The following is a 47,473-nucleotide window of genomic DNA, read 5'->3' on the forward strand; positions in this document are numbered from 1 at the left end:
ACAGCCGCGTCAGGTCGCCGACATCGTCAACATCGGCTCACTCGCCGGCCGCAACGCCTACGCCATGTCCGCCGTCTACAGCGCCACCAAGTTCGCGTCGGCGCCTTCAGCGAGGCCCTGCGCCAGGAACTCACGCGCCAGCACGTCCGCGTGTCCGTCATCGAGCCGGGCAGCGTCGACACCGAACTGCGCACGCACAACCCCGACGTCATCCAGCAGCACATCGTCGCCGCCCTCGGCGACATCGAGCGGCTGCAGAGCCAGGACATCGCCGACACCGTCGGCTACATCGTCACCCGCCCCCGGCACGTGGCCGTCGCCGAGCTGCTCGTACGCCCCACCGAGCAGGCCTGAACACCAACACCGGGGCCAACTCCGAGACAAGCAAGGAGTCATGATGGCGGCCGGCACCCCTGTCACAGCAGCCCACACCATCGTCCGTGTCTGCCTGTTGCTGGCCGCTGCCATCGCGCTCGGAGACGGCCTGCAGCAACTGGCGCAGGGAGGCCCAGCGGGCGCGGCGGACGCGGACAACGCGCACCGCTTCCTGGCAGGCGTCTACGTAGGCTGGGCTCCCCTGTTCGCCTGGGTGGCGGCAACGATCCGCTGGCAGGGAGTACTCGTCTACTTCCTGGCCGTCCCGATCTTCCTCGGTGGCGTCGGGCGGCTGGTCTCCTTCGCCCGGGACGGCATGCCCAGCCCGGCGGGAGTCTTCCTCGCCTCCGCCCTCCTGGAGTTCATCCTCCCGATCGTCATCGTCTGGGCGCAGTCCACCGCACTCAGATCCAGACGAGTGCCGGCCGCCGCCTGAGGTAGCGATCCCGGGCGGCAGACCGGCAGGAGGCACGGTGCGTCGAGTTGGGCCCGGCGTTGCTGGGTCGGGTCACCAGATTTTCGCCGCGGCCAGGAGATGCTCGCGGACGAGTGTCACGTGCGGGTTGGTGGAGCTGCCCGGGCGTTGGACGAGGTAGGCGGTGTTGATCGGCGGGTCCTCCGGCTGGTGCAGCAACCGGAGGGCGCCGGAGGTGAGTTCGCTTTGGCACAGATAGCTGGGCAGGACGCTCCAGCCGGCGCCGGCGGTGACGGCGGTGAGGACGCTGCGCAGGTCGGGAACGGTGATTGCGGCCTGGGCGTGCAGGCGGCGGCCGAAGACGTGGCGCCAGTAGCGGCGGGCGATGGGCAGGTCCTCGGCATAGGTGATCAGGGGGAGGCTCTCCAGCGCGGTGGGCAGCTCCTGCCCCTCGAGCCGTTCGCCCCATGCGGGGGCGGCGACCAGAACGAATTCCTCGTCGGCGAGGAGTTCGACGTGCAGCGTCCGGCCGCGGGGCCGCCGGGTGGCGACGACGAGGTCGTGACGTCCGGCCCGCAGTTCTTCGAGCAGCGGCTCGGCCAGCCCGATGGCCACCCGCAGCCGGACGCCTTGCGCGATCAGCGGGGCCAGAACCTTCAGGCCGGCCACGCTCATGAACTCCGCGGGTCCCGCCAGATGCACCGGTGCCACGGTGCTGCTCGGCTCCTCGCCGGTGATGACGGCCAACTGGTCGAGGGGGGCCGAGAGCCGGGTGGCGAGTTCGTCCGCGTGGGGCAGCGGGGTGACGCCTTGCGCCCGGCGTTCGAACAGCTCGCGGCCCAGGCGGTTCTCCAGTGCCCGGATCTGCGTGGTGACGGTGGACTGCGACAGGCTCAGCTGACGTGCAGCGGCGGTGAAGGAGCCCAGGCGGTGCACCGCGAGGAAGGTGCGCAGCAAGTTCAGGTCCAGCGCGCCGGACCCATGAGTGTCGTGATCGCTCACGTCCCCGAGCCTACGAGATACGCATGACAGCCACATGCCGCCCGTCCCCGGGACGAGTCATCGGGTCACCGATACCTGACATCGGTCTCTTCATTGGCGCGGATACTTCAGCAGCTTTAGTTTCAAGACCGAAGAGCACTGGGTTCTATAGACCACCAGCGTCGGTGTCGTTCTGCCATACCCGGCCCCGAGTGCGCAGTCGGCCGACAAAGGAGACGTGGGAAAAGTGAGACAGAAAAAGATTCTGGCGGTGGTGACCAATCAGGCCACCTACGGGGCGAGCAAGCATCGGACCGGCCTATGGCTGGGTGAACTCGTCCATTTTTACGACAAGGCGGTGAAGGACGGCCACACTGTGGATGTGGTGAGCCCGACGGGCGGCGAGGTGCCCCTCGACCCCCGAAGCCTCGGCCGGTTGTTCGCCGACCAGACGGTTCGCAGCTATCTCGCCGACCCCGCCTTCATGACCGCCTTGAAAGCCACCGCTTCTATTGCCGACGCAGATCCGGACGACTACTCCACGATCTTCTTCACGGGTGGTCATGGCACCATGTGGGACTTTCCCGACAACGCTGACTTGCAGCGAACAGCCCAGGCCATCTACGTCGGTGGCGGCATCGTCTCCTCGGTCTGCCACGGCGCCTGCGCCCTCATCAACCTCCATGACGCCGACGGGAACCCGCTCGTACAGAACCGCACTGTCACAGGCTTCGCGACAGTCGAGGAAAGACTGGCCGGTGTGAAGAGCAGGGTGCCGTTCCTCCTGGAGGACGAATTGCGCGCGAAGGGAGCCAAGTATGTGCGCTCCACTGTCCCGATGACGCCGCATGCCGTGCGTGACGGCCGCCTGATCACGGGCCAGAACCCGGTGTCCACCAAGGCCGTCAGCGACGTGATTCTCCGTGCCTTGGCCGAGACCGAGTAACCAGTACAGAAACCTGGGGCGCCCGCCTCTGCGGGGCGTCACTGGATAGACCCGGCTCTAGGAGACCGCACCATGTCGAAGATCCTTTTTGTGATGACCGGCGCCGACCACTGGACGCTGGCGGACGGCACCAAGCACCCGACCGGCTTCTGGGCCGAGGAGGCCGTCACCCCGTACCAGGCGTTCACGGCCGCCGGCCACGAGATCGTCGTCGCCACGCCGGGCGGTATCGTCCCGCCCCTGGACCAGGGCAGCCTGGCGCCGCAGTTCAACGGCGGCGAGGAGGGCGCGAAGAAGATAGCGGACGCTCTCGCCTCGATCAGCGAGATCCAGCACCCCGTCAGGCTGGAGGACGTCGACCTCGACGACTATGCCGCCGTCTTCTACCCCGGTGGCCACGGCCCGATGGAGGACCTGGCCGTCGACGCCACCTCAGGCAAGCTCCTCATCGACGCTCTTGCCTCGGGCACGCCGCTCGGCGTGGTCTGCCATGCCCCGGCCGCGCTGCTGGCCGCCACCAAGGCCGACGGCGGCAACGCCTTCGCCGGCTACCGGCTCACCGGCTTCAGCAACGCCGAGGAGACTCAGGCGGGTCTGGCGGCCAGCGCCAAGTGGCTGCTCCAGGACCGCCTGGTCGAGATCGGCGCGGACTACCAGGAGGGCGAGCCGTGGGCCCCGAACGTGGTCGTGGACCGCAACCTGGTCACCGGTCAGAACCCGGCCTCCGCCGGACCCGTTGCAGCCGAAATGCTCAACAAGGTGTCCTGACCAACGAATCCAGACTGGCGCCACGCAGGCCGCGGCTGCGCTGACCGCCGCCCGCCTGCCTGCGCATGCGCTCCCGTCCCCGTACGGAGGGCATCTGCGTAGAGGGCGTCACTCTGAACGGCGGCGTCGAGATGCCCATCCTCGGCTTTGGCGTCTGCCAGTTCCGCCGGAGCAGACAAAACAGGCCGTCGCCGCCGCGCTCGCCGCCGACCAGCGCTCGCTGGACACTGCGGCCGCCGGATGGGCAGCCAGCTCCCGAAGCCGCGCCGATCCGAAGCCCCCCACCGCTTGGACCGCCCTTGCGGCACACCACGTAGGCCGCGTCGACCTCGCGCCCCGCGCCCTCGCATCAGCATTTCGACGACGCCTGGCAGGCGCACCCACCGCCACCCATCAGGTGCGCGAGAAGGAGAGACATGAAAGCAATTTCGATCAAGGAACCCGGGGGCCCGGAGGTCCTGGAGTGGACCGAAGTCGAGGACCCGTCCCCGGCTGCGGGCGAGGTCATCGTCGAGGTGGTGGCCGGCGCGGTCAACCGAGCGGATGTCGCGCAGCGGATGGGGTGGTACCCGGTCCCGCCGGGAGCATCGCCCTACCCGGGACTGGAGGTCTCCGGCCGGATCAGCGCCATCGGCGAGGGCGTGACCCAGTGGCAACCGGGTGACGAAGTATGCGCGTTGCTTGCCGGGGGCGGGTACGCGCAGAAGGTCGCCGTCCCTGCCGGGCAGCTGCTCAGGGTGCCCAAGGGCATCAGCCTTGTCGAAGCGGCGGCCCTGCCCGAAGCCGCCGCCACGGTGTGGTCGAACGTCTTCATGACCGGTGTTCTGAAGGCGGGCGAAACCTTCCTCATGCACGGTGGAGCCGGCGGCATCGGCACGATGGCCATCCAGATAGCCAAGGCCCGCGGAGCCCGAGTCGTCACCACTGTCGGTGGCCCCGAGCAGGCCGCCAGGGTACGAGACCTCGGCGCCGACCTCGCGATCAACTACCGCACCGAGGACTTCGCCGAGCACGGCCCGTACGACGTGATCCTCGACGTCATCGGCGGCCACTACCTCCAGCGCAACGTCCACTCCCTGGCCCCGGAGGGGCGACTGGTCATCATCGGTCTGCAGAACGGCCTGGAGGGCGAACTCAACCTCGCCGAACTCCTCTTCAAGCGCGCGTCCGTACACGGGACCACTCTGCGTTCCCGCCCGACCGGGCAGAAGGCAGCCATCGTGGCCGAGGTCCAGGACCACGTGTGGCCACTGATCGAGAACGGATCCGTGCAGGTGGTCATCGACCGGACCCTGCCCATGACCGAGGCTGCCGAGGCGCACCGGATCCTCGACGCCCACCACATCGGCAAGATCGTCCTGGTCAACCCCGACACCGCGTAACGCCGACGCGCCGTCGCTCACGAAGCTGACGGCAGGGTTGTGGTGCGCGTCGGAAGCGGCCCGAGAAGCACAGGCGCGCCCGGCCCGAAGACGCCGGCGAGCAGGTTGGCCGGCAGCAGTACGCCGACGTCGTGCGTGGCGACTTGGATTCCGGGGCCGACGACCACGGCGATCAGCAACCCGGTCATGTCTTTGGGCGCTGAACGCCGCGATGGCGAACTTGCCCCGGTTCCGGCCGCATTGGCACATCACCATCGTGACCCCAAGTGGCGTCGCGCTCGCCCTTGATCGCCTCAGCCTCAGCCTCGGCCTCGCCGGGGGTTATGGGCGGGGTCTGCGGGCGTGGAGGACGAAGGCCGGGGGTGTGTTGCGCCATATGGTGCGGCTGGGGACGACTTCCTCGAAGCGGTCGGCCAGCAGCTCGCGGAACCGACGGGCGGGGGTGAGGGGAACGGCGTGGAGGTAGGTGAACGCGGTGAAGGCACCCGCCGGGGCGAGCACCGCGGCTGCCGCCTCCATGAGCCGGTGTTGGATGGCGGAGGGAAAGAGTGCCCAGGGCAGGCCGCTGACCACCACGTCGGCCCTCTCGATGCCGCGCTCATCCAGCAGTTGGCGCAGGTGTACGGCGTCGCGCTGGATCACCTCCGCCCCCGGGTGGCGGTGGCGCAGGCGCTGGGCGAGGAGTGGATCGATCTCGACGGCCAGGTGACGGCCGCGCCCGCCGAGCCGGCGCTGGATCTCGGCGGTGAACGGTCCAGTGCCGGCACCCAGTTCCACCACAACGGGCTCGCCACGTTCGGGCACCGGGGCGCAGACCGCCTCGGCCAGGTGCCGCGAGCTGGGCGCGATGGCCCCCATGCGGGCCGGTGAGCGCACCCACTGCCGCAGGAACAGGGTGTAGTCGTTCGGCTCCTGCGAAGGCTTGCAGAGACGGCAGTGCCGGGCTGTGCGGTGCGCGGTGCTGGTGGTCATGTGGATGCCTTTGTCGGGGAGTGCGGAGGGTCGATCATGTCGGCGTGAACGGGCAAGGTGCGGTGAGGTCCCGTTGGTGGGTGCAGTGGGCGGAAGGATTGGAAGGGCGACGTCGGCCGTGGAAAGCGCGGCACCTTCTACCGGCACTTCGCCTCCAAGGACGACCTGGTCGTGGCCTATCTGCTGACCAAGGACGCCTACTACAGGGAGGTGGCCGAACCGCTGGCCGCCGCGTACCCGCCCGCGGAGGCGATCGACCTGATCTTCGAGGCGATCGCCGAGCACGCCCGCGAGCGCGGCTTTCGCGGATCGCCGTTCCTGAACGCGGCCGCCGAGTACCCGGACGCCGACCACCCGGTCCGCTGCCTGGTGACGTCCCACCGGGACTGGATCCGCACCCTCTTCCAGGATCTGCTCACCAGGATCGGCCACACCGATACTGATCCGATCGGGAGGCTGACCCCATCGAAGGCGCCCAAGGAGGGTCACCAGGGCGTCGCGCACCGGTTCGGGATGGGCCGGCTGGGCCATGACGCGCGGTGTCAGGGCCGGCGCGGGGCTGGGCGGCGGGGGCCGCCCAGCCCCTGGAACGGATTGGTTTCATGGAGCTTTTTCATCCCTGCTCGACGTGCAACGGGAACCGTGGCGGTCCTCCCGCCTGGAGAAGGACCCAGCCGGACAGCCCCAGAGGCCGTCCGACAGAAAGACCGGTCGTTCTACCATCCCGACGGTAGCTCCCCCGGCGCCCTCGCGCCACTCGTCAACCCGATTGAGAGGTCCCTCACCGTCCACCGCTGACACAGAAGACCCACTGGCGCCGCAAGAGCCCGAAGAACAGCGAGGTGCTGCCGCTGCTCTACGTGCATGACGCGCCCTCCGGCAGCTTCGTGCCCGCGTTGGAGCAGGTTCTTGACGGTTCGGCCGGGCTGTCACCGGCCACGATCACCCGCCTGTCAGCCAGCAGCGGCAGGCCGACCATGCTGCGCTCTTGACCGCGACCTCGCTTGACCGCGACCTCGCGGAGGTCGACTACGTGCGTGGGTCGACGGCATCCACCTCAACGTCCGCCTGGAAGGGGCCAAAGCCTGCGTACTCGTCCTTGTCGGCGTACGCGCGCGGACGGCACCAAGGAGCTGGTCGCGCTCAGGGACCGCTACCGCGAATCGGGCGAGCCCTGGGCAGACCTGCGGCGCGACTGTGCCCGCCCGGACATGCGGGCTCCGGTCCTGGCAGTCGGCGATGAGGCTCTCGGCTTCAAGGCATCCACAACGCCGAGGACCGCGACATTGCGCTCCAAGCGATCAAGACGTTCGCCTGGCTCTACAGCGCGAAGTTCCGCAATGCGGAGAAGAAGATCACCGGCCTCGAGGCCGAGCTGCCGGAACTCTACGACTTCACCGCCGAACAACGATCCGCCTGCGGACGGCCAACCCCATCGAGTCCGCCTTCACCACCGCCCGCCTGCGAATGAAGGGCACCCGCGGGGCCCTGGTCGGCGCGCCAGTCACCGCTCAATTGTTCGACAGGCAGCACCTGCGCACATCAGCGCGGGAAGACGACCGTCAGCAGGCGGAAGAGTTCGGTGCGCTCCTCGTCGGACAGGTTGTCCAGACCGGTCTGCGTCCGTTCCATCCGCTCGCGGATGGTGTCGATCGCCTTCTCGCCCGTCTCGGTGAGGGCGACGTTCTTCACGCGGCGGTCGGTGGTGCTGACTTCGCGGCGGACCAGGTCGCGCTTTTCGAGTCGGTCGATGATCCCGGTCATGTTCGAGGCGTCGCAGGCGAGGGTGGTCGCGAGCGAGCGCATCGAGGCGGGCGCGCGTCGCAGCACCGTGAGGGTCTTTGCCTGGCTGGAAGTGAGGCCCATGTCGGCGGCGGATGCGGCGAAGTCGGCGTAGTGCGTGCTGACCGAGTGGGCGAGCAGCTCCATGAGCTGCGCCTTGGAGGGGATGGGTGGCATGCGTCGAGGGTACCGCGGAAAGCTTGAGTATCCCAACCTTTGACATCCACCAGCTCTATATTGTTTGATGTCCTCAAGCATCGAGCACCTCAATGGTCGGACTCCTCGACCATCGATGCGTCCATCCTTCGGGCACCCTTCCACCGGAAAGAAGACCGTGAAGTCCTCCCTTGCCACCGCGCCGGACCGCCGCACCGGCAGCCTCAGCCTCGTCCTGGTACTGGGCCTCGCCGCCATGGTCGTGTCGATGATGCAGACCCTGGTCATCCCGATCCTCGGCATCATCCAGAACGACCTCGGCGCCACCACGGCCCAGGTCAGCTGGGTCACCACCGCCACGCTGCTGTCGGCCGCGGTCTTCACACCGCTCCTGGGCCGCCTCGGCGACCAGCGCGGCACGAAGCCGACGCTGCTCGGCGTGCTGGTGGTGATGGTCGCCGGATCCGTGCTCGCCGCGACCACGAGTTCCATGCTGTGGCTCATCGTGGCCCGCGTGATGCAGGGCGCCGCCACCGCGATCTTCCCGCTCGCGCTGTCCGTGCTGCGCCAAGAGGTCGCACCGGCGCGGCTGCCTGGCGCCATGGCCCTGGTCAGCGGGACGCTCGGGTTCGGCAGCGGCCTCGCCCTGGTGAGCGCCGGGCTCCTGAGCCAGGGTGCCAACCCCGACTACCATCTGGTCTTCTGGCTGGCCGCCGCACTCGCCACCGTCGCCCTCATCGCGGTTGCGGTCGCCGTCCCCGAGCCCCGCACCCGGACGGGCGGGCGCACCGACTGGCTCGGCGCCGCCGGCCTCGCCCTGCTGCTCGTGCTGCTCCTGCTGCCCATCTCGCAGGGCCACACCTGGGGCTGGACCTCACCCCGCACGCTCGCCCTCTTCGCTGGCGCCGCCGTCACGACCGTCCTGTGGGTCCTCGTCGAACGCACGGTCCGCGACCCCCTGGTCGACATGAAGATGTTCGTCCACCGCCCGGTGCTGTTCACCAACATCGCCGGACTGCTCGTCGGATTCGCCATGTTCGCGCAGTTCATCGGCGTCTCCTACCTCGTCCAGACGCCCGCCGAGATCGCCGGCTACGGCTTCGGCGCCTCCGTCCTGCGCGCCTCCGTCCTCTACCTGCTGCCCTCCGCCCTCGTCTCGCTCCTCGCCGCCCAGTTCGGAGGCATGCTGGTACGCCGCATCGGCGCGCGTCTCACCCTGGCCGCCGGTGCCCTCTTCGGCGTCGTCGGTTTCGCCTGGCTGACCCTCGCCCACGACACCACCGCGTCGGTGATCCTGGCCGGCATGGTCGTCGGCGTTGCCATCAGCTTCGGCTACGCCGCGATGCCCGCCCTGATCGTGGCCGGCGTCCCCCACCACCAGACCGGCATCGCCAACGGCATCAACTCCATCTCCCGCTCCACCGGCAGCGCGATCGGCAGCGCGGTCATCACCTCGCTGCTCGCCTCCAACACGCTCGACAACCTGCCCGCCGGGGTCCCCGCACTGCCCGCCGAAAGCCAGTACACCCTCAGCTTCGCCCTCGCCGGCATGGCGTTCGTGCTGGTCATCGGCGTGGCCATGGTCGGCCTGGCGATCCGCCGTACGTCCGCATCGCCCGCCACCGGCACGCCCATCCCGGCGGACGACGGCGAAACCACGCCCGCCCGCACGGCCGTCACGGTCTGAGCGCGCCATCTGCATGGCCACGACTTTCCTCCCCCATCCCCCGGATGCCGACCGGCTTTCCCTCCTATCCGGCTTTCCCTCCATAGCGAACAGGACACGACTGTGACGGACACCAAGGCAGCCTTCACCCTCGACGACACCTTCACCGCCGCCGAAGCCACCGCGCTGGTGGACCGGCTGCGCGCTGCCTTCCGCACCGGCCGCACCAAGCCTCTGGCCTGGCGCCGGAAGCAGCTGACTCGCCTGCGCGACCTGCTCACCGACAACCGCGCGGCGATAGCCGACGCCCTCTACGCCGACCTGCGCAAGAACCGCGCCGAGGCCGACGCCATGGAGATCGACACCACGATCGTCGAGATCGACGACTACCTGGAGCACCTGGAGGAGTGGACCGCCCCGCAGCCCGCCCCCGTGACGGTGCCCGGAGTCCCCGGCAGCACCGCCCGCACCGAGTTCGACCCTCTGGGTGTCGCCCTGGTCATCTCGGCGTGGAACTACCCGATCAATCTGCTGCTTGTGCCCGTCGCGGGCGCGCTCGCCGCCGGGAACGCGGTCGTCATCAAGCCCGCCAATTACGCCGCCCGCACCTCGGCACTGCTGGCCGAGCTGCTGCCCGCGTATCTCGACACCGACGCGACCGCGGTCGTCGAGGGCGGCGCGCCGGAGACCACCGTGCTGCTGGAGCAGCACTTCGACCACATCTTCTACACCGGCAACGGCACGGTCGGCCGCATCGTGATGACCGCCGCCGCGAAGAACCTCACCCCTGTCGTCCTCGAACTCGGCGGCAAGTCACCGGTGTTCGTAGACCGGGACGCCGACATCGCCACGGTCGCGCAGCGCCTGGCGCAGACGAAGTTCGCCAACGCCGGACAGACCTGCGTCGCCCCCGACTACGTCCTGACCGACCCGGACACCGCGACCGAACTCCAGGCCGCCCTGGTCGTCGCGATCAAGGGACTGTTCGGTGAGGACCCGCAGACGTCCGACGCCTACGGACGGATCATCAACGAGCGGCACTTCGACCGGCTGTCCGCGCTGCTGGGCTCCGGCCGTACGGTCACCGGCGGGCAGACCGACCGCGCGGACACCTACATCGCCCCGACCGTGCTGGCCGATGTCCGGCCCGACGAGCACGTGATGCAGGAGGAGATCTTCGGCCCCATCCTGCCGATCCTGACCGTGGCGGACCTGGACGAGGCGATCGCGTTCATCACCCAGCGCGACAAGCCGCTCGCCCTGTACGCCTTCACCGAGAACGACACCACCAAGCGCCGCCTCACCGCCGAGACCTCCTCGGGCGGCCTCAACTTCGGCCTGCCGATGCACCACCTCGCCGTGCCGACGCTCCCCTTCGGCGGTGTCGGCGAGAGCGGCATGGGCAGCTACCACGGCCGCTACTCCATCGAGACGTTCAGCCACCGCAAGGCCGTCCTCGACGTCCCGCTGAGCTGAACCACCCCGGCCGTCGGCGGCGGTACGCAATCCCACCCCGCAACCTCACGCTCGCCGCCGTCCCGCCCCCCTCCTCGGAAGAAGGCATCCCCATGCGCGAATTGACATCGCAGTACGCCGCTCAAGTGGCCAACGACCTCGAACGCAATGGCAAGGAACAGAAACGCATCATGGACGACACGCTGCTGGAGCAGCTCGGCGCCGGCAAGTACATGCTCGTCACCAGCTACCGCAAGAACGGCACCCCGGTCGCCACCCCGGTGTGGGTGGTGCGCGACGGCGACACGCTGGGCGTACGGACACCCGCCGACTCCTGGAAGGTCAAGCGGATCCGGGCCCGCGGCGACATCCTCGTAGGCCCCTGCGACCTGCGCGGCAACCCGACGGGCGACCAGGTCCCGGCCACCGCCGAGATCGCCGACGCGGCGACCGGCGCCCGCTACCGCACCCTCATCGCCCGCAAGTACGGCATCCTCGGCCGCCTCATGATCCTCGACAGCTGGCTGCGGGGAGCGGACCGGACGCTGGGCATCCGCGTGCGGCTTACTCCGTGACGAGTTGACGCACCGTCAGGTCCCGTATCAGGGGCCGCCTGTCGGATGGCCTTGGTGAATGCCATCAGACGGTCACGGCACACAAGAGTGAGCGATCAAGGGGGTCGGATCATGGAGACAGCGCAGAGTCAGCAGCAGGCGGCACCCGGCACCCGCACCGCCTTCGCCCGCTTCGTACTCTTCGGCGGCGGCGTGGGGCTCGCCTCCAGCTTCGCCGTGGCGGCCCTCGCCTCCTGGATCTACTGGGGCCTGGCCAACGCTCTGATCACCGCGGTTTCCACGCTCCTCGCCACCGAGTTGCATGCCCGCTTCACCTTCGGCGCAGGCGGGCGCGCGACCTGGCGCCAGCATGCGCAGTCGGCCGGGTCCGCGACGGCCGCGTATGCGATGACCTCCGTGGCGATGCTTGTCCTGCAGCAACTGGTGGCGGCACCCGGTGTGGTACTCGAGCAGGTCGTCTACCTGTCCGCCTCCGCACTCGCCGGTGTCGCGCGGTTCGCGGTGCTGCGCCTCGTTGTCTTCGCGCGGAGCCGCTCGCAGGTCGCGGCCACCGTCCGCACCGTCCGTCCCGTGCACGCGACAGCGGCCCGCGCCGCGGCACCCGCCGGCCCAGTGGTGCTGTGCCGCGCCGCCTGACCGTTCCGCCGGGCGGCCCGCCGCGCGGGACGGGCAGCCTCGCCGTGGACCGGCGTCCGCATCACGCCCCAGCGGCGGGGCCAGTTCCCCGCTGAAGTGAGGCCGGTTTCGGCGAGACAGCCATCGACGAGGTTACTGCGGTACTGGATCTCGCGGAGACCCTGCCGAAGGGCGCGCATGAGATGGTCAGGGTCGGTGAAGGCGGTGTTGGCCTGGCTGCTGCGTCGCAGCAGTGACCAGACGCCCTCGACGGGGTTGAGGTCGGGTGCACAGGCCGGCAGGAAGTAGCACGTGATCCAGTCGTGAGTGTCGATGAACTCCCGTAGCCGGCGGGCTCTGATCGTGCCTCCTGTTACGGTTCCGCGAACGCCAGAACTGCGTCTCGCGGTGCTGAAGTAGCGGATGGTGCTTGCGTCAACCCGCACAGCCGAGGTGCCGCAGGCGAGTGCCGCGATGAGACGGTGGTCCGTTGTCAGCAGGAGTGACCGAGTCCCGACTCTGGCTCCGCACATGACCCGCCGGACAGGCCCCCTAGAGCATGCTGAGTGCCTGCATCGCATCGCGTTCGATGCGCGAGAGCTCGTGGAGGATGGAGCCGGCCTGCATGAGGTTCTTCGCGTCGCCGGATTCGCCTGCTGTCGCGACGAGTGCGGCCACCTGTGTCCAGAGGGTGGCGGCCTCGGTATACAGGCTGTGGCCAGTGCGCAGGTGGCTGCTGTCGATCCGCTGCGCACACTCGGCGAGGAAGTCCCGGTAGAGATTGCGGAACAGGGCACCGCCGGTGCCGGCCCTCTCCATGAGGACGGCGGCCCGTGCCAGGTCCTCCCGCGGATTGTCGCTGCGCTGCAGCCACTTCGGCACTTGCTTGGCGGTCTTCTCGATGCCCCGGTGGCCCAGATTCACGATGGGCGGGTTCAGGAAGGCGTTGGCGCAGGTCTTGATCGCGGGGATGATCCGGTCCTGCGGTGACGTCAGGCTGCTGGGCGCTGTGATGGTGAAGGAGCGGTGCTTGGCGGTCATGGGGCCGCGCTCGGCCCTGGCCCTGGCCAGGCCGGCGAGGCTGGTCGAGACGGCTCCGCCCTGCGGGTCGGTGTCCACCAGGTAGGCGTCCTGTTCGTCGTAGCCGTACATGGCCACGACGTGCCCGCCGAAGTGCACGTTGGTGCTGAAGTAGTCCAGGTGGTAGCTGTCGAGCTGAAGGCCGACCGGCCGACCGGCGTCGATGGGTGCCGCCACGTTATGCCATGCCTTGCGCGGGGAGGTGGTCTCCCCGACCAGCAGCTCAAGCCCGAGTACGGCGGCCAGGTTCCTGGTGAGCTCGAACGGCTTGACCCGGCCTCCCAGGAAGGGAAAGCCCATGCCTTTGCTGTCCCAGTAGATGAAGGACAGCCCGGAGCCAAGCCCGAACAGCATGGGCTCGGACAAGTCGAGTCCCTCATGCCGCAGCAGCACGCCCAGCGCCGTCGTCTCGCAGTGCTGCATACCGCGGACATCGATGTCCTTCACCATGGTCATGCCGCTCATTCTCCTCCCTCACCAGACGACAACGTCGCAGATGGGCGTGCCAGACCATCACGTCCCAAGGACCGTCCAGGCGTGCTGCCGTACCGTGTCCAGTGGACCTGGCCACCGTTCCTGCCCTGTTGCGGCATTCTCGGCCAGCGACGTCACCGCACTGACCAGCGCGGTCACCACCGCAGAAGCCACCAACCCTGGCCGGCGACTGCCCCTCACACGCCCCCCACCCCGCGCACTGGCCCGCGAGGCTACCCCCCGTACTCGGACCAACTGGTCTCGAACGCCGCGATCCGCCAGTCCCCGTGTTGCGTCAGTAGTACCGACTACGAGGAACATGCGCCCGGTTGGGGCGCGCTGCGTGGACGCCGTGAAGTTCCAGCAGAAGACCCCAGGGCACGTACGGGCCAGCACAGCGGAGGAATACCACGCACTTTGAATACGCGCCTGGTACCAGCTGCTCGTGAGGACCTCACCCCCGACCAGCTGCCGCTCTTTGGCACCTGACCATCGGCCCGCCGCAGTTCCGGTACAGGATCGGCCCTGCGGATGCCGAAGTCAGCCCCGCAGCGCCGAGGCGAAGATCTTCGGCAGTGCCGACCAGCGGGGCGCCGCGGCGAAGTCGGTGAGCAGTCGTCCCGTGGTGGCGGCGGTGCGGTTGGTGACGAACCACGGAGGCCTCGGGGCGAGGGACGGCTCGCCGTGCAGCAGCGACCGGGGTGCCGGGCGGAACGGGCCGCGTACGACAGTGCGTTCGGGCCCGTCGAGCAGGACGGCGTTGTGTACGACGCCGATGCCGCTCTGGACGTCGTCGATCGTGTGCCCCGGGAAGGCGCCCCAGCTCGCGGTCGCGGTGAGGTAGCCGAGGCCGGTCCATGCGTTCAACGTGACGGTGCCGTAGCGCAGTTCGGCGATTGCGAGGTCCAGGGCCGGGCCGAGTTGTTTGATCGTTCGGGGATGGGCGATGACGTTCACACCGAGGGTTCCGGCGAACTGGTCGTTGGCGGTGTGCACGGCCGTGTCCAGGAAGTCCTGTGCTTCACCGGGGAGTTCCAGGACGGCGAGGACCGGTGCGAAGTACTCGGTCGTCAGCGCCGGGCCGGGCTCGTGCGGATCGAGGCCCTCGATGAGGACCCGGTCGCCCAGCCGCCGGGCGTTCGGGTACGCGCCCAGCGCCTGCAACACCCGGTCGTCGCTGCCGGGGTAGTAGGCAGTGCGAAGAGGAGCCTTCGCCAGCACAGTGCGCAAGTGGTGCAGGAACCGCTCTTTCTGCGGCCAGTCGGAGCCGATCACGACGACCTGTCCGGCCACGCAGTTGTAGCCGCCGTTGTGCAGCCGTTGCGTGGCCACGTGCTCGGCCTGGAACCGCAGGTCGGCCTCCGACCACGGGCCCGGCACAACGATGGTGGGCGACACCCCGCCCAGTTCGCTGGTGATCTCCTTGGCCAGGAGCGGCTTGCCCTCCCGCTTGCGGGCCGCGCCCTCCGCGCCGGTGCCGAAGACGATCGCGTCATGGGTCAGCGCGCTGCCGGTGATGTGCACGTGCCGGACCTCGGGGTGGTGCACGAGATATGTGCCGGCGTCGGCGCCGCCGGTCACGATGCGCACGGCACCCAGCTCGACGAGCGGCTCCAGTACCTTGCCGAAGACGTCGTACAGGCCGTCCATGACCGGGTTGAGCTTCAGGACGACGACTCGGTTGTGGGCGTACAGCTCGTACAGCACGTCGAGCACGGGAATCGAGGTGATGTTGCCGGCGCCGAGCACGACGCCAACCCCTGTGGTCCGCTCCGGCCGGCGCAGTGCGAGCCCCGCCTGCCGGCGGACCGTGTCGACGCTCACGCCCGGCGGCATCCACACTTCCGCGCCGAACCCGCTCAGCAGCAGCCGGTCGTAGACGCTGTGCGGAAGGATCCGAACGGCGACCCGGCCGCCCGGGGCGCTGCCGAGGGTGAAGTCGTCGACCGGGCTCCGCCCCTCTTCAAGGGCACGGATGCTCGACGCGAGCGCCGCCGTCCCGGTGAGCACGGGATAGGGCCCCGAGGTCCATTCCTCGCCGAGGAGCGGGCTGTCCAGCGGCAGCTTCTTGTACGCCGCCGCGGCGCGCACCCACGCCTCGGCCCAGGTCGCGGTGGCAGCGTGCACGCGCTCCAACAGCTCTCTGCGTTCGGCCAGACTGCACGCCGCCCAGGCGGACTCACCCCGGATGAGGTCGTCGAGGATCCGGTCGAGGCCTTCGGCCCTGTCGGGGGCCAATACCGGTGCCGTCATCGGGCATTCTCCTTGATCAGGTCGGCCGCCTTCTCCGCGGCCATGACGGTCGGGGCATTGGTGTTGCCGCGGGGTACCGACGGGAACACCGAGGCGTCGACGACCCGGAGGCCCTCCACGCCGAGCACACGCAGCGCGGGGTCGACGACGGAGCCGATCGCGCACGTCGACGTCGGATGGAACAGCGTCATGCCCGTCTTGCGCGCCCAGGCGAGCAGGTCCGCGTCGCCGGCGTCCGCGTCCGGGGCGTCGTACGGTGCGGTGATCGCGTCGGCGAGAGGCGCCTGCCGAGCGATGTCCAGGGCGATCCGCACCCCCGCGACGAGGCACTCCTGATCCTCCGGCGTGGTCAGATAGTTGTGCACGATGCGCGGGGCGGCGTCGGGCCGTGGTGAACGCAATGTCACACGGCCCCGGCTCGTCGGTGCCAGCACACAGGGACCGAGGGCGAGTCCGTGCTCGTCGACCGGGCCGAGGCCTTCCCCGTGGAACAGCACCGGTGCCATGTGGAACTGCACGTCCGGTGCGTCCAGTCCGACGCGGCTGCAGAAGAACCCGCCCGCTTCGCCGATGTTGGAGGTCAGCGGCCCGCGCCCCTCGCGCTGCAGCAGGGCCGCGTTGTCGGGGCTCGCGGCGGTCAGCAGGGACTCGATGTGGGTGCGGTAGTTCAGCAGGGCCATGCAGTGGTCCTGCAGCCCCTCCCCGACGGGAAGTTCGGTCAGCACATCGATGCCGAGGGCGGACAGTGCGGCGGCCGGCCCGATCCCGGACAGCATGAGCAGCTTCGGCGACTCGTACGCCCCGGCGGACAGGAGGACCTCCCTCTCGGCGCGGATCACCTCGACCACTCCCCCACGCTCTACCTCGACCGCCCGCGCCCGCCCCTGTTCGATCACCACCCGCCGGGCCGAAGTCGAGGGCAGCACGGTCAGGTTGGCGCGTTCTCGCACCGGGTGCAGATAGGCGACGGCCGTGCTGCACCGCATCCCGTCGCGCTGTGTCAGCTGGTAGGGCCCCACGCCCAGCTGCGTGTCGCCATTGAAGTCGTCGTTGCGCTTGTACCCGGCCCTGACAGCGGCCTCGACGAACGCGGCGGCGAGCGGATGGCGGGACCGGCCGTTGCTGACGGCCAACGGGCCGCCCACGCTGTGGAAGGCGTCCGCGCCGCGCTCGTTGTCCTCGGCACGCAGGAAGTACGGCAGCACGTCCGCGTACGACCAGCCGGTGGCCCCGGCGGCGGCCCAGGCGTCGTAGTCAGCCCGGTTGCCGCGGATGTAGATCATCGCGTTCATCGAGCTGCAGCCGCCGAGCACCCGACCGCGGGGCAGATAGGCGCGGCGGCCCACGAGCCCCGGTTCGGGTTCGGTGTCCAGGTCCCAGTCGAGGCCGCTCTTGAACAGCGAGCTGAACGCAGCCGGGACGTGGATCTCCTCGGCGTCGTCCGGTCCGCCCGCCTCGAGCAGCGCCACGCGCACGTCCGGGTCCTCGGTGAGCCGCGCCGCCAGCACACAGCCCGCCGATCCGGCCCCGACGACGACATAGTCGTAGGTGTTCATGCGACCCCCTTCGATCGACCACGGCTTGTGCACACGCCCCATGCCCGAGGCCATGGTGAAGCACGCTGACGGCGATTCCATCGCCCGTTGCGGGATTCGGCCATGGGCCGGGGGCGGGAATAGTCGCCGCCGTTTTGTGCCTGTGCACAATCAGGCCGGGCCGGATCGGGTCTAGACTCCGCGTGTGAGCGCACAGCTGAGGACCGGCGACCGCGTGGCCGAGCTGATCGCCCGTCTGCTGGCAGACGTGGACCGGCTCGCCGACGAGTTGACGGACGAGATCGTCGGCGGGGAGTACTCCTACGTCGAGAGCACGCTGCTCACCCGCGACCAGCTGCGCAGCGCGGTGCACGACAACCTGCGCACCCTGTTCACGGCGTTGCAGGGGCGGCCGACGACCCTGGACGCGCCCCGCGCGGCGGGACGGCTCAAGGCCGAACAGGGCATCCCCCTCGCCGCGGTCCTGCACGCCTACCGGCTGGCCGGGCGCTTCCTCTGGGACCGGATGCTGGCGGCCGCCGTGGACGAGGAGAGCACCCGACAACTGCTCCTCATGGCGTCCGACATCTGGGCGGCCATCGACGACTATTCCAGCGCAGCCGCCGACGCCTACCGCGCCACCGTCGAGGAACGGGATCGGCGCGACGCCGCCGCGCGCGGCTTGATGCTCACCACGCTGCTCGACGGCAGGGCGGGCAACGGCGTCCGCGCCTGGGAGATCGTCCGCGTCCTGGGGCTCGACCGCCAGGGCCCGTTCCTGGTGGTGTGCGCCGAGACCGCTGACGGCGCCGAACCGTTGCCCGGCGTGGAGGGCCGGCTGCGTACGGCCGGGGTCGGTTCCGAGTGGATCCGGCAGATCGGGGCGTGGGTGGGCCTGCTGGCGCTGCCCGCGGAGCAGGCGATCACGACGGCAGTCGACCACCTCACGGACCTCGCCCTGACCCGCATCGGCATCAGCCGCCCCTTCCCCTCCCCCGTGAACGCCCCAGCCGCCCGGCGGCAGGCACAGCTGGCCGTCCAGTGCCTGCCGCCCGGCACCCACGGCACACACCTCTACGGCACCGCGCCGATCTCCCTGCTCGCGGCGGCCTCCCCCGACATGGCGGACGAGGTCACCCACGCCGTGCTGGGGCCGCTGCTCGCCCTGCCGCGCGCGGAGCAGGACACTCTGCTGGAGACCCTCGACGCGTGGTTCGCCGACGGCGGCTCGACGACGGCAGCGGCCGAACGTCTGCACTGCCACCGCAATACGGTCTTGTACCGCCTCAACCGGATCGCCGAACTGACCGGGCGGCGCACCACGGACGCGGAGTCGTCGGCCGAGCTGTACATCGCCCTGCGGGCCGCTCGCCTGGGTTCCCGACCGGATGACGGCGGGACGATTCCGTAGGCCTCGGTTCGACGACACCGTCGAAGGTCGCCGCTCTCCTTCACTCCGGCACCGGGCGCATCTCCAGGAGTTCAGCCCCAGGGACCGGAACCTGGCCAGCAGGCCGTAGCGGTGCGCCTCGTCCAGAACTGGGCCGAACAGCAGGGCTGGTCGGACACGACCAAGTGGTCTACCTCGGAATGGCTCCGGCGAGCCTCTTGTGCAGGCGTCCGGCGATGCGGATCTCGTACCGCAGGGGTCTCCCCCGCGCGGGGCGAACGAGCGGTGCCGAGCAGACGTCGGATCCACGAGACCCGGCCTCGAGGGACAGCCGCCGCATGCGCTCCGCCGGGCTCCAGCAGTGGCTGGGCGACGAGCCGCCCTGCCGTGGCCGCGTCGCCCGCACCGTCAGCGCGGGCCGCTCGGACCGCCCGCCGGCAGGCCGTCGGTCATCGCCGCGGCGGAGTCCTCACGTCTGGTGCGACGCCCCCAGCGCCGAAACCCCGAACCAGACGGCCGAAGGGATCAAATACCCGCTGCGTGCTCTGGCGCAGATGACGTGGGGCTCCCCCAAGCCGGTGAGCACATCCGCCTACCGATAGCGGCCCCGGTCTGATGAGGTGCTCACCGCACACCATCAGACCGGGGCCGCCGAGGCCTGAGCACTCAGACCTTCACCAGTCCCTGCTCCTCATCCGGATCCGCACCCTTCGAACCGCCCGAGCCGGGCGAGCCCAACGAGTGGACCGAGTCGCCCTGCGTCCGCAGCCCCTCCCCCTCGACATCGACGTTCGGCAGCACCCGGTCCAGCCACTTCGGCAGCCACCACGCCTTCTTGCCGAGCAGGGCCAGGACGGCCGGGACGATCGCCATCCGCACGATGAACGCGTCGAAGAGGACCGCGATCGCCAGGCCGAAGCCGATCATCTTGACCATCGCCTCGCTGGAGCCGATGAAGCCGGCGAAGACCGCCATCATGATCACCGCGGCGGCCGTCACGACCCGCGCGCTGTGGTTGAAGCCGGTCACCACGGCCTGGCTCGGCTTCTCGCCGTGGATGTATGCCTCTCGCATCCGAGTCACGAGGAACACCTCGTAGTCCATCGCGAGGCCGAAGACCACGCCGATCATGAAGATCGGCATGATCGCCACGATGGGGCGGGTCTCCTCGACGCCCACGAGGTCGGCCAGCCAGCCCCACTGGAAGACCGCGACCACAGCACCGAGGGCCGCCATCACGCTCAGCAGGAAGCCGAGGGCCGCCTTCAGCGGGACGAGGATCGAGCGGAAGACGACGATCAGCAGCAGGAACGCCAGGCCCACGACCAGGACCAGGTACGGGATCAGCGCGTCGTTCAGCTTCTGTGCGACGTCGATGTTCATGGCCGTGGAGCCGGTGACCAGCACGTCCGCGTCCGTGTCAGCCTTGATGTCCGCGCCCGCGTCCCGGATCCCGTGTACCAGGTCCTCGGTGGTCACCGACGACGGCTCAGCGTCCGGGATCACGGTGATCGTCGCCGTGTCGCCCGCCTTGTTGGGGGCGGCGGGCGTCACGCTGGCGACGTCCTTGAGGCCCTTGATCTGGTCGGTGACCTCGGTGAATGCGGCATCCGGGTCGTCGCTCGCCTTCGCGTCGACGACGACCATCAGGGGGCCGTTGAAGCCGGGGCCGAAGCCCTCGGACAGCAGGTCGTACGCCCTGCGCTGCGTCGTGGAGGTCGGCAGCGAGCCATTGTCCCCAATGCCCAGTTCCATGGAGGCGGCGGGGACGGCGACGGCGCCGAGGCCGACGACGCCGAGGAGCAGGACGGCGATCGGACGGCGTACGACGAACCTCGCCCAGCGCGTGCCCATGTTGGGCTTGGCCTTGCCCGAAGCGGCCTTCCGCGCGGCCCGGGCGCCACCCAGGAACCTGCTCTTCTCGCCCGCCGGCTTGACCCTCCGGCCCGCGTAACCGAGCAGCGCGGGGATCATCGTCAGCGCGATGAGGACCGCGACGGCGACCGTGCCGGCGGCCGCGACGCCCATCTTCGTCAGCATCGGGATGTTGACGACGGACAGGCCCACCAGCGCGATCACGACCGTGAGACCGGCGAACACCACCGCAGAGCCCGCGGTGCCGACGGCCCGGCCGGCCGCCTCCTCGCGCTCGCGGCCCTCGGCCAGTTCGGTCCGGTAGCGGGAGACGACGAACAGGGCGTAGTCGATGCCGACCGCCAAGCCGATCATCGTGGCCAGCGTCGACGTGGTCGAGCCCAGGTCGAGCGTGCTGGCGAGGGCCGTGATCGCCGAGACTCCGATACCGACGCCGATGAGCGCCGTCAGCAGCGGCAGGCCGGCCGCGATCAGCGAGCCGAAGGTGATGACCAGGACCACCGCGGCGACCGCGATGCCGATGACCTCCGTGGCGCCGGTCTCGGGCGTCGCCTGAAGTGCGTCACCGCCGACCTCCACGGTCAGCCCGGCGTCCCGCGCGTCCTGCGCGACCTCCTCCAGGGCATCCCGGGTGCCGTCCTCCAGTTCCATGGCAGGGACTTTGTACCTGACCGACGCGTAGGCGATCGTGCCGTCCTCGCTGACGGCGTCGGCCTTGTACGGGTCGGCGACGGAGGCGACCTCGGAGCCGTCACCCAGCTCGTCAACAGTCTTCTGCACGGTGTTCTTGTTGGCAGCGTCCGTCATCTTCTCGCCGGCGGGTGCCTTGAAGACGACGCGGGCGGTGGCACCGTCGGCGCTCATCCCAGGGAAGCGCTGTTCCAGCAGGTCGAAGGCCTTCTGGGCCTCGGTGCCAGGGACGGAGAAGGACGTGTCGCCCGCCGCGGGGGCGCTGGCCGCGCTGACGCCGGCGAGCGCCAACAGTGCCAACCATATGAGGGCGACGAAATGCCGTCGCCTGAAGGCGAGTCGGCCGAGTCTGTAGAGAAACGTGGCCACGAGGGCGTACTCCCAGTCAGGTCGTGGGTTCTTCGGGCAGGGGTGATCAGCCCGGCGGGGAGGCAGGATTGATCGGCCGACGACGTGGGCGGCCACCGTCAGATGCTGAGTGCGGGCTTGTCAGGCGGTGGGCGCGGCGAGAGCGGGGAGGACCACGGCGTCGAAGTACGTAAGGAGGAAGTCCTGCGTCGGAGGCTGCTCGTCGATCAGCATGCGGCGGCGAAGGCGCCGCTCATCACCTGCACCATGAACCCGATCGCCGGGGTGTCCGTTCGCGATCAGCCGACTGGGCGCGCATCGTCAGGCTGGCGAGGAGCTCACCGACGGGGGGCACCTCGGGCCTGGAGCGGATTGGTGTCATGGAACTTTTTCATCCCTGTTCGACGTGCACCGGGGACCCCGCGAGAGGCCTCCGGCCGGAGGCGGAGCCGCCCAGACAGCCCAGAGGGCCACTTCACAGAAAGACCGGTCGTTCTACCACCCGATAGTAGCTCCCCTCGGAGTCCCCGCGCCACACGTCGACCCGATTGAGAGGCCCCTCACACATCCACCACTGACACAGAAGACCCCTGGTGCCGCCAGAGCCCGAAGATCAGCGAGGTGCTGCCGCTGCTCTACGTGCATGGCCTGCACTCCGGCACTTCGTGCCCGCGCTGGAGCAGGCAAGCTTGGACCCGTCGAACATCACCGAGACGAGACCCAGAGACACCGCTTCCGTTACCAGGCCCACGGACTCGGCGTGGTCGAGGTGCACGGCAACAGGGGCCGCCGAGCGGCGTGCTGCTGCGAGGGTCGCGAGGGCGACGGGTTCCAGCGCGCCGTGGTACTTGATGGCGTTTTCGCTGATCTGCAGCACAACGGGCGCGTTCGCTTCCTCGGCCGCGGCGACGAGGGCTTCGGCATGCTCGAGCTGGATGACGTTGAACGCTCCGACACCAATGCCTTCGCGAGCGGCGGCGCCGATGATGTCACCGGTCGCTGTGAGCGTCATGGATCTCCTCCAGGGGTACGGCAGGGCGGAAGGCTCGGTAGGCGTCGAGGTCGACGTCACCGGCGATCGGGGCGAGCACGGCGGCAGCTGAGAGGGCCACCGCGTCACGCAGCAGGTCCGGCCACGCCCGCTTGGCGGCCAGGCCGGCGGCGAGCGCGGCGACGCACGCGTCACCCGCGCCGGTCGGGTTGCCGGAGACCGTCTCGGCCGGGCGGGCGCGCCAGGCGCCGTCGGGGGTCACGGCGAGCAGGCCGTCCGGACCCAGCGATGCCACTACGGCATGTGCGCCCCCGTCGCGGAGTGACGACGCGGCGGAGAGCGGATCGGGCAGCCCGGTCGTGGCCGCGAGTTCGGCTGCGTTGGGTTTGACCAGTCCGGGGCGCGCGGGCAATGCCGCGGCGAGGGCCGGACCTTCGGCGTCCACGATGGTGATGCTTCGCGGCGCGTCGGCGACGAGCTGGGCGTAGGCGTCCGTGGGGACGCCGGGCGGGAGGCTGCCGGACAGGACGACCACGTGCGCCGTAGCCGCGAGATCGGCGAACCGGGCGCGGAACGAGGCCCACTCCTGCGCTGTCACGAGTGGTCCGGGTTCGTTGAACACCGTGGCGTCGCCGTGGGCCGAGGAGGCGACCGTCACCGTGCGCCTGGTTTCGCCGGCGACAGCAGCCAGTTCGTCGCGCAGGCCGGAGGCGGCGAGGTCGGCGCGGAGGAACTCGCCGGTGGTCCCCCCGGCGAAGCCGGTGACCGTGGTCTGGTGGCCGGTGATTCGCAGCACGCGCGCGACGTTGATGCCCTTGCCGCCCGCTCGGGAGTGCACCCGCCGCACCCGGTGGCTGGTGTGCGGGACGATGGCGTCCACGTCGTAGGTGACATCGAGTGCGGCGTTCAGGGTGACGGTGAGGATCACGTGATCCACGCTCCCTTCGCCATCACGTGCTGCACCGTCAGATCGGTGTCGAGTACGACGAGGTCGGCGTCCAGTCCGGTTCGGATGGCACCGAGGCGGTGGTGCAGGCCGAGGGCCGTCGCGGGGGTCGACGACAGGGCTTGTACGGCTTCAGCGACGGGGATGTCGGCGCGGACGGCGTTGCGCAGGGCTGCCGATGTGGTGAGGGTGCTGCCGGCGATCGAGGTACCGTCTGCGAGGTGCGCGGCGCCGCCCGCCACGCGCACCGGCAGACCGCCCAGCACATAGGTGCCGTCTCCGACTCCCGCGGCAGCAATCGCGTCGGTGACCAGCGCCAGGCGGCGGAGGCCGACCGTCTGCGCCGTGGCCCTCACCACGGCGGGGTCGAGGTGGATCCCGTCGCAGATCAGCTCAACGGTGATGCGTTCGTCCTCCAGCAGGGCGAGGACCGGGCCGGGCTCGCGGTGGTGCACCGGCCGCATTCCGTTGAACAGGTGGGTCGCGACGCTCGCGCCGGCCTCGATCGCCTGTCGGGTCACCTCGTAGGTGGCGTCGGTGTGTCCGATCGCGGCGGCCGCCCCGTGGGCGACCACCGCGCGCACCGCGTCCAGTCCGTTCGCCAGTTCGGGGGCGAGCGTGATCATGCGCACCGTGCCGTGGCCGGCGCGCAACAGCCGTTCGACGTCGGCTTGCGCGGGCGGGCGCAGCATTGCCGGGTCGTGCGCGCCGCATCGGGCCGTACTGAGGAACGGGCCTTCCAGGTGGACACCCGCGAGCAGACCGTCCTCCACCAGCTCGGCCAAGCTCGCGACGGCCCGTTCCAGGATCTCCAGCCGCGCCGAGACGAGGCTGGCCACCAGCGTCGTCGTGCCGTGTCGGCGATGGAACTCGGCCACCCGGCGGGCATCGTCGGCGTCGCCGGTCGCGAACGAGGCGCCGTCGCCACCATGTACGTGCATGTCCACGAATCCGGGAACCAGCCATTGTCCGCCGAGGTCCATGTCCACGCCGTGGGGCGGTTGACCCGTCCCGACAGCACTGATACGACCTCCCGCCGTCTCGACCCACCCCGGATCGAGGACACCCCCGGGTGTGACGACGCGGGCGAAACCGAGCACGGTCACCGCAGCCGCTCCCAGGCCAGCAGGGCGGCACCGAGCGCCCCGGCGCGATCACCCAGCTCCGCCCGCGCAAGACGCGGCCGACGCTCGAACGTCAGCCGGGCATCCAGTGCGCCGCGCAGCGGATCGAGGAGCAGGCCGCCGGACTCGGCGAGGCCGCCACCCAGCACGATCACCTCGGGCGCGAGCAGGGTCGTACAGGTCGCGAGGCCCGCGGCCAGCGCATCGACCGCCTCGTCCCACACCATCCGGGCGACAGGGTCGCCGCTGACGGCCAGATGAGCGATCTCACCGCCGCCCGAGGCGGCGCGGCCGGTGCGCTCTGCGTACCGTCGCATCACCGCCGCGGCGGACGCGACGGTCTCCAGGCAGCCGCGGCGGCCACAGCCGCAGGATGCGCCGGCCGGGTCCACGGCCACATGCCCGATCTCTCCGGCCAGGCCGCCGCTGGAAACCAGGTGGCCGTCGACGACCATCGCTGCACCGATGCCGGTGCCGACCGGGACGAACAGCGCGGTGACCGTGCCTCGGGCAGCGCCCAACCGGAACTCCGCAAGCCCGCCGGCGCGCACGTCCTGCCCGAATCCGAGGGGCAGCGCCAAGCGCGACTCGATCATGGAGCGCAAGGGCAGGTCGCGCCATCCCAGGTTCGCCGAGAGGATGGCGACCCCCTTGCTCTCATCGACGAGGCCAGGGACGACGACGCCTGCTCCCGACACGGTCCCGCCCGCGCGGCGGCCTCGCTCGGCGAGTTCAGTGGCGAACGCGACGATCGCGTCGACAACGGCGTCGGGGCCCTGATCGCGTGGGGTGGAGCGGGTCTCCTCGTGAAACCTGTGCGCCGCCGCGTCCACCAGGGCGCCCTTCAGACGGGTGCCACCCACGTCGATCGCCACCACGAGCTCGGGCGAGGTGGTCACTGTGGGGACACTACGCGCGAGCCGGTGAGGATCACCGAGCGGGTGAGATGACGGGGATGGTCCGGGTCGACGCCACGCCCCGCCGCCATCTCCACTGCGACACACTGTGCCCGGACGAGTTCGGCCATCGGATCGAGTTCGCTGACGACGAAGGTGCCGCCGGTTCGCGCGATGTCGTCGGCCAGGCCGACCGGCGGTTCCCCGAACATCCAGGCCGGCCGACCGGGACCCGTGATGCTGATCGGCCCGTGCCGGTACTCCAGCGCGGGGTAGGACTCCGTCCATGCCCCGGCCGCCTCACGCAGCTTCAACGCCGCCTCGTGTGCAAGGCCGACGGTCCAGCCGCGGCCGAGGAACGTCAGCTGCTCCACCCGGACCAGTTGCGAGTCCGGCTCGGCCTCCAGGGCCTTTCGCGCATCGGCGGCAACCGGCGCCAGGTCATGGCCGAGCGACGACCGGAACAGGGCAAGCGTCGTCGTGGCGAACCGGGTCTGCACCACCGACCGCTCATCAGCGAATTCCAGCACTGCGACAGCATCGGCAGCGTCGACCACGGGCGTTCCGGGGGTGGCGGTGATCGCCGCGGTGGGGACCCGGCCGCGCACCCGCCCGAGCAGGTCGAGCACCTCGGTCGTCGTACCGGAACGGGTAATCACCAGGACGCGGTCGTAGGGTCGGCCGAGCGGCATCTCCGACGGTGTGAACGCATCCGTCTGCCCCTGCGCGGCGGACTCGCGCAGCGCCGCGTACGACTGGGCCATGAACCACGATGTCCCGCAGCCGACGACCGCGACCCGCTCGCCGGCCCGAGGCAGCACGCTGTCGTACTCGCCGAGCAGGGACGAGGCGCGCAGCCAGTACTTCGGCTGACTGGAGATCTCTTCGGCAACGTGACTCATCTGCATTCCTCATTCCGAGTGGATTCCAAGTAGTTGATTCACGCCGAGCTCTTGCTCGGCCGGGGTTGTGGGTCCGTGGCCGCGGGGACTTCCCTCTTTGCGCGGAGAGGCCGGTGCACCGTCGTTCCGCCGCTTGTCGACCCGGGATCACGGAGCTCAAAGGAGCGAGGGTTCAGGGGGCGCGACCGGGGATGGCGAACCAGACGGATTTGCCGTCGGCGGCGGCTGAGTAGAGGCGGGTGGGTTGGACTGCGCAACGGCCCCCGGAGAGCCGCGCGATGATGCCGAGCCCCCGGCCGCCGTCCTGCAGGGCCCCAAGCTGGTCCGGGACGGCCCCCGCGGCGAGTCGGGCGGCGATGACGTCGAGCTGGTCGCCGGTGTCCGCGATTTCGATGACCAGCGGGAGCCCACCGTGGGAGATGATCCGCAGCTCGCAGGGTCCGGGCGCGTGGATGGCCGCGTTCGTGGTCGCCTCGGAGACCATGACGGCCAGGTCTTCCAGCAGGCCTGGATCGTCGATGTGTTCGGCGAGCTGGTCGAGCACGGTCTGACGGGCGTACCGGACCGGGTTGGGTACGCCCGTCAGGGGCCGAACGGTCGTGTGCAGGGCGTCCATCAGGTCAGCAGGGTGGGCTGCTGTGCGGGGCCGGTCGGTGACGGAGTCGGGGGCGTTCACCGCAGTGCCGCCTTCGGCGCGTGGTCGCGGACGACCATCAGCCGCCGACCGAAGTTGTCGACGAGACGGGCGCGTTCCTCGGCCAGGGTCCGGGCCCCGAGGACCGTGCACGTCCGCGCGGACATCGATCGGGGACTGATCATGTCGCGCGTCCTCCTCGGGAGGGGATGGGCCGTGTCGCGCGAGCCGACTGCATCATGATCCGGAAGGGGGGAGAGCAGATCTGATGGCGCCGGCAATGGCCACACAGACAGAGGATCGGCAGGGTGGATGACCCTGTCGGACGTGGCGAGGTGGGGCGGAGATCCCCTGGATGACAAGGGATCTCCGCCACGTTCCTAGCCGGGGAGCTTCCACTTCTGGTTGTTGTCGCCGTTGCAGGTCCAGATCACCAGCTGGACAGGGCTGGTGCTGCTCTCCGGGTCGTCCAGGCATCGCCCGGACTGCGTGCCGCGCAGCGTACCGTCGGCTTGCTGAGTCCACTTCTGGTTGTCACCGCCGTTGCAGGTCCAGATAGAAACCTTGGTGCCGTTCTTCGTGGCCTGCTCAGGGACGTCCAGACACTTGTTGCCGCCGATCCTGACCGTGCCGTCGGCCGGGTTGTAAGTCCAGACCTGCGCGAAAGTGTTGTTGCAGGTGTAGATCTTCACCGGCGTGGCGTTAGTGGTGTCGCCACCGGCGAGGTCCAGGCACTTGCCGGAGATGCCCGAAGGGACGGGGCCGACACGGGCGAGGATCGGATTGGTCCCGGGCGTGACGGAGAAGGCGTCGAACTGCTGCGTCTTGTATCCGCCGCCGGTCGTCGCGACGGCGGAGTCGACCGTGCCCAGGCCGGCGCGGCCGTGAGCGTAGGTCGAGTCGGTGACGCTGCCGAGCACCGTACCGTCGACCTTGGCGGTGAGGGTTGAGGTCAGGGCGACGGAGTGCCAGCGGTTCGTGCCAAGGGCCGCTGTGGTGCCGCTCACCAGTTTGGTGAACTTCCACGAGGAGTCGCTCTTGAGGATCGACCAGGCACCCGTGTCGCTCAACCGCAGGTGGTACGCCTCCAGGCCGTTGTTGTTCCTGCCCTGCATGGTCACGCGGCCAAGGAGTTCCACCGCGCCTGGTTGTTCCAGCATCGCGTCCGCGCTGACGGTGTAGTTGCTCCACGCGTCGTCGCCCATGAAGGTGTACGGCGCGTAGTACGACTCCCCGGTCCATCGGATCGGGGCGGCCGTGGCCATTTGACGCAGGCATGTGCCCCCGCGTGCGCCACCGCAGGACACGGTCTGGAAGGCGCCGTTCATGTCCGTGAAGTACTTCGGAGACGAGGTGTCGCCCTTGGTCTCGAAGTCATTGGACTGCGGCAGGCTCAGCGAGGAGGCCGCCGGCGATCCCGCCGTGCCCTTGCCCTGCCCGTTTGTCGTGCTCAGCGTGTAGACACGGCCGGGCTGCAGCGTCACGGTGTATCGGCCGTCGGAGGGGGTGACATCGGTGGTGTGCGCCAGGTTGTCAGCGGCGCTGTCCGAGTTGGCGTTGACGTTCGTGGCCCACACATGGACCTCATCAGTGGACAGGCCGCCGGTGACCCGGACATCCAACGTCTGCGGGGCGGTGGCCTCCGTCGTCTCGATGATCGTGCTGTAGTCGTCACCGTCGGGCGCTCGCAGCGTCACATAGCTGCCGTTGGACCGGTCACCGCCCAGATAGCCACTGGCGGAATCCTGGTACCGCCATCCGATCCGGGTGAACTGTGTCGTGTGGGCCATGACCCAGGCGGTCTTGCCGACGCGATAGTGGCCCGACCAGGGCTGGTTGGCTGACACCAGCCCATTGAAGGCGAAGTACGTGTTCGGATAGAGCGAGCCCACCAGCGGCCAGTTGTAGTACGCGGTCATCCGACCGTCGATGTAGTCCCGGTTGAGTGCCCGCGCCACCGGCGCGGCGCCCGCTTCGGTGTCCTGTGATCCGTTCTCGCTGGCCCACAGTGGCTTGCCGATGTTCTGCGCGGTGCTCGTGCTGTTGCAGGTGGTGAACGGGTGGTTGTTGCCGATGGCCCCGCCGTTTTTGTAGCCGCACGGGTAATGCACGCCGATGACGTCCACCGCGTCCCGGAACGCCGCGTCCGCCTTCATGTCGTCGGCAACCGCCCAGGAGTCGCTGTCAGCCGCCACGACCTTGGTTGCGTAGCCCTTCGAGACCAGCGCCTTCTTGAGGTCGACGTACCACCAGGCCTTCCAGCCCCGCTCGTTCCAGCCGCCGAGGTAGTCGATGGTCAGGTTGTGCTTCTTGGCGCAGTCCATCCAGCCCATCAGGTAGTCGATCGTGTCGCTGGACCAGAAGTTCCCGTCGGGGATCCAGCCCGGCGCGCCCCAGGACAGGCCGGCGAGCTTGATGTTCGGGTTGCGAGCCTTGGCCTCGCCGGCCAGCCACCACTCATAGCCGGCGTTGCAGTCCACGGCGCCCTTGGTGTGCTCGTGGCTGGGTTCGGCGCCGTCGGTGGAGTTGGTGTCTCCTCCGATCTCAAGCTTGAGTGTCTGCAGCGAGGCGCCGGTGCCGGGCTTGAACAGGTAGTCCAGGATCTGGCTGCGCTGCGGTTCCGGATAGTCGACCAGCAGTCGAGTGTTCCCTCCACCTCCGCTGATCGCGCCGGCTCCGTCGAACACCCGGCCCGGCTCGGTGCCGTCGACGGTGATCGACGTCGAGGCCGCGGCGTATGCGCGCGGAGACGCCTCCATCGCGGCTGTCGCGCTCAGTATCAACGCCATAACCGCGAGCAGGACAATATGGCTCCGGGATCTGCGAACCACGCTGGCTCCTTAGGGACTTCGCGCAGGTTGGGATGCTGACCCGCCCCCATGCCCTGGCTGCCGGCGGGGGCGCGGCGCCGTGATGGCAGTCGTCCACTGACGGCCAGCGGGATGAGTGAGGGGTCGGGCTGGGCCGGTGCAGCCGTCTGTCGCAGGACTGGCTCTGATTCGGCTCGGCACCGTTGGGTCAGGGTTTGCCTGGACGTCTTTCGTTGCCAGAAGCATGAACGTGACCCACCGGCTCGACCATGGACAAATTGAGGCGGTAGATGGACATTCGCAAGGCGCGATGCAGGCATCCCAATAGCAGTCCATGGTGCGGCGGAACCCTGGGGATAATCGGTCTCCCCCAAGCAGAAGAACGAGCGACCGTATGCAGGGCAACAGCATTTATGGGCCGCTTTGAATACAGAGCACTGTGTTGTATCAGGTCCAGAACTGCTGCTCGCGGAACGTGCTCGTGGGCGCTCGCCCGCGTCCGCCCGATCGTGTGGAAACTCGGCCTCGACCGGATCAGCCAGTGGTCCCACCAGGTCGGGTTCCGCCCGTCCTCCTCTCTGCCCGACCACCCCGAGCACGGCGACGCCTACTGGTACGTCGCCTCCACCCGCCGCCTGGACAAAACCGACCGGTGCGCGCAGGCGCTGCGTGGGGCCGGGGACGAGGTCACCGTCGAGATCGACCACACCCTTCCGGCCACCTTTCGTACGGCGGGCTGGAGCAGGAGCGGTACGACCGCGCCGACGCCCGCGCCAAGCGAATGGGCCGACAAACGCCTCGAAGTGCAAGCCCCGCCGCAAGATGTCCATGGACGCCCTACCTGCCCCGAGGCGAAGGTTGCCGCCATCGATACAACCCCCCAGCAAGGCAGGGAAAGGATCCACCCATGCGCAGAACCTTCGCGCTCGGTATCGCCACAGTTCTGGCGGTGTCCGGCCTGGCAGGGTGCGGCGGAGACAACGAGGACGGGCCCGAGGCCAAGCAGACGAAGGCGGGTCCGGTGACCATCGAGTGGTGGGGCTGGGCGCCCGGTTACGACAAGGCCGCCGCCGCGTGGAACGCCGCGCACCCCGACATCACGGTGAAGTTCACCCAGACCGAGTCCGGGGCCAAGGGCGGCTACCAGAAGATGCTCAGTGCGGTGAAGGCCGGCAACGCGCCGTGCCTCGCGCAGGTCGGGGCGGAGACGCTCCCCAGCTTCCTGGTGGAGGGCGCGGTCGAGGACATCACACCCTATGTCAAGGACAGCGCCGCCAAGTTCCAGCCGTCCGCGCTCAAGTCCGTGACGTTCGGCGGCAAGCAGGTCGCCGTGCCGGTCGACTCGGGTCCGATGGGCCTGTTCTACCGCAAGGACATCTTCGCCAGGCACAAGATCTCCGTGCCCAAGACATGGGAGGAGTTCACCGCCGCCGCCGAGAAGCTGCACGCCGCCAGCCCCGGCACCTATCTCACCTCGTTCAACCCCGACGACATGTACGGATTCAGCGGCCTGGCGCAGCAGGCCGGGGCGAAGTGGTTCAGCACCGAGGGCGACGCCTGGAAGGTGGCTGTCGACGACGAGCCCACGCTCAAGGTCGCGGCCTACTGGCAGAACCTGATCGACAAGAAGCTCGTCGACGTCCAAGCAGCATGGTCCGACGCCTGGTTCAAGCACTTCAGCGACGGGAAGATCGCATCTTTGGTCGGCCCGGTCTGGATGACCAAGGTGCTGGAGGACTCGGTCAAGGGCACGAGCGGCAAGTGGGCCGTCGCCCCGATGCCGAACTGGGTCGCCGGACAGACCGCGACCGGCAACGTCGGCGGGTCGCCCAACGCCGTGCTGAAGGGGTGCAAGAACCCCAAGGAAGCGGTGGAGTTCTCCACCTGGCTGTCCACCGACACCTCTGCCTTCGACGGTCTCGTCACCAACGGCGGTCTGTTCCCCACGACCGTCAACGGCGCCGCGCTGCCGTCGATCGGGACCGGCCGCCCGTTCTACGGCGACCAGCCGGTCTTCCAGGTCTTCGCCGAGGCGGCCAAGACGACCGTGCCGGACTTTGGCTGGGGGCCGGCGACACCGGAGCTCAACGAAGCCTTCAACGCGGCGGTCGGCGACGCGGTGAAGAAGCAAGGCACGCTCACCGAGGCCTTCGCGACGATCCAGACGAAGGCCGTGGAGTCCCTGAAGGGCAAGGGCCTGACCGTCAACCAGTGACCACCCGATCCGGGGCGCTCCAACCGCAGGAATCCGACCGGACGCCCCGGATTCAGTTCAGAAAGGTGGTCTGTTGACAGCCACCCAGCTGCCGAGCGTCGCCGCAGCCCGGGGCCGGGCGCGGCGCCGCCGTCGGCCCTCTCCCTCTCGGGCGGCGTTGCCGCTGCTCGCGCCGTTCTGCCTGCTGTTCGGAGTGTTCTTCCTGCTCCCGATCGGCTATGCGGTTCAAGAAAGTCTGTACACGGTGCACCGGTCCGGCCTCGGCTTCGGCACTCCGGAGCGGGTGTTCGCCGGGTTCGACAACTACGCGAAGGTCTTCGACGACGGGGTCTTCCTCACCGGCGTCAGACGGCTCCTGCTGTTCGGCTTCGTCCAAGTCCCGATCATGCTGGGGCTGGCTCTACTGCTCGCGCTCCTCCTCGACGGTGCCGCGGCCCGGTGGAAGCCCTTCTTCCGCCTCGTCTACTTCCTTCCATACGCCGTTCCGGGCGTGATCGCCGCGATCGTCTGGGCCTTCCTGTACACCCCGCAGATCTCCCCGTTCGGCCTCGATCTGCTCGCCGAGGACGTCGTCCTCGGCTCCATCGGCAACATCGTCACCTGGACCTGGACCGGCTTCAACATGCTCGTCATCTACTCCGCGCTCCAGGCGGTCCCGCGCGACATCTACGAGGCCGCCGCGATCGACGGCGCCGGACCGCTGCGCATCGCCTGGCAGATCAAGATCCCCATGGTGCGGCCGAGCCTCGTCCTCACCGCCGTCTTCTCCGTCATCGGCACGCTCCAGCTGTTCAACGAGCCCAGCGTGCTCTCGGACGTTACGACGAGCGTGCCCAAGGACTACACGCCGCTGATGTGGTCGCTCCAGGTCGCCCTCGACCGCAACGACTACGCGCTCGGCTCGGCCATCGCGGTCGTGCTCGCGGTGCTGACCGGCGGGCTGTCCCTGCTGTTCCTGCGGCTCTCGTCGTGGATGACCGCCCGAGGTGCGCGATGACCCGCGCCCGTGTGCTGACCACCGGCTTCCTGTTCGTCGTCGCGACGTACATGCTGCTTCCGCTCTGGTGGCTGATCGTGTCGTCGACCAAGTCCGGTGACGACCTGTACGACGGGTCACTGTGGTTCTCCCACTTGTCCGTCGGCGCCAACATCGACCGGGTGATGTCCCAGGACGCCGGCCTGTATCCGCGCTGGCTGCTCAACACCGCGGTGTACGCGGGCGGCGGCGCGCTCGGTGCGACGCTCCTGGCGGCGATGGCCGGTTACGCGCTGGCCAAGTACCGCTTCCGCGGAGACCGGCTGATCTTCAGCGGGATCATGCTGGCGGTGCTGCTGCCGCTGCCGCTGCTCACCATTCCGATCTACCTGCTTGAGAGCAGGATCGGGCTGCTGAACACCTACTGGGGAGTCCTGCTGCCGTGCATGGTGAGCCCCTTCGGGGTGTTTCTCGCCCGCGCCTACGCCATGGCGGCGGTGCCGGACGAGCTGCTGGACGCCGGGCGCGTCGACGGTGCGAGCGAGCTGCGCCTGTTCGCCGCCGTCGGCCTGCGCCTGATGGCCCCGGCGATGGTGACGCTGTTCCTGTTCCAGTTCGTCGCGATCTGGAACAACTTCTTCCTGCCGATGATGCTGCTCAACGACCAGGAGCTGTGGCCCGTCACGCTCGGCCTGGTGAAGTGGAACAGCATCCGTACCGGCAACCTGCGCGACGCCGTGCTCATGGGGGCGCTGCTGTCACTGATTCCCGTGGTCCTGGCGTTCCTGTCGCTCCAGCGGTTCTGGAAGGCCGACCTCGCCGCCGGGAGCGTCAAGGCCTAGGGGGGAACGGTGGAAGTTCTGCTCGCGGAAAGCGCTCGGAGCGGTCCCCACCCGACGGGTGAACAGCCGGGTGAAGTAGGCGGGGTCGTCGTACCCGGTCCGGCGGGCGACCGCCGCGACCGGCAGGTCGGTGGTGGCCAGCAGCTCCTTGGCCAGGTTCAACCGGATCGTGAGGATGAAGTCCTTCGGGCTGGTGCCTGCTCCCCGCCGGACGGCCTCGCGCAGTTCGGCGGGGGCGAGGCCGAGCCGGCGGGCGTGTTCCGGCACCGACCACGGCTCGACGGCGTCCCGGGTCAGGGCTGCCAGCACCCGGTCGCCGCTCGGGTCGTGCTCGACCCGGGAGTGCAGCAGCGTGACCAGCAGCTCGTGGACGCCCGCCGCTGCCCCGACGTCGGAGTGGGGTCCCCCGTTCCTTATCGCGCCCATGATCTTTCGGACCACCAGCCTGGCCGGTTCGGCGCTGGACAGCGGTGTCACCGGCCGGGACGGATCGATCAGGCCCATTTCCGCGTAGGCCTCCACGGCCGTGCCGGCGAAGTCGACGAAGCATTCCGACCAGCCCGGTTCGTAGGGCCCGTAGTGGTGCTCGACACCGGGGAACAGCCACAGCAAGCACGGGGACTCCACGTCGATCGGGGGCCGTCCCCCGCTGGAGAACCAGCCCGCGCCCGACAGCACGACGACCGCGACGTGATGCCCGAGGGTGCGGGGGCCGACGGCCGGCAGGCGCCCGTGCTGGGCGCCGACGGCCAGGCAGACCATGCCCAGCCGGCGGTGGACCGGGCCGGGCGTCAGATAGCGCCACCAGTGGTCCCAGGGTTCCCGGCCGGGCGCCCAGTCGTCACGCTCCACGGGACGCTTTTCCACCGCCATATTCGAGCCCGACTTCATTTCCATGTCGCCGAAAGATATGACGGGAAGCGTTTTCGGCACCACACTCCAGCCTCATTTGATTTCACCGTTACCAAGAGACACGAAGGAATTTCCTCTGTGCCCAGTTTTGACATCGAGAATGGTTCGTTCCGGCTGGACGGTGCCCCGTTCCGCATCCTGTCAGGGGCGCTGCACTATTTCCGGGTCCATCCAGGGCATGTGCGGCATCGGCTGGAGATGCTGCGCGCCATGGGGCTGAACACCGTGGAGACCTACGTCCCCTGGAACTACCACGAGCCCCGGCCCGGCGCCTTTACCCGCCTGGACGAGCTGGACTTCTTCCTCACCGAGTCGAAGCGGGCCGGGCTCCACGCGATCGTCCGCCCCGGCCCCTACATTTGCGCCGAGTGGGACAACGGCGGGCTGCCCTGGTGGGTGCCTGGCCGGATCCGGACCAGCGATCCGGTCTTTCTGGAGCATGTCGAGCGCTGGTTCGATGTGCTGCTGCCGCTGGTGGCCGAGCATCAGGTCACCCGGGGCGGCAACGTCCTCATGGTGCAGGTGGAGAACGAGTACGGCTCCTACGGCAGCGACCACGCCTACCTCCAGTTCATCGCCGACGTCCTGACCGAGCACGGGATCGACGTTCCGCTGTTCACCGCGGACGGCCCCGAGGACCACATGCTCACCGGCGGCAGCCTGCCGGGCCTGCCGGCCACTGGGACCTTCGGATCACAGCCCGCGCGGCAGCTGGCGGCGCTGCGCCGGCACCGGCCGGACGACCCGGCGATGTGCATGGAGCTGTGGATCGGCTGGTTCGACCACTGGGGCAAGAAGCGGAGCACCCGGTCGGCGCAGGACGCCGCCGACACCCTCGCGGAACTGCTGGCTGCCGGGGCGTCGGTCAACCTCTACATGGCGCACGGCGGCACCAACTTCGGCCTGTGGGCCGGCGCCAACCGGGATCTGGAGACCGGCGAGTACCTGCCGCAGGCCACCTCCTACGACTACGACGCCCCGATCTGCGAACACGGCGCCCCAACCCCGAAGTTCTGGGCGTTCCGCGAGGTCCTCGCCCGGTACCGGGACGAGCCCGCTCCCCCGCCTCCGCCCGCCCCGCCCGTCCTCGCGCCGGTCACTGTGGAGCTGACCGAGTGGGCCTGCCTGGACGCCCTGGCACGGCCGGCGGTGACCCGGCCGACACCGCCGACCTTCGAGGAACTGGGCCTCGGCCAGGGGCTCGTACGCTACCGGGTCGACATACCGGGACCGCGGCAGCCGTACCCTCTGATCATCGACGGCCTGCGGGACCGCGCCCATCTCTCGGTGGACGGTGAACGGGTCGCCACGCTCCACGAGCGGTCCCAGCCCGTCGAGATCGCCGGCCCGGCCCGGGTGGAGCTGCTGGTGGAGTCGCTCGGCCGGGTCGGCTACGGGCCCACACTCGGCGAGGGAAAGGGCATCCTCGGCGGCATCCGGCACGAACGCCAATACCTGCACCAGGTCACCGCGGAGGCGATCCCGCTGGACGACCTGACACCGCTGTCCTTCGCCGACGGCACCGCCACAGCCCCGGCCTTCCTGCGCGGCGTCCTCGAGGTGGCCGAACCGGGCGACGCCTTCCTCGCCCTTCCCGGCTGGAACGCGGGACTCGCCTGGGTCAACGGCTTCTGCCTGGGCCGGTACCGAGCCGAAGGCCCGCAGCGCACCCTCTACCTGCCCGGCCCGCTCCTGCGCCCCGGCCGCAATGAGCTGATCGTCCTCGAGCTGGACCGCGTCCCCTCCACCCCGCACGTCGAGCTCCGCGACCAGCCGGAGCTCGGTGACTGATCCATCCGTCCCCATACAAGGGAGGAAACCATGCGTCACCCTCTGTCCCGGCGTCAGGCCCTCGCCCTGGCCGGCCTGACCGGCGCGGGCGCCGTCCTCGGCGTGAGCGGTCGCGCGGCTGCCGACACGACCTGGACGACCGTCTCCCACCGCGGCATCCGTCCCGACGACACCAACGGCACCACCGGCCTGGCCAACCCCTCGCGCGGCTTCCGCTACGAGATGTCCTACAACGCCTCGGACCTGACCAGCCCCTGGCCGCACGAGTCCGGCTTCGCCGGGGACTCCGCGAAGGCGCTGGGCCTGCTCGAGGCCAAGTACGGCGCCGGCGCCAGAGTCACCCAGCTCTACTTCTACCTGTGGGACTACGCCACGACCACGATCCCCTCCAGCGCCCTGGCCAACATCCAGAAGATCTTCGACGGCCTTCGCTCCAAGGGCTACCAGGCCGTCCTGCGCTTCTGCTACGACGACGACGTCCGGTCCCGGCGGCCCTACACGGTGCAGGACATCCAGCGGCACATCACCCAGCTCGCGCCGATCGTCGCCGCCAACCGCGACGTGATCGCGGTCTGGCAGGCCGGCTTCGTCGGCGCCTGGGGCGAGTGGGGCCCCAACTACTACAACCACCAGAACTGGCCCGACGCCACGACGGCCATCATGACCAGCCTGGTCGACGCGCTTCCCGCCGGCATGGACACGCAGATGCGCTACCCGTGGCTGCGGGACAGCATCACCACCTCCAGCGTCAAGTCCAGGGTCGGCCTCCACAACGACTTCTTCACCCTTGGCGGCGGATGTTGTGAGTACTACGTGCCGTCCAACCAATGGTGGTCCACCTACCTGGAGGTCACCCCTACCCACACGATGGACGGCGAGATGCCCTGGGACAAGGGGCAGAGCGCCGACCCGAACGCCTGGAGCACGCCGATCGACGGCCTGAACGCGGCCAAACGACTGCAGACTCTGCGCTTCGACACCCTGTCCCAGGTCCACAACGCGACCGTGACGATCCCCGCCTGGAGGACGACCACCCTCACCAAGGCCCAGGCCACAGCGGCCAAGCTGCCGGTCTCCGACGGCTACTTCACCGACTCCTCCGGCAACTCCGTCCCCCGGACCTACTTCGACTACATCCGCGACCACCTCGGCTACCGCATCGAGGTCCAGCAAGCGCGCTACGCCAAGCTCCCATCCGGCCTGTCCGTCCAGGTCGACCTGGTCAACCGGGGCTTCGCCGCACCCAAGAATCCCAGGGTCGCCCGGCTGGCCCTGCTCAACCGGTTCGGCCAGACGGTCAGCACGGTCGACACCGGCGCCGACTGGCGCACCTGGCTTCCCGGCCCCCGCTCGGAGACGAGTGAGCCCGCAGCTGCCCCGGCGACCCAGACCATCACTGGCACCCTCCCCCTGCCCGCCACTCCGGGCACCTACTTCCTAGCCCTGCTGCTGCCCCACCCGACCACCTCCGCCGCGGCCTACGCGGTCCGCTGCGCCAACGCCAGCGTCTGGTTCCTGGCGTTCGTGAAGGGCGAGAACGTGCTGGCCACCATCACCCTGTGATCCACGAGAAGACGGCGTCCGGTCCGGTGACCGGACCGTCGTCGCCCGCGGCAGTCGGCGTCGGGTCATGAGCCGGTGGTGCCGGGTGACGGGGGAAACATCCCTACCGTTGTGCCCCCTTGTCCCTGCCGCGCTCTGTCCGAGCGACCCCGGCCAGGCGAGGGCGTGCCTGGCCGGGTCCTCGGCCTCAGCCGGTCGTGAGCATCCGGGCCTTGCTTGGCACCCGTTGAGCGTCGCGCGCGAAGAGCATGTACGTCCCTGGCAGGGCGATGCCCGGGTCAGCCGGCATGTCGACCAGGTACGAGGTACCGGCGGTAGCCCGGAACCGCAGTGGCAGGCGCCGCTGGTCGTTGTCTGGGGAGTAAGTCGCTGCACCGGCGCGTACGAGGGCGAAGGATGTGACGGCGACTGTCCCGGCCGCCGAGCGTGACTCAGCTCCCTGGATCCGTGGTCGAGAACCTGCGGCCTGGGCCGCGCGGCCGGGGCATGCGCACGACCGTGGCATCGGTGGCGTCCTCCTGCTCACGGCGAAGGTTCTCCACCTCGATCGACGGTTCTACCGTGGTGCGGCGCAGGAATGCAGTCAACTGCTGTTCTGCTGCCAGCTGTTGCTTCGTCTCCTTCAGCTCCTCGACCACGGCGGCATATCGCTCGGCGAGCTCCTGGGCGGCTGTGGGCACTCTCTCTTGCGCCTTGGCCCTGAGCCGGAACTCGTCGACCAGGTCCTGGTGCTGTGGATAGACCACGTCACGGCGCAGCCCGGACTCGACGATCAGTTCCTCTCGACAGCCCGCGGTCTCGTATCGCCACACGCAGGTCATTCCCAGTCCGTGGTGGATGTCGGGATGCTTGCTGGCCAGCAGGCGTTGGGCGTTGTCCGCCTGGTTTACGACTCGGCCCGCGAAGACGGCCGCGGCCTTCCGTATCCTGCGCCGGTACTCCTGTGCGGAGGGCCCGCTGACATGTTCGCCTTCGTCGAGTGCCCTCGGACCCTTGTGCGACATCCGTTCGGACCCGCCCCACCTGCGCAAACACCGGGCACCCTCGGTTCAGCCCGGCACCGTGGCACGCGGAAGCCCCGCCCCCGCGAGAGCGGGAACGGGGCTCCATCGTGCGTGCGGGCCGTCAGCCGATCTGCGCTCCGAACGTCGAGAGCGCCTCGGTGACCGGCTGGAAGAAGGTCTCGCCACCCGAGGTGCAGTCGCCGCTGCCGCCGGAGGTGAGGCCGATCGCCGTGTCGCCGTCGAACAGCGAGCCGCCGCTGTCACCGGGCTCGGCGCAGACGTCGGTCTGGATGAGTCCATTGACGATGTCGCCGTTGCCGTAGTTCACGGTGGCGTCCAGGCCGGTGACCGTGCCGTCGTGCACCTGGGTCGTCGAACCGCTGCGGGTCACCTTCTCGCCGACGGTCGCTTCGCCCGCCTTGGTGATCTTCTGCGTGGAGCCGTTGTAGAGGTCGACCTCGCTCGGGTGGTCGACGCTCCCCGTGTACTTGACCAGGCCGAAGTCGTTGTCCGGGAAGCTGGACTGCTCGTTCGTGCCGATCTCGTTGCCGCTGGAGTCCGACCAGGTGGAGATCGCCTCGGTGCAGTGCCCGGCGGTGATGAAGTACGGCTGCCCGTCCTTGACCACGTTGAAGCCGAGCGAGCAGCGCCCGCCGGAGCCGGTGATGGCGTCGCCGCCCGCGATGAAGGGCTTGAACTCCCCCTTCGTGCGCTGGAGTTCGGCCTTGGCGCCGAGACCGTCGACGACCTTGGTCAGCTTCTCCAGAGCGGCACCCTTGACCGTACGGTCGGCGGTGACGACAACCTTGTTGGTCGCCGGGTCGGTCGCCCAGGACGTGCCGGGGATGGTCGCGTCCTGCTTGAGCGTCGTACGGGCGCTCTTCAGCTCGGCGAGGGAGTTCTCGACGATTCTGGCCTTGGCGCCGGCCGCCGCGACGGTCTTGGCCGCGGTCTCGTCGAGCACGTTGACGACGAGGTGCTGGGACTTCGCGTCGTAGTACGTTCCCGCCGCGTCGGCGCCCAGGTCCTTGCCGAGGGTCGAGGCGAGCTTTCCGGCCGCCGTGATCGAAAGGGTCTGCGGCGCGGGCGTCTTCGGGGTCTCGCTCGCGTTCGCAGTCTGGAAGGTCACTCCCGCGACGACGAGTGCGGCGATGCCCGCACCCGTCATGACGACACGCCTCTTGGGTATGCGTCGGTGCTTCAACTCACGTCCTCCTGTGGGGGGTCGGTCCGGGAGGTTGTGGGGACCTCCGGGACCGGAAGGCGTACGGACATGGACCCGACGCACGACAAAAAGCTGCGTCAAAACGCGTCAGGTCGCGTCCATGTCAGTTGTTCGCGGCCCACTATCCCGAGGTACACAGGGGGCACACAAGGTCGACTTCAGGACGCGCGTACTACAACAGGCGTGCGCCCCCTACGCTTTGACTGTGTGTCGTCGCACCACGTCGGTTCCCTGTGCAAACACTGCGTGCGCGTGACCGCCATACAGTCCGTGAGGTCCAGTCCTGTCTGGTTTTCGACCCCTAGGGGTTCTGATCCAAGGAGACGTCCAGGGAGGGCAGTTGCTCCTGCACCGGTTGCTGCACCGCGGGCGGCTCCTGAACCGGCCCCGGCTGGGCCTGCGCCGCCCGCTCCAGGAACCGCAGCAGCTCCACCGGGAAGGGCAGCACGAGCGTGGAGTTCTTCTCGGCCGCGACCGCCACCACGGTCTGCAGCAGCCGCAGTTGCAGCGCGGCGGGCTGGTCGGACATCACCCCGGCGGCCTCGGCCAGCTTCTTGGAGGCCTGCAGCTCCGCGTCCGCGTTGATGACCCGGGCCCGCCGCTCGCGGTCGGCCTCGGCCTGCCGGGCCATCGACCGCTTCATCGTCTCCGGCAGCGACACGTCCTTGATCTCGACCCGGTCGATCTGCACACCCCAGCCCATGGCCGGGCTGTCGATCATCAGCTCCAGGCCCTGGTTGAGCTTCTCGCGGTTGGACAACAGGTCATCCAGGTCGCTCTTGCCGATGATGGACCGCAGCGAGGTCTGCGCCATCTGCGAGACCGCGAAACGGTAGTCCTCGACCTGGATGATCGCGTCGGCCGCGTCCACCACCTTGAAGTAGACGACCGCGTCGACCCGCACCGTCACGTTGTCCCGCGTGATCCCCTCCTGCGCGGGCACCGGCATCGTCACGATCTGCATGTTGACCTTACGGAGCCGGTCGACGAAGGGCACGATCATGGTGAACCCGGGTCCGCGCACCTCCGAGCGCAGCCTGCCCAGGCGCAACACCACGCCCCGTTCGTACTGTTTGACGACACGAGCCCCGGCCATCACATAGACCAGCCCCACGGACGCGACGGAGACTCCCGCCGCCACCAGCTCCTCGACCATCACGGCCCCCAGGGTCCGAAGTGGCGCATCAGGCGTGTACAGCGTGTACGTCGACGGTAACTCCGTCACCTGGACAAGGGCGAGCCCCCGCACGACAGTTGCGTGCGGGGGCTCGCCTGCTGCTGGCTGCAGGTCTGGCCGTGCGGGTGTCTCTGTGGTGCGTGCCCGTCAGTAGACGCTGACGCCGTAGGCGCTCAGGGCCTCGGTGACCGGCTGGAAGAAGGTCGTACCGCCGGAGGAGCAGTTGCCACTGCCGCCCGAGGTCAGACCGTAGGCGATGCCGCTGTTGGAGTAGAGCGGGCCGCCGGAGTCGCCGGGCTCGGCGCAGACCGTGGTCTGGATCATGCCGTAGACGATGTCACCGCCGCCGTAGTTGACGGTCGCGTTGAGCGCGGTGACCCGGCCGCTGTGGATGCCGGTGGTGGAGCCGCGGCGGTAGACCGTGGTGCCCACGGACGGGGTGGCCGCGCTGGTGATGTCCACGCTGCCGACGGTGCCCGACTTCGTGACGGAGGTGTTGGTGTAGCGCACCAGGCCGTAGTCGTTGGTCGGGAAGCTGGAGCCCGCCGTGGTGCCGAGCGTCGTGCTGTGACTCGAGTTGGACCACCAAGTGCCCGCGCCGTCGGTGCAGTGACCGGCGGTCAGGAAGTAGTACGTGGAGCCGCTGCGGACGTTGAAGCCGAGCGAGCAGCGCCAGCTACTCGCATAGATGGCGTCGCCGCCTGAGATCAGCTTGTTGAACTTGCCCGGGGTGTGCTTGATCTGGAGGGCGCCCGCGTTGGTGCCCGCGGCCTTCTTGATCTCCGCGATCTCCGCCTTGGAGACGGTGCTGTCGACGGTGACGACGACCTTGTTGGTCTTGGTGTCGGTCACCCAAGCGGTACCCGGCACATCTGCCTTGAGCACCGAAGAGTTGACACTCTTCAGCTGCGATGCGCTGAACGTCTGCGCGTCACTCGCATTCGCGTTGGGGATGGTGACGGCGGCCGCGGCCACGAGTCCGGTGGTCACGGCGATCAGCCGGGTCCGTCTCGCTATGCCGCTGCGGGGGGTGGTGCGCTTGATCCTCACTTTTTCGTTCCTCCCATGGGGAAGTCGGGGGCCCGCGTGGGGTCGGGGCCCGTGAGGCGCAGCCAAGGCGCCCGTCCGGATTCCGGACAAGCCGTGCCCCTTGACAAGCGCTGTGGGGGAGTATTCGGCTGCACGGCCGACCGGCGCAAGGGCGCCTTTCGGCCGTGCAGCGTTCAACTGACGTACTCCGCACGGAGGTTGATCTTGCCGTGCGGGCCTGGGGCCGGCCTAGTAGATGCTCACCCCGTACGCACTGAGCGCCTCGGTCACCGGCTGGTAGAACGTCGTGCCGCCGGTCCGGCAGTCGCCGCTGCCGCCCGAGGTGATGCCGATCGCCTTGGTGCCGTCGTACAGCGGACCGCCCGAATCGCCGGGCTCCGCGCAGACGTTGGTCTGGATCATGCCGCTCACCGTGCCGCCGCCCTGGTAGTGGACCGTGACGTTCAGCGCGGTGACGGTTCCGCTGTGGGTGCCGCTGGTCGAGCCGGTGCGCTTGACCGACTCGCCCACAGAGGCGTTGGCCGCGCTGTAGCCGCCGGGGTGGCTGAGCGCGGTGTTGTCGTAGCGCACGAGCGCGTAGTCGTTGCCGGGGAAGCTGTAGCCGATGGTCGGGCCGATCAGTGTGTTGTGCGCCTGGTCGGTGTACCAGGTCTTGGCCACCTTGCCGCAGTGACCCGCGGTCAGGAAGTAGTACGTGCTGCCGCTGACCACGTTGAAGCCGAGCGAGCAGCGGTACTGGCCGCCGTAGATGGCGTCGCCGGCGGAGAGCAGCGGACTGAAGACGCCCGCGGAGCGCTGGACTCTGAGGGCGCTCGCGTCGGCGCCCGCGGCCTTCTTGATCTGCGCGATCTCCGCCTTGGAGACCGTGCTGTCCGCGGTGACGACGACGCGGCCCGAGGCCTGGTCGACATACCAGGCGGTGCCGCCGACCGAGGCGCTCTCCACGGCGTCCTCGACCTGGGCGAGCCGGGTGGCACTGGGGGCACTGGGGCTCGTGGCCGCGGCCGCCCCGGCGCCGGGCAGGGCGACCACGGTGGTGGCGACGAGTCCGGCGGCGACGGCGAGCAGTCGGGTGCGCTTGATCCTCACTGATCCTCCTCGTGGGAAGCGGAAGGCCCTACGGGGTGGGGGCCCGTGAGACGCTGCCGAGAATGGCGTGTTCCTGACATGCACCGCTGCGAGGATGACGCCGGACCCGGTCGCGCACAAGAGACGCACAGCAACGGAAACGGGATGGGCACACCAACGCAACGCGCGCACCGACGGTGGTGCACCGTCGGCGCGCGCGTCTGATCAGAACGGGATCACGCCCCGCCGACCGGGGTTCGGGCCCGGTTCCGCCGATCGGGGGTCAGGCCAGGTTCCGCCGATCGGCGGTCAGGCCAGGTTCCGCTCCCCCGCCTCGATCGCGACGCCCAGCGTGTTCCCGGGTGGCGGGAACGGGCAGATGAAGTGGTCCGCGAAGGCGCACGGAGGCAGCAGCGCCCGGTTGAAGTCCACCGTCGTACGCCCCTCGGCGTCGGGCGCCGCGGGGCGCAGGAACCGGAAGCGGTAACTGCTGTCCCCGCTGGTGGTGTCGGCGAACACGGCCCACAGCGAGCCGTCGCTCTCGACCGACACCTGGAGCGTGAGGTCCTCTCCGTCCAGGGTGAAGGCGAGGACGCCGCCGAGCCCGAGGCCGCGGGCGACTCCGTCGGCGTTCTCGACGCGTACGGTGCGGTCCTCGCCGTACGGCGTGAAGTGCCCCGGCACCGACCAGCGTGGATCGTACGGGGTCGCCTCGATGCCCTGGAAGGCCTCCCGCGCGGGTGCGGCGGGGTCGTAGTCGCGTACGCCCCAGATCCCTTCGCGCACGAGGACGACGAACCGCCGCTCCCCGCGCCCGACACGGGCTCCGGCCGCCGGTCCGAGTTCGGCGTCGAGCACTTCCTCGCCGGTGAAGGGCTCTCCGTCGACGGTGAGTCCGTCCTCGGCCGTCGCCTTCAGGGCGACGGCGTCGTCCTTGACGGTCCAGTACCCGGGGATTTCCGGAAGTCGCCCGTCCGGATAGTCCTCGATCCAGTGCGTGCCCGTGAGCGCGAGCGGTCCGTAGGGCGCGGACACCGTCTCGATGCGGTGCTCGTGCCAGTGCTTCCAGTCCTCGGATGCTTCCGTCGTCATGTGATCAACCCTTCCATACGGGCTCCGGCAACCCGAGGTGTGAGCGCAACGTCGTGCCCGTGTATTCCGTGCGGAACACGCCGCGCTCCTGGAGCAGGGGCACCACCCGGTCCACGAACTCGTCGAGTCCGCCGGGTGTCAGATGCGGTACGAGGATGAAGCCGTCGGCGGCGTCCGTCCGGACGAACTCGTCCAGCTCGGCGGCGACCGCCTCGGGGGTGCCGATGAAGGACTGCCGCCCACTCGCCTCGATGACGGTCTGTCGGATGGACAGGCCCTTCTCGCGCGACAGGGTCCGCCATTTCTCGGCGACCGCGAGGGGGTCACCGACGCGCACCCTGCCCTGCACCAGGGTCGACTCGGGTTCCGGGTCGATGTCGGGGAGGGGGCCGTCGGGGTCGTACGAGGAGAGGTCGACGCCCCAGATCTGCTCCAGGGTGAGGATCGCGTTCTGCGGCGAGATCTGCTGCCGCCTGATCTCGGCGGCCCGCTCCTGCGCCTCGGCGGCCGTGTCGCCGAGCACGAAGGTGACCCCGGGCATGATCTTCAGGTCCTCGGGCGCCCGCCCGTACCGTGCCAGCCGCCCCTTCACATCGGCGTAGAACTCCCGGCCCGCCTCCAAGGTCCCGTGCCGCGTGAAGATGACGTCGGCGGCGGACGCGGCGAACTCCCGTCCCTCCCCCGAGTCCCCGGCCTGGATGACCACCGGGTGACCCTGCGGCGAGCGCGGCACGGTGAACTCGCCCGCGATGTCGAAGTGCCGGCCCCGGTGCGCGAAGGGGCGAGGAAGGCCATCAGGTGTCCAGGAGTCCCACAGCTCCCGTGCCGTGGCGACGAATTCGGCTGCGCGGGTGTAGCGATCGGCGCGCTCAAGATAGCCGCCGCGCCGGAAGTTCTCCCCGGTGAACGCGTCCGGCGACGTCACCACGTTCCAGGCCGCCCGGCCCCCGCTGAGATGGTCCAACGTGGCGAGCCGGCGGGCGAGTTCGTACGGCTCGTTGAAGGTCGCGTTGACCGTGGCGGCGAGCCCCAGCCGCTCGGTGACGGCCGCGAGGGCGCTGAGGACGGTGAGGGATTCCGGACGCCCGACGACGTCGAGGTCGTGGATACGTCCCTTGTGCTCGCGCAGCCGCAACCCCTCGGCGAGGAAGAAGAAGTCGAACAGACCGCGTTCGGCGGTGCGCGCGAGGTGCTCGAAGGAGGCGAAGTCGATCTGGGACTTCGAGCGCGTGTCGGTCCAGACAGTGGTGTTGTTGACGCCCGGGAAGTGGGCCGCCAGGTGAATGTGTTTGCGAGGCCGTACGGTCATGACGCTCCCCCTGCCACGGCGTACTGGTTGACGGGCCGGGCGAGCCCCAGGTGCTCCCTGAGCGTGCTGCCCGGATAGAAGGTGCGGAACAGACCGCGGTGCTGGAGCAGCGCGACCGTTCCGTTGACGAGCCGCTCCAGGTCACGGCGCGGTTGGACGGGCGTGAGATGGAAGCCGTCGACGGCGTCGGCGCTGTGCCAGGCGGCGATCAGCTCGGCGAGGTCGACGGGGCCGCCCCGGTACAGCGGGCCCTGCGCGGTCTGCCGCGGGCCACCACCGCCGTGGCCCGGATCGGCCGCTTGCTCGCCGTCACCGAGGTCGACCGTGAGAGCGGCGAGGACCCGCAGACCGTCGGGGTCACGCCCGAACTGGGCCGCCGCATCCCGCAGTTCGGCCCGTACGGCACGTGCCTGGGCCGGGCCCGTGACCCGGACGAGCGCCACATCGGCGTAGCGGGCCGCGGTCCGCCGGGCGTGCCCCTCGGTCGCGTCGACGACCCGTACGGGATGGCCCTGCGGGGGCCGCGGCACGATCGACGGGCCCTTGACGGAGAAGGTGGCGCCCTCGAAGTCGACGTAGTGCAGCTTGTCCCGGTCGATGAAACGGCCCGTCGTCTCGTCGCGTATCTCGGCGTCGTCCTCCCAGCTGTCCCAGAGCCGGGCGGCCACGTCGGCGACGTCCCCGGCCTCCTGCCACAGCGCGTCGGCGGGTGCGGCGTGGCGCCGGCCGAACAGGCGGGCCTCGCCCTCGGTCGTCGACACGTCGATGTGCCAGCCGGCCCGGCCGCGGCTGACCCAGTCGAGGGTCGCGACGGCCGCCTGGACGTGAAAGGGCTCGGTGTGTGTGGTGGTGACGGTCGGCACGAGACCGATGCGGCCGGTGGCGGGCGCGACCCGGGAGAGCACGGCGAGCGCGTCGAGCCCGGGCCGCGCGAAGGAGTCGCCGAGCGTCACGAAGTCGAGCGCGCCGCGCTCCGCGAGCTGTGTCAGCTCCACGTACGAGGCGGCGTCGTAAGCCGCCTGCTGATCGATGGCGGCGGCCAGGTGCAGGAGCGCCCGGCCGTGCGGTGCGGTCATTGCGGAAGACCTTTCGGTGGGGGCGGATGGGGTGCCGCCGGGGGTGGGGCGGGGGCCCGTGCGGGTTCGCCTGCCGGCCGGTGGGTGGGGCGGGGGCCCGTGCGGGTTCGCCTGCCGGCCGGTGGGTGGGGCGGGGC

General features: G+C 69.5%; 42 protein-coding genes and 2 pseudogenes. 17 read left to right on the forward strand and 27 right to left on the reverse strand.

From position 1 onward, the window contains the following. The first annotated feature begins 150 nt into the window (after positions 1–150). The gene (locus ACFY0T_RS42920) at positions 151–354 is read left to right on the forward strand and encodes a hypothetical protein (RefSeq protein ID WP_328513917.1); all 204 of its coding nucleotides are present in this window, start codon (positions 151–153) and stop codon (positions 352–354) included. Between the two features lie 40 nt (positions 355–394). After that, positions 395–811 (forward strand): DUF4345 domain-containing protein, encoded by a 417-nt coding sequence (locus tag ACFY0T_RS42925; protein ID WP_388883821.1) that lies wholly within the window; start codon positions 395–397, stop codon positions 809–811. A gap of 72 nt (positions 812–883) precedes the next feature. On the opposite strand, the gene ACFY0T_RS42930 is transcribed toward ACFY0T_RS42925, so the two are convergent. After that, positions 884–1,792, reverse strand: coding sequence for a LysR family transcriptional regulator (locus ACFY0T_RS42930; RefSeq protein WP_388883823.1), 909 nt, complete (start codon positions 1,790–1,792; stop codon positions 884–886). A gap of 226 nt (positions 1,793–2,018) precedes the next feature. On the opposite strand from ACFY0T_RS42930, the gene ACFY0T_RS42935 reads away from it, so the two are divergent. The 3 genes from ACFY0T_RS42935 to ACFY0T_RS42945 all read left to right on the forward strand — a co-directional run bounded on the left by ACFY0T_RS42935 (position 2,019) and on the right by ACFY0T_RS42945 (position 4,867). Further along, positions 2,019–2,717 (forward strand): type 1 glutamine amidotransferase domain-containing protein, encoded by a 699-nt coding sequence (locus tag ACFY0T_RS42935; protein WP_388883825.1) that lies wholly within the window; start codon positions 2,019–2,021, stop codon positions 2,715–2,717. Positions 2,718–2,789: 72 nt separating this feature from the next. After that, complete coding sequence (locus tag ACFY0T_RS42940; RefSeq protein ID WP_388883827.1) at positions 2,790–3,485, forward strand: type 1 glutamine amidotransferase domain-containing protein; 696 nt, start codon at positions 2,790–2,792, stop codon at positions 3,483–3,485. Between the two features lie 416 nt (positions 3,486–3,901). Next, on the forward strand, positions 3,902–4,867 hold the full coding sequence (locus ACFY0T_RS42945; protein ID WP_388883829.1) for an NAD(P)H-quinone oxidoreductase: 966 nt from the start codon (positions 3,902–3,904) through the stop codon (positions 4,865–4,867). 17 nt (positions 4,868–4,884) lie between these two features. On the opposite strand, the gene ACFY0T_RS42950 is transcribed toward ACFY0T_RS42945, so the two are convergent. Both ACFY0T_RS42950 and ACFY0T_RS42955 read right to left on the reverse strand, forming a co-directional pair. Further along, positions 4,885–5,055 carry a hypothetical protein gene (locus tag ACFY0T_RS42950; protein WP_388883831.1) on the reverse strand — a complete coding sequence of 57 codons (171 nt, stop codon included), beginning with the start codon at positions 5,053–5,055 and terminating at the stop codon, positions 4,885–4,887. A gap of 133 nt (positions 5,056–5,188) precedes the next feature. Next, entirely contained in the window at positions 5,189–5,839 is a 651-nt protein-coding gene (locus ACFY0T_RS42955; RefSeq protein ID WP_388883833.1) for a class I SAM-dependent methyltransferase, read from the reverse strand. 171 nt (positions 5,840–6,010) lie between these two features. On the opposite strand from ACFY0T_RS42955, the gene ACFY0T_RS42960 reads away from it, so the two are divergent. Together ACFY0T_RS42960 and ACFY0T_RS42965 are read left to right on the forward strand one after the other, a co-directional pair. Continuing rightward, positions 6,011–6,637, forward strand: a complete 627-nt coding sequence (locus ACFY0T_RS42960) for a hypothetical protein (protein ID WP_388883835.1) — start codon at positions 6,011–6,013, stop codon at positions 6,635–6,637. 14 nt (positions 6,638–6,651) lie between these two features. Beyond that, positions 6,652–7,324 (forward strand): annotated as a pseudogene (locus tag ACFY0T_RS42965) (transposase); the annotation flags it as partial. Positions 7,325–7,381: 57 nt separating this feature from the next. On the opposite strand, the gene ACFY0T_RS42970 reads toward ACFY0T_RS42965, so the two are convergent. Next, entirely contained in the window at positions 7,382–7,798 is a 417-nt protein-coding gene (locus tag ACFY0T_RS42970) for a MarR family winged helix-turn-helix transcriptional regulator (RefSeq protein WP_388883837.1), read from the reverse strand. A gap of 115 nt (positions 7,799–7,913) precedes the next feature. On the opposite strand from ACFY0T_RS42970, the gene ACFY0T_RS42975 reads away from it, so the two are divergent. From ACFY0T_RS42975 to ACFY0T_RS42990, 4 genes are all read left to right on the forward strand, one after another. Continuing rightward, complete coding sequence (locus ACFY0T_RS42975) at positions 7,914–9,464, forward strand: MFS transporter (RefSeq protein WP_388883839.1); 1,551 nt, start codon at positions 7,914–7,916, stop codon at positions 9,462–9,464. Between the two features lie 102 nt (positions 9,465–9,566). Beyond that, positions 9,567–10,919: an aldehyde dehydrogenase family protein gene (locus tag ACFY0T_RS42980; protein ID WP_388883841.1), complete on the forward strand. Its 1,353-nt coding sequence runs from the start codon at positions 9,567–9,569 to the stop codon at positions 10,917–10,919. 170 nt (positions 10,920–11,089) lie between these two features. Beyond that, the gene (locus ACFY0T_RS42985; protein WP_388883988.1) at positions 11,090–11,473 is read left to right on the forward strand and encodes a PPOX class F420-dependent oxidoreductase; all 384 of its coding nucleotides are present in this window, start codon (positions 11,090–11,092) and stop codon (positions 11,471–11,473) included. A 111-nt stretch (positions 11,474–11,584) separates the two neighbouring features. Further along, complete coding sequence (locus ACFY0T_RS42990) at positions 11,585–12,109, forward strand: hypothetical protein (RefSeq protein ID WP_388883843.1); 525 nt, start codon at positions 11,585–11,587, stop codon at positions 12,107–12,109. 98 nt (positions 12,110–12,207) lie between these two features. Here the strand turns inward: ACFY0T_RS42990 and ACFY0T_RS42995 are convergent. The 4 genes and pseudogenes from ACFY0T_RS42995 to ACFY0T_RS43010 all read right to left on the reverse strand — a co-directional run. Next, positions 12,208–12,441 (reverse strand): annotated as a pseudogene (locus ACFY0T_RS42995) (transposase); the annotation flags it as partial. 199 nt (positions 12,442–12,640) lie between these two features. Beyond that, positions 12,641–13,624, reverse strand: coding sequence for a BtrH N-terminal domain-containing protein (locus tag ACFY0T_RS43000; protein ID WP_388883845.1), 984 nt, complete (start codon positions 13,622–13,624; stop codon positions 12,641–12,643). Positions 13,625–14,182: 558 nt separating this feature from the next. Next, complete coding sequence (locus ACFY0T_RS43005; RefSeq protein WP_388883847.1) at positions 14,183–15,895, reverse strand: aldehyde dehydrogenase family protein; 1,713 nt, start codon at positions 15,893–15,895, stop codon at positions 14,183–14,185. Then, entirely contained in the window at positions 15,892–17,451 is a 1,560-nt protein-coding gene (locus ACFY0T_RS43010) for a GMC family oxidoreductase (protein ID WP_388883849.1), read from the reverse strand. Before ACFY0T_RS43010 ends, ACFY0T_RS43005 begins: the two co-directional genes overlap by 4 nt. Before the next feature lie 184 nt (positions 17,452–17,635). On the opposite strand from ACFY0T_RS43010, the gene ACFY0T_RS43015 reads away from it, so the two are divergent. Further along, complete coding sequence (locus ACFY0T_RS43015) at positions 17,636–18,841, forward strand: PucR family transcriptional regulator (protein WP_388883851.1); 1,206 nt, start codon at positions 17,636–17,638, stop codon at positions 18,839–18,841. Between the two features lie 645 nt (positions 18,842–19,486). Here the strand turns inward: ACFY0T_RS43015 and ACFY0T_RS43020 are convergent. The 9 genes from ACFY0T_RS43020 to ACFY0T_RS43060 all read right to left on the reverse strand — a co-directional run bounded on the left by ACFY0T_RS43020 (position 19,487) and on the right by ACFY0T_RS43060 (position 30,015). Further along, entirely contained in the window at positions 19,487–21,754 is a 2,268-nt protein-coding gene (locus ACFY0T_RS43020) for an MMPL family transporter (protein WP_388883853.1), read from the reverse strand. Between the two features lie 592 nt (positions 21,755–22,346). Then, entirely contained in the window at positions 22,347–22,745 is a 399-nt protein-coding gene (locus tag ACFY0T_RS43025; RefSeq protein WP_388883855.1) for a class II fructose-bisphosphate aldolase, read from the reverse strand. Continuing rightward, positions 22,723–23,652: a 1-phosphofructokinase family hexose kinase gene (locus tag ACFY0T_RS43030; protein WP_388883990.1), complete on the reverse strand. Its 930-nt coding sequence runs from the start codon at positions 23,650–23,652 to the stop codon at positions 22,723–22,725. The genes ACFY0T_RS43025 and ACFY0T_RS43030 overlap by 23 nt, the downstream gene beginning before the upstream one ends. Then, positions 23,649–24,776 carry an N-acetylglucosamine-6-phosphate deacetylase gene (gene nagA / locus ACFY0T_RS43035; RefSeq protein WP_388883857.1) on the reverse strand — a complete coding sequence of 376 codons (1,128 nt, stop codon included), beginning with the start codon at positions 24,774–24,776 and terminating at the stop codon, positions 23,649–23,651. The genes ACFY0T_RS43030 and nagA overlap by 4 nt, the downstream gene beginning before the upstream one ends. Next, positions 24,773–25,693 (reverse strand): ROK family protein, encoded by a 921-nt coding sequence (locus ACFY0T_RS43040; RefSeq protein WP_388883859.1) that lies wholly within the window; start codon positions 25,691–25,693, stop codon positions 24,773–24,775. Before ACFY0T_RS43040 ends, nagA begins: the two co-directional genes overlap by 4 nt. Continuing rightward, positions 25,690–26,592 (reverse strand): SIS domain-containing protein, encoded by a 903-nt coding sequence (locus tag ACFY0T_RS43045; RefSeq protein WP_388883861.1) that lies wholly within the window; start codon positions 26,590–26,592, stop codon positions 25,690–25,692. The genes ACFY0T_RS43040 and ACFY0T_RS43045 overlap by 4 nt, the downstream gene beginning before the upstream one ends. 172 nt (positions 26,593–26,764) lie before the next feature. Further along, on the reverse strand, positions 26,765–27,268 hold the full coding sequence (locus ACFY0T_RS43050; RefSeq protein ID WP_388883863.1) for an ATP-binding protein: 504 nt from the start codon (positions 27,266–27,268) through the stop codon (positions 26,765–26,767). Then, positions 27,265–27,411, reverse strand: coding sequence for a hypothetical protein (locus tag ACFY0T_RS43055; RefSeq protein WP_388883865.1), 147 nt, complete (start codon positions 27,409–27,411; stop codon positions 27,265–27,267). Before ACFY0T_RS43055 ends, ACFY0T_RS43050 begins: the two co-directional genes overlap by 4 nt. 195 nt (positions 27,412–27,606) lie before the next feature. Beyond that, positions 27,607–30,015: a ricin-type beta-trefoil lectin domain protein gene (locus ACFY0T_RS43060; RefSeq protein WP_388883867.1), complete on the reverse strand. Its 2,409-nt coding sequence runs from the start codon at positions 30,013–30,015 to the stop codon at positions 27,607–27,609. Between the two features lie 928 nt (positions 30,016–30,943). On the opposite strand from ACFY0T_RS43060, the gene ACFY0T_RS43065 reads away from it, so the two are divergent. From ACFY0T_RS43065 to ACFY0T_RS43075, 3 genes are all read left to right on the forward strand, one after another. Continuing rightward, positions 30,944–32,251: an ABC transporter substrate-binding protein gene (locus ACFY0T_RS43065; protein WP_388883869.1), complete on the forward strand. Its 1,308-nt coding sequence runs from the start codon at positions 30,944–30,946 to the stop codon at positions 32,249–32,251. Between the two features lie 73 nt (positions 32,252–32,324). Next, a complete protein-coding gene (locus tag ACFY0T_RS43070; RefSeq protein WP_388883871.1) occupies positions 32,325–33,248 on the forward strand; it encodes a carbohydrate ABC transporter permease in 924 nt (307 codons plus the stop codon). Then, positions 33,245–34,069 (forward strand): carbohydrate ABC transporter permease, encoded by an 825-nt coding sequence (locus ACFY0T_RS43075; protein WP_388883873.1) that lies wholly within the window; start codon positions 33,245–33,247, stop codon positions 34,067–34,069. The genes ACFY0T_RS43070 and ACFY0T_RS43075 overlap by 4 nt, the downstream gene beginning before the upstream one ends. Here ACFY0T_RS43075 and ACFY0T_RS43080 read toward each other — a convergent pair. Then, complete coding sequence (locus tag ACFY0T_RS43080) at positions 33,986–34,831, reverse strand: AraC family transcriptional regulator (protein WP_388883992.1); 846 nt, start codon at positions 34,829–34,831, stop codon at positions 33,986–33,988. The two genes, ACFY0T_RS43075 and ACFY0T_RS43080, sit on opposite strands and share 84 nt — an antisense overlap. Before the next feature lie 228 nt (positions 34,832–35,059). Between ACFY0T_RS43080 and ACFY0T_RS43085 the strand changes: the two genes are divergently transcribed. Then, positions 35,060–36,772 (forward strand): beta-galactosidase family protein, encoded by a 1,713-nt coding sequence (locus ACFY0T_RS43085; protein ID WP_388883875.1) that lies wholly within the window; start codon positions 35,060–35,062, stop codon positions 36,770–36,772. Positions 36,773–36,802: 30 nt separating this feature from the next. Then, on the forward strand, positions 36,803–38,335 hold the full coding sequence (locus ACFY0T_RS43090; protein ID WP_388883877.1) for a DUF4874 domain-containing protein: 1,533 nt from the start codon (positions 36,803–36,805) through the stop codon (positions 38,333–38,335). Positions 38,336–38,522: 187 nt separating this feature from the next. Here ACFY0T_RS43090 and ACFY0T_RS43095 read toward each other — a convergent pair whose 3' ends face one another. The 9 genes from ACFY0T_RS43095 to ACFY0T_RS43135 form a co-directional block, all read right to left on the reverse strand. Continuing rightward, positions 38,523–38,840: a galactose oxidase early set domain-containing protein gene (locus ACFY0T_RS43095; protein ID WP_388883879.1), complete on the reverse strand. Its 318-nt coding sequence runs from the start codon at positions 38,838–38,840 to the stop codon at positions 38,523–38,525. Then, complete coding sequence (locus ACFY0T_RS43100) at positions 38,767–39,339, reverse strand: hypothetical protein (protein WP_388883881.1); 573 nt, start codon at positions 39,337–39,339, stop codon at positions 38,767–38,769. Before ACFY0T_RS43100 ends, ACFY0T_RS43095 begins: the two co-directional genes overlap by 74 nt. A gap of 121 nt (positions 39,340–39,460) precedes the next feature. Then, the gene (locus ACFY0T_RS43105) at positions 39,461–40,543 is read right to left on the reverse strand and encodes a S1 family peptidase (RefSeq protein WP_388883883.1); all 1,083 of its coding nucleotides are present in this window, start codon (positions 40,541–40,543) and stop codon (positions 39,461–39,463) included. Positions 40,544–40,865: 322 nt separating this feature from the next. Continuing rightward, entirely contained in the window at positions 40,866–41,720 is an 855-nt protein-coding gene (locus tag ACFY0T_RS43110) for a slipin family protein (protein WP_388883994.1), read from the reverse strand. A gap of 168 nt (positions 41,721–41,888) precedes the next feature. Next, complete coding sequence (locus ACFY0T_RS43115; protein ID WP_388883885.1) at positions 41,889–42,791, reverse strand: S1 family peptidase; 903 nt, start codon at positions 42,789–42,791, stop codon at positions 41,889–41,891. A gap of 228 nt (positions 42,792–43,019) precedes the next feature. Then, the gene (locus ACFY0T_RS43120) at positions 43,020–43,880 is read right to left on the reverse strand and encodes a S1 family peptidase (protein ID WP_388883887.1); all 861 of its coding nucleotides are present in this window, start codon (positions 43,878–43,880) and stop codon (positions 43,020–43,022) included. Positions 43,881–44,168: 288 nt separating this feature from the next. Next, positions 44,169–44,951 carry a DUF1684 domain-containing protein gene (locus ACFY0T_RS43125; protein WP_388883889.1) on the reverse strand — a complete coding sequence of 261 codons (783 nt, stop codon included), beginning with the start codon at positions 44,949–44,951 and terminating at the stop codon, positions 44,169–44,171. A gap of 4 nt (positions 44,952–44,955) precedes the next feature. Next, complete coding sequence (locus tag ACFY0T_RS43130; RefSeq protein ID WP_388883891.1) at positions 44,956–46,260, reverse strand: NtaA/DmoA family FMN-dependent monooxygenase; 1,305 nt, start codon at positions 46,258–46,260, stop codon at positions 44,956–44,958. Next, the gene (locus ACFY0T_RS43135; RefSeq protein ID WP_388883893.1) at positions 46,257–47,336 is read right to left on the reverse strand and encodes an LLM class flavin-dependent oxidoreductase; all 1,080 of its coding nucleotides are present in this window, start codon (positions 47,334–47,336) and stop codon (positions 46,257–46,259) included. Before ACFY0T_RS43135 ends, ACFY0T_RS43130 begins: the two co-directional genes overlap by 4 nt. Positions 47,337–47,473: the final 137 nt, after the last annotated feature.

This window comes from Streptomyces sp. NPDC001530 (genome assembly GCF_042894545.1).
Classification (GTDB): domain Bacteria; phylum Actinomycetota; class Actinomycetes; order Streptomycetales; family Streptomycetaceae; genus Streptomyces.

What these genes read in the sequence shown, in the direction of transcription:
- ACFY0T_RS42925 (WP_388883821.1), top strand. Translation starts at nt 395, where the DNA reads ATGATGGCGGCCGGCACCCCTGTCACAGCAGCCCACACCATCGTCCGT.
- ACFY0T_RS42940 (WP_388883827.1), top strand. Translation starts at nt 2,790, where the DNA reads ATGTCGAAGATCCTTTTTGTGATGACCGGCGCCGACCACTGGACGCTG.
- ACFY0T_RS42945 (WP_388883829.1), top strand. Translation starts at nt 3,902, where the DNA reads ATGAAAGCAATTTCGATCAAGGAACCCGGGGGCCCGGAGGTCCTGGAG.
- ACFY0T_RS42950 (WP_388883831.1), bottom strand. Translation starts at nt 5,055, where the DNA reads ATGACCGGGTTGCTGATCGCCGTGGTCGTCGGCCCCGGAATCCAAGTC.
- ACFY0T_RS42955 (WP_388883833.1), bottom strand. Translation starts at nt 5,839, where the DNA reads ATGACCACCAGCACCGCGCACCGCACAGCCCGGCACTGCCGTCTCTGC.
- ACFY0T_RS42970 (WP_388883837.1), bottom strand. Translation starts at nt 7,798, where the DNA reads ATGCCACCCATCCCCTCCAAGGCGCAGCTCATGGAGCTGCTCGCCCAC.
- ACFY0T_RS42975 (WP_388883839.1), top strand. Translation starts at nt 7,914, where the DNA reads ATGCGTCCATCCTTCGGGCACCCTTCCACCGGAAAGAAGACCGTGAAG.
- ACFY0T_RS42985 (WP_388883988.1), top strand. Translation starts at nt 11,090, where the DNA reads ATGGACGACACGCTGCTGGAGCAGCTCGGCGCCGGCAAGTACATGCTC.
- ACFY0T_RS42990 (WP_388883843.1), top strand. Translation starts at nt 11,585, where the DNA reads ATGGAGACAGCGCAGAGTCAGCAGCAGGCGGCACCCGGCACCCGCACC.
- ACFY0T_RS43000 (WP_388883845.1), bottom strand. Translation starts at nt 13,624, where the DNA reads ATGACCATGGTGAAGGACATCGATGTCCGCGGTATGCAGCACTGCGAG.
- ACFY0T_RS43005 (WP_388883847.1), bottom strand. Translation starts at nt 15,895, where the DNA reads ATGACGGCACCGGTATTGGCCCCCGACAGGGCCGAAGGCCTCGACCGG.
- ACFY0T_RS43010 (WP_388883849.1), bottom strand. Translation starts at nt 17,451, where the DNA reads ATGAACACCTACGACTATGTCGTCGTCGGGGCCGGATCGGCGGGCTGT.
- ACFY0T_RS43025 (WP_388883855.1), bottom strand. Translation starts at nt 22,745, where the DNA reads ATGACGCTCACAGCGACCGGTGACATCATCGGCGCCGCCGCTCGCGAA.
- ACFY0T_RS43045 (WP_388883861.1), bottom strand. Translation starts at nt 26,592, where the DNA reads ATGAGTCACGTTGCCGAAGAGATCTCCAGTCAGCCGAAGTACTGGCTG.
- ACFY0T_RS43055 (WP_388883865.1), bottom strand. Translation starts at nt 27,411, where the DNA reads ATGATCAGTCCCCGATCGATGTCCGCGCGGACGTGCACGGTCCTCGGG.
- ACFY0T_RS43060 (WP_388883867.1), bottom strand. Translation starts at nt 30,015, where the DNA reads ATGGCGTTGATACTGAGCGCGACAGCCGCGATGGAGGCGTCTCCGCGC.
- ACFY0T_RS43065 (WP_388883869.1), top strand. Translation starts at nt 30,944, where the DNA reads ATGCGCAGAACCTTCGCGCTCGGTATCGCCACAGTTCTGGCGGTGTCC.
- ACFY0T_RS43075 (WP_388883873.1), top strand. Translation starts at nt 33,245, where the DNA reads ATGACCCGCGCCCGTGTGCTGACCACCGGCTTCCTGTTCGTCGTCGCG.
- ACFY0T_RS43080 (WP_388883992.1), bottom strand. Translation starts at nt 34,831, where the DNA reads ATGGTCTGCCTGGCCGTCGGCGCCCAGCACGGGCGCCTGCCGGCCGTC.
- ACFY0T_RS43090 (WP_388883877.1), top strand. Translation starts at nt 36,803, where the DNA reads ATGCGTCACCCTCTGTCCCGGCGTCAGGCCCTCGCCCTGGCCGGCCTG.
- ACFY0T_RS43095 (WP_388883879.1), bottom strand. Translation starts at nt 38,840, where the DNA reads ATGCCACGGTCGTGCGCATGCCCCGGCCGCGCGGCCCAGGCCGCAGGT.
- ACFY0T_RS43100 (WP_388883881.1), bottom strand. Translation starts at nt 39,339, where the DNA reads ATGTCGCACAAGGGTCCGAGGGCACTCGACGAAGGCGAACATGTCAGC.
- ACFY0T_RS43110 (WP_388883994.1), bottom strand. Translation starts at nt 41,720, where the DNA reads ATGGTCGAGGAGCTGGTGGCGGCGGGAGTCTCCGTCGCGTCCGTGGGG.
- ACFY0T_RS43125 (WP_388883889.1), bottom strand. Translation starts at nt 44,951, where the DNA reads ATGACGACGGAAGCATCCGAGGACTGGAAGCACTGGCACGAGCACCGC.
- ACFY0T_RS43130 (WP_388883891.1), bottom strand. Translation starts at nt 46,260, where the DNA reads ATGACCGTACGGCCTCGCAAACACATTCACCTGGCGGCCCACTTCCCG.
- ACFY0T_RS43135 (WP_388883893.1), bottom strand. Translation starts at nt 47,336, where the DNA reads ATGACCGCACCGCACGGCCGGGCGCTCCTGCACCTGGCCGCCGCCATC.